The organism is Idiomarina sp. PL1-037, from assembly GCF_034422975.1.
Taxonomy (GTDB): Bacteria; Pseudomonadota; Gammaproteobacteria; order Enterobacterales; family Alteromonadaceae; genus Idiomarina.
In genome coordinates this window covers 1,664,436-1,721,244 of record NZ_CP139873.1, presented here as the reverse complement: position 1 = coordinate 1,721,244, position 56,809 = coordinate 1,664,436, and the positions used below count along the sequence as shown (strand labels likewise).

Here is a 56,809-nt window from a genome sequence, read left to right as displayed (position 1 = left end):
TTTCATCATCAAACGGAAAGAGCGATTGAACCCCAAACTTTAGTGAATATGGCTGCGATAATGCATCATCGTGGCCCTGACGGGTTCGGCTATGAAGTACAACACGACTATGGCGTGGGATTTAGTCACGCCCGTTTATCCATTATCGACCTGGACGAAAAGCGAGGTCGGCAACCTTTTATATCAGCCGATAAACGACTGATGCTGACCCATAACGGTGAGTTTTACGATTTTAAACGCATACGTGCGGACTTAACCGCTCGTGGCGCACGCTTTAACAGTAAAAGCGATTCTGAAATTGTTCTTCACCTGTTTGAGCGTTATGGACTGGAGAGCACCCTAAAGGAGCTTCGTGGAGAGTTTGCTTTCGGCCTGTTCGATGCCAAAGACGAAAGTCTTTACCTGGTGCGCGACAGGTTTGGAATTAAGCCTTTATACTGGACGGAAACGGAGCACGGTGTGGTGTTTGGCTCTGAGCTGAAAGTGTTGTTTGCTCACCCGGACGTTAAACGGGAGTTTTCGGCAGAGGGCTTATACCATCAGCTGATTCAAGTAATGGTTCCGGGCTCTACTGCTTTTGAAGGGATTAACCAGGTTCAGCCGGGGTATGTGGTTAAGTTGCAGCGCAAAAATGGCAAAGTGGTTGCAACGGAACATAAATACTGGGATGTCGATTTTCCACCGGAGGAGAGCTATCCAGGAGCGGATGTCGACGAGGAATCCTATATTGAAGGGGTTCGCGCTAAGTTACTGGAAGCCGTCCAGCACCGAATGACAGCCGACGTTCCTGTCGGTTGCTACTTGTCGGGTGGTATTGATTCATGTGCCATTCTTGGGCTTGCGTCTGCCTCAACCCAAACCTCGGTAAAAGCTTTTACCATAGGTTTCGATTCTGCTGACTATGACGAAACACCTATTGCAGAAGAAATGGCTGAAGCGACTCAGGCTGATCACCATATTATGCGGCTTAAAGCCGATGATCTCTATGACCATTTTGTGAAAACCTTGTGGCACACCGAGCGAACAATATACAACACTCTGGGTGTGGCCAAGTATTTGATGAGTAAAGAGGTACACGAAGCCGGTTATAAAGTGGTAATGACCGGAGAGGGCTCCGATGAACTCTTTGCCGGCTACCCGGCTTTTAGAAAGGACATGTTCCTGCATGGACTCGACCACTTGCCGGAAGTGGAACGGGTTGAATGGCAGGAACTGTTAGAAAAAAACAATAAACTCTTTAAGGGCGCAATGTTGGCCCGCGAAGAGTTTGTCAGCGAAGCTTTTAACCAGAAAATGGGTTTTACTCCAAGTTGTGTGCAGCCTTGGCTGTCGTGCTCATCGGTTGCCTTGCCGCTTATGTCAGAGAACAAGCGGCAACAGGTTGAAGGCTACGATCCTAGCCAGGCTATTGCTAACACGCTTGATAAAGACATGCTGGACGGCCGGCACCCGCTGGACAGGGCTCAATATGTCTGGATTAAAACCATGCTGGAGGGGCAAATTCTGACCTGGGGTGGCGACCGTGTAGATATGGCGAATTCAATGGAGGCGCGCCCGGCATTTTTAGATCATCACTTAGCGGAATATGCTTTCACTGTGCCGCCACATCTGCGCATTAAAGGCAATAAAGAAAAATATGTGTTGCGCGAAGCGATGAAAGGCTTGTTGCCGGAAACGCTTTATAAACGTGAAAAGTTCGCTTTTATGGCGCCGCCGGCGCACACCGATCCGGAAAAGTGGAAGGCCGTTGAGAAGCTGGCAGAACAGTTTCTGAATGCCGATGCAGTGAAGTCAGCGGGTTTGCTGGACTACGACGAAGTGGTGCGGACTTTTGAACGGCATCAGGATGAGAATGTTCCGAACGAAGAACGTGTACAGCTTGATGCTGTCATCAACCACATGTTAGGTGTTCAGGTACTGCATCATCACTTTGTGGCTACTGATGTGCCCGCGCAGGCTCAGCAGCGCGCTACTGAGCTGGGCTGGACAGCCTGATTGTATTGGTTAGTTAGTCACCGGTGACTGCAGGAATGTAGTCACCGTAACCTTCTTCCTCCATTTTTTCTAAAGGAATAAAGCGCAACGCCGCGGAATTCATGCAATACCTTAAACCGGTAGGCTGAGGGCCATCCTTAAAGACATGGCCGAGATGTGAGTCTGCTTTGCGGCTGCGAATTTCAGTTCGAGTGTAGAACCAGCTGCTGTCATCTTTTTCTACTACCGCGTCAGGGCTTATGGGTTTGGTAAAGCTTGGCCAACCGGTACCCGATTCGTATTTATTTGCTGAAGAAAAAAGCGGTTCACCACTTACCACATCCACATAGATGCCGTCACGTTCATTGTCCCAGTAGCGGTTATCAAAGGCAGGTTCCGTTTTATCTTCCTGAGTCACCGCATACTGAATATCTGTTAGGCGCTCCTTTAGTTCACTGTCACTAGGTTTAACGAAGCTTTGCTGCTTAGATGTGCCTGTGGGGTTGTCATTCGTAAATTGCTGATAGTCAACGTCCGAGGTGTCGCCCCAATGCTTCTCGACGAAGTCATAACGGCCCGAGTTGTAGGTATAAATACGGTAGCGAACGGGGTTCTTGTCGTAATAGTCCTGGTGGTATTCTTCAGCTTTGTAGAAGCTCTTAAAGGGTGTTATTTCAATAACCACCGGATCAGGAAAGGGGCCGTTTTTATCCAGCCACTCACGCGACTCCATAGCTATGCGTTTTTGTTCATTATTATGATAAAAAACAGCGGGGCGATACTGTTTGCCGCGGTCAACAAACTGTCCGTCGTTGTCTGTCGGGTCACTGATACGCCATAACTTCTGAAGTAATGCTGCATAGCTTACGACATCCGGGTTGTAGTATATCTGGGCTGCTTCCGTGTGCCCGGTTTTACCTGCTGAAACCTGCTCATAGGTTGGGTTAGCTTCATCGCCTCCGCTGTATCCCGAGATGACTTCCCGGACGCCAGGCATTTTCTCGAAAGCTTCTTCAACACACCAGAAACAGCCGCCGGCAAAAGTCGCAACTTTTTCATTTTTTTGCTTTGTTGGCTCGCTATTCTGTGCCATGCTGAAACAAGATACTAACAAACTGACAATAAGAATTATAAGGCGAAACGACATCGTGTTCTCCAACCAAAGGTGGTGTTTAGTTATAGACCGTTCGATATGAAAAAGATTACTTGGTTAGCTTTTATTTTTAGTCTTGGCTGCCAGTCAGCTACAGCAGATCAACAGGCTGATGAAGAAGATGATATGTGGCTGGACGGTTTCCGTAACGGGCTTGGAACCTCGGTAGACGTGACCGCACGCTGGTTTGACGGCTTATTCGGCGATGAAAGCATTAATCAATATGAACGCTCTTATGGGCGGCTTTCGGTTGCGCCGCAATGGGATCAGTACGATGGCTTTGAAGTTAAATCGCGATTCAGAGCCCGGGTATCCTTGCCTAAGTTAAAAGAAAACGTTTCAGCTTTCATTGGCCGGGTTGATGAAAATGAGTTTTTAGATGATGGCTCAACCGGTCGCCCTTCGGTTATTCGTTCCCCAAAGTCAAACGAAGAGTGGCTAGTAGGCTTAGGCTTTGATCCCGACATTAATGAAGCGCACCGGGTATCCTACAGTATAGGTATCCGTGGTGGGTTACGGTTTGACACCTATGCCAGAGCCCGCTATATGACCGGTTATGTTTTTTCCGATAATCATCAAGTTCGTATGCAGTCTTCGGCTTTTTGGCGCGACAGTGACGGCTTTGGTGTTGCACAGAGAGTGGATTATGAAGCCACATTAACGGATACATGGTTATTAAGGTGGGCTTCTAAAGGCACTTTTGCGGAAGAAACAGACGGTGTTCGCTGGAACAGTACTGCGCGTTTATATCATTTGTATGCACAGGAAAAAGCCTGGGCGACAGAAACCTGGATAGAGGGGAATACTGACCACGAGGTGCCTGTTCAGGACTATGGATTACGCTTTCTTAACCGTCAGCGATACTTACGGGACTGGTTTTTTGTGGAAACTTGGGTTGGGTACCACTGGCCTCGCAACCTTAAAACGGAACAGCGTAGCGGCCAGTGGTTAATTGGTGTTGAGTTCGAGGTTCACTTTGGAACTGATAATGCCTACATGCCAGAGCCGGAAAAAACGAAGTCCAGTACTAGTGGGTCATGGTCAGAAGAGCGGAAAGGGCCTTCTGCAAAATACGCCTCGTCGCGGTAATCATATACCTGGGGCTCGTCAGCATTAAAGGGCAGGTGATAGACCCCCTGAATCTTTTCCTTAAGTGAATCTGCAACAAAAACATGATCTAAAGCCCCGGCCTGACTGTCGTATACGTAAGAATAGTCTTTTGCGCCTGAAGGGTTATAAAAACCATTGTCAGCAAAATAACGTACCGGGTCTTCCTGATAATAAGCGTTAAAATCACCCAGCAATACCGGGTTTGCTAGAGACTCACTGTGGATCCACTGCGTTAACTCTTGTGATGACTTAAGTCTTAAATCATTCCAGCAGGCCTGCCCGTCATTTTGGTTACTGTTTGGGCTTTCAGAGTCTTCCGGACAACTGCCTTTCGACTTGAAGTGGTTTACCACAACACTGAATTGTTTATCCGTTTTGGCGTCGATAAAACTTTGCGCAAGAGGAGGGCGGCTTCCCCAGGAAAAAGGCCCCTGGCGTGTGAATATCGCGTGAGAACTTGGTTTTACGCGCTGCGGTTGATAAATAATACCGACAGTAATTTGGTCTGTTCCAATTTTTTCGGCATGCGGCTCAGCTATTGCGTAATCCTTTCCTGATGTCTTTTCCAGCGCCTCAACCAGTTGCGTTATTGCGCTGCGCTCACCAAATCCGTCGTTCTCAATTTCCATTAAGCCAATAACATCAGCATCAATAGCCGTTAGTGCGGCAACAATTTTTTTCTGCTGTCGTTGCATTTGCTCATGCGTGTCGGCTCCTCTGGGAGTCGGAAATCCTTTTCCGGCACCGTTTCCGTTAAAGAAGTTCAGCACATTAAAACTGGCGACGCGCACAGCATTATCTGATTTCTCCGACAGTTGCGGTTGCACCGACGGTGTTTCTAATTCTAAGTCGTCAGTTGGCTGAATTCTATAACGGTTATTGAATTGGCTGATAATACCGGAGAAACTTTTCAGGGTAGCCCCCGAGCGCAGGCTACTTTGTTCACCATGCTGAAGTTCGTTAAATGGCAGCGGGCGGGGTTTGACAATATTGCTGTTGTCATCAACCTGCAAGCGATTCAATCCGTTTTCCTGTGCCTGGCGCTTTGCGTCTTTTCCCGGCATAACGATTTGAGTCGGTGTCCATAAGCGGCCTGCGGAAATATCGAAAAAGCCGTAGCGTGGGTAATTGTAATTTCCGGAGACCGTCAGGCTCTCACCTCCGGCAGCGGATAAAATGACAGGCATACCTTCTAAAGCTTCAAACCGGTCAAGTGATTCAACCGGGAGCTTCAATTCAGTTGTCGCAGGAAGAGCTTTTGCATCACCACAGGTTGTTATATTGGACACTTCTATTAACGAGGTTAATTTGGACTGCTCTTCAACTTGTCCCGTCACTCTTACCCATTCACCGTTATTAACTTGTGAATGTTGCTTCCGGGTGACGATAAATAAGCCCTCTGAAGTCGCAGGGTTGTCATCCATGTCTTCAGGTAAACTGTGAATGAAAAAACCACCAAGTTGTTCAGACGACTGCCAGCTTGCGGTAACAATACCGCTCACGGTTACTTGCTTACCAACCTTTGGAGACTGTTCATTGTCTCCCTGCACCTGTGAAATAGGAATAATCTCTTTGTCACTTCCACAGGTTTCTGCAATTGCAGCACCCGATATAAGTAGAGCGGGTAATAAGCTAAGTAGTCGTTTGTGCATGTTATTGGTCCAGTTTGTGGTAGCTTCCAACTTCAAGTACGGGCGCGGCGTCGAGACGTTCCGCATCCATCATATTGGCAATTCTTTGCATTGAGGAGAGCAGCAGGGACTGCTCCCATTCAGCCAGTGCCTGGAACTTTTCTATGAAATCCTCCTGCAACGGCTGTGGTGCCTTTTCCAGAAGATTAAGGCCCTGTTCAGTCAAATAAAGAGACACACGGCGTTTATCCTGCTCACTACGGTGTCTGTGAATGAATTGCCGGTGTTCAAGGCGTTCGATGACATTAGAAACCGTTGCCGGGCTTAGATTGATATTTTGTGCCACTTTACTGGCGGTTATACCATTCGCTGCATTTATTTCACGCAAAATTAATAACTGAGGCGCGGTTAACCCAGAGTACTTATTTAATTGTTTAGAGTATAAGTCGATAGCGCGAATAACTTTTCTTAAGGCCAGCAGGAGCTCTTCGTACTTTTCCATAATTGCCTCGTAACTTATTAGTATCGTGGAGCCGATAAGTCAGTACGGCGAATTTGAACGACAACCCCGAGTTCAGGGTGATCGAAGTAATGTGTTTCGTGACTGATAACGCGCCGTAACTGAGAGAAATAATAGCTACGTAAATAAGGTGTTTGTTTAGTCGCGTCATTAAGAGCATATGCCGCCTGAGTTTCTAAGTCGTTAGCAATACGCCTGACTTCATCTGGTTCGCGTAAGTTGAACTCACCGTCAATATGCAGATAGTTACCGACCAGAAAAATATGCATTAAGCCGTCAAATTCCCAGGTAAGCTGAGGGTTTTCGGCAGCTGTTAGAGGCGGGCGAGCTGGGAGGTTATCGTCCGAGCTGATAAAGGGTTCGGTGCCCGACTCAATAACGCTTAGCAGGCGTTGGATATTATCCATGCGCTGCTCCTGGCCAGCACTGGACAGTGGTGTATCGAGTTGTTCCTGTTCTTTGGGGAAACCATTATAGAAGAAGTCGTTGGCATAATTTTTGCCACCAAATAGACGCATTTTGCGACCGACACCGCGGGTAAATACCGGTTGTCTCCAGGCTAGATGCAACAGAGATTTAGCTTGGCCTTTGCGCTCGAGTTCGGTTCGAATAGGGGAGAGTTCGAGAGCGTCTGCAGGCATCAGAAAAGGTTGTGAGGCCTGCTCTATATCGCCACCGGGGCCATCAATAACAACCTCAGTAGAGGTCATTTCCGATAACTTATGTTCCGGGGCGAATGGGTTTCCGGCAATGGGTATCCATTGGTCTTCGTTGTCATATTGGCAGGCAATGTCAATTTGCCAGTTTTGCTCAGAAAGCGCTTTGCATACAGGAAGGACACTACGAAGAGATCTGTTTCGCTGGCTGTGGTGGGGCGTCAATAAATCCCGGCTTTCGTCGACCGCAATAGGCTGCATGTTTAAAGAAAAGTTTTCACCGGACTGGTCAGTGGCGTTTTGTTTGAAGACCAGAACTTCAACTTCAAACCAGCGCCAATAATCTTTATCAGCCTGGGCCGATGCATTTACAGACACTAAAGCCGCTAATGCGGTTGCTAAACCCAGTACTGATTTTACACCCCGATGTACCAGCGCCATTTATTCACTCCTGTGTTACGCCGCCTGAGATTGCTCTGCAAACTCATCTAACAGAGACTCTACCAGTTTTAAGCGGCTTTGAGTATCTTCCAGTGGTTGAGTCAAGCGTAAACGGTTTGGCCCGTCCAGCTTATAATAGCTGGGCGCTTTTTGAATTAACCCAATAATTATCTCGGGGTTAATTTTTGTGTCGTCGGTAAACTCAATAATACCGCCCTGATTACCAATATCAATTTTACGTATGCCTAACTGTTCAGCATTATTGCGAAGTTGTGTCTGTCGAATCAGGTTTTTCGCGGCGTCCGGTAACAAGCCAAAACGATCAATCAATTCGACTTGCAGATCATCAAGCTCTTTACTGGTTTCGCAATTGGCTATTCGTTTATACAAACTTAAACGATTATTGACGTCTGGTATGTAAGCTTCAGGTAAAAGTGCGGGCAGTTTTAAGTCAATTTCAGCACGCTCGTGCAATAGCTGCGCAAGCGCTGGCTCTTTGCCTTCCTTTAAGGCTTTAACCGCTTGCTCTAACATGTCCATGTACAAAGTAAAGCCAATGCTTTCAATCTGACCACTCTGATCGTCGCCCAGCAGCTCGCCAGCACCACGAATTTCCAGATCGTGAGTTGCAAGCATAAAGCCGGCACCCAGGTCTTCCAGCTGAGAGATAGCTTCAAGTCGTTTGTGTGCGTCTTTGGTCATGCGTTTGGGGTGCGGCGTTAATAAATAGGCATAAGCCTGGTGATGCGAACGTCCAACCCGGCCTCGCAGCTGGTGCATTTGCGCCAACCCCAGGTGATCGGCGCGATCCATAATAATGGTGTTGGCGCTGGGTATGTCGATACCGGTTTCAATAATAGTGGTACAGACCAGTACATTAAAGCGCTGATGGTAAAAGTCCGACATAATGCGTTCAAGATCACGTTCACGCATTTGCCCGTGAGCAACCACAACACGAGCTTCCGGAACCAGAGCTTCAATCTCAGCTGCCGTTTTCTCAATGGTGTCGACATTATTGTGTAAGAAATAAACCTGACCACCGCGCAGAATCTCCCGCAATATGGCCTCACGAACCGTAGGCTCGTCGTATTCGCGGACAAAGGTTTTCACTGCCAGTCGTTTTGCAGGTGGCGTGGCGATAATTGACAGGTCACGAATGTTATTCATGGCCATATTCAAGGTTCGCGGAATCGGGGTTGCTGTTAGCGTCAAAATATCTACGTCAGCGCGCAGGCGTTTTATGGTGTCTTTTTGCCGTACGCCAAAGCGGTGTTCTTCGTCAACAATGAGCAGGCCTAAATCATGACACTTCACATTGTCTTGCAGCAACTTGTGGGTACCGATAACAATGTCGACTTTGCCGTTGGATAAGTCTTCAAGAATGCCTTTTGATTGTTTCGCGGTTTTAAAGCGTGACAGCACTTCAACCCGAATGGCCTGTTCAGCAAAACGGTCACTGAAGTTTTCGTAGTGTTGCTGAGCCAGCAGAGTGGTCGGAACTAAGACCATAACTTGCTTGCCTTCATTAACCGCGATAAAGGCTGCGCGCATAGCCACTTCGGTTTTACCAAAGCCCACGTCGCCGCAGACTAGCCTGTCCATAGCGCGGGGCTGTTGCATGTCTTGCTTAACCGCATCAATTGCAGTCTGCTGATCAATGGTTTCTTCAAACGGAAATCCGGCGGCAAAACGCTGGTAATCTTCTTTGTTAATACTAAATTCATACCCGGGCTTCGCTTCGCGGCGGGCGTAAATATCGAGCAGTTCAGCCGCAACATCACGAACTTTTTCTGCAGCTCGTTTTTTGGCCTTGTCCCAGCTGTCGTTACCCAGTTTATTCAATGGAGCATGGCTTTCTTCCCCCCCACTGTAGCGACTTAAAACGTTCAGGTTGGCGACCGGAACGTAGAGCTTTGCCCCGCCTGAGTATTCAATGGTGACAAATTCGGTGGTGACATTTCCGGCATCCAATGTCGTCAGTCCCTGATAACGACCAACACCGTGATCCAGGTGAACAACGGGCTGACCGGCTTGCAGTTCTGCTAAATTGCGAATCAGTGTATCAGCGCTGACAGTCGCTTTTTGCTGACGTCGGCGGCTTTGTACTACGCGGTTTCCAAACAATTCGGTTTCGGTAATAAACCAAAGCTTGGCGTCTGGTAAATAAAATGAATTAATAATTGGGCTAATGATTAGTCCAATTTGTTGAGTTGGGCACTCATCCAGCCCAGAGCAAAGTCTCACCTGAAAGCCAAGTTTGCTGACAATTTCCCGCAAGGCTTCGCGGCGGCCTGCGCTTTCGGCTGACAGCAGAACTTTTTCATTCTTTGCCAAAGCCTGTTCCAGTTTCGCCTTTAACTTGGCAAAGGGCTGTTTTTGCTGATGGTCAGCTGCTATTTCTGTTACTGCCTCTGTCAAAAACGGCGTCGGACCGGGTTGGGCCATTTCTGCCGGTACATTAGCGCGCACCCGGCGGTATTGTTTGAAACCGGCGTGAATATTATCGACCGGAAGAAACAGCTCATTGGGGTGCAGTAACGGCCGTAAGGGGTCAAACTGACGCTGATCGTAGCGGTGATTAATATCCTGCCACAATCGTTCCAGGCTTGCCTGAATGTTGCCGAAAGTAACCAGTACCGTGTCGTCCGGAAGGTAATCAAACAAGCTGGCAGTTTCTTCAAAAAATAACGGCAGATAGTACTCTATACCACCAGGTAACTGGCCTTTACTGACTTGCTGATACACCGACTCGCGCTCAGTGCTCGCCTCAAAGTGCTCACGATAATTTGCGCGAAAGCGTTCAATCGCCGTTTTTGTCAGTGGAAACTCGTGTGCGGGCAGTAAGTTAATGCCGTCTATTGGAGCTTTTGATAGCTGAGTCTCAGGGTCAAACGGCCGAATGGTATCGACTTCGTCGTCAAAAAAGTCGAGCCGGTAGGGTGTCTGACTGCCCATAGGGTATAAGTCTAAGATTGAACCACGGGCGCTGAACTCGCCATGTTCCATTACCTGATTAACATGACGGTAACCGGCATTCTCAAGTTGCTGGCGCAGCTTCAGGCTGTCGAGCTGCTGGCCTTTTTCAATTTGTAACGCTTGCCCCTGCACAAACGAGGTTGGAGCAATTCTGTGCAGCAGGGTATTAATGCTGACAATCAGTGCCCCACGTTTGGCATCGGGAAGGCGTGCCAGCACGCTGAGTCGGTCAGAAATAATGTCCTGGTGCGGTGAAAAGCTGTCGTAGGGCAAAGTTTCCCAGTCGGGAAAAAGCGTTATATCGTCATGGTATTCGGTGTGTTCACCAGCAAAGTATTTCACTTCTTGTTCTAACCGGTGTGCCTGGTTAGCATCTGCGGTAACAATTAATACTCGCCCTGGCGTGGCGTCAATTAGTCTGGCTATTGCCATTGCCGGCGAGCTGCCATGCAACTCCTGCCAGGTAAGGTCTTTGTTTGCTGCCGGAGGAAAAGGGGGTCTTAATACAGATGCCTTAGTCATGACTACTCAACTGGTTTGGAAAAACGTCGGTATTATACCGAAATCAATCAGGATTTGGATGACAGGTTGTCGTTTTGTTTTTCTTCACGGCGTTGTTTGGAACGCTCTTTTAGCTGGCGACTCTGGGCATGGAGGCTGGCCCGAATCAATAACTCCTGATCTTCCTCGCGAATTTGAGCAAAACTCAGCGTGCAAAGGTAAGCCTCACTGTCTTCCTCTGGTTCTGAGTTTTCAGCGGTCAGGTAACAATAAATTGCCAGAGCCTCTTCTTTAAAAAACAGTTTTGCCTGAAATGTCAGACCTTCGGTTAGTGGCGAGTCATTTATTATGCGAATACCACCGCCACCGTATTCAACGCCTTCAAAACGGTTAGCCGGGTCATCTTCATTACGGAGCATGTAGCCCAGCAATATGTTCATACGTTTGTGTTGCTGCTCTAGAAAAGCGACCAGAGCGCTGCCTGACGACTGTTCAACTTTAATACTCTGCAGTTGCTGCTGATCACTTTCAGCCATACTGGACGCAATAGTGAACAACTCCGGAATTTCAGCGATAAATGCGTCTTCTTCAGGGATACTGTCAGCCGACTCCAGCGCAATTAAATTGACCGGAAAGCGATCTCTTACGGTGAAGAAATCTCCGATTGGTGATGTCATTGATGTCTGCGATTGCGTCATTGTGTCGGCTTTTAGTTGTCAGGCTCAATACAACTCATTATCCTTGCTCGTTATGAATTAGCAACCATCAAATAATTGAGGGTATATGTTTCAGCCGGTCGTGCTGTTTATTGGCCTGCGTTATAGTCGGGCAAGGCAGGGGTCTGCGTTTACCGCCTTTATTAACCGCTTTGCCTTTGCCGGTATTGCCCTTGGGGTTATGGCTCTGGTGGTTGTCATGTCGGTTATGAATGGTTTTGAAGGCCAATTGAAAGAACGAATCCTGGGCGCCGTTCCTCATGTGACCCTGACCGATGCTGACAGCACGACGGAATTGACTAACTGGCGAAAAACACAGCAGCAATTGCCTGAATTAGAAGCCATTAAAGGGTCAATGCCGTACGTGCAAACGCAGGGCATATTGCAATTTTCAGAAAAGATGTCAGTAGCCAACATACAGGGTATTTACCCAGATGTGGGCGAGGTACCTCTTTCGCTTAAAGACAAAATGGTTGCAGGCGACTGGCTCAGTCTTACGCCGGGCAATTACCATTTGGTGATAGGACAGCGGCTGGCGCAGAAACAAGGAATAACCGTTGGCGATAATATTCGAATTATCGCCGCGCAAGGCGGGGTTTATACACCTTTTGGGCTGGTTCCTTCGCAGCGCCGCTTTGTGGTCACAGGGCTCTTTTCTATGGGCTCTGAGGTGGATGAGTCGGTTGTTTTTGCCCACGGTAGTGACCTGGCTCGTTTAATTCGGTTACCTGAAGGCAAAGTGAGTGGGCTACAGTTATTTTTAGATGACGCTTTTAAAGCTCCCCAAGTGGCAGAAAGTCTGCGCAATAACACGCAATTAACGATCAGCGACTGGCGACAAAATTATGGCCAGTTATTTGAAGCTGTAGGCATGGAAAAACGCATGATGTGGTTAATGCTGGCGCTAATCATTGCGGTTGCGGCGTTTAATACTTTATCGGCTCTTATTATGGTGATAAACGACAAACGTCACGACATCGCCATATTACAAACGTTGGGTTTATCTAACGGACGTATACGCACGGTATTTTTATTGCAAGGGCTATATAACGGTGTGCTGGGAGCATTAATTGGCGTTATTCTGGGGCTGGTGTTGAGTTGGTATCTGAATGATATTCTGACGTTATTCGGTGCACAGATCTTTGCCGGATCAGATGAAGGCCTGCCAATTATCATTAATGTGTCTCAGGTTACTATTACTGCTGTTGCTGCAATTGCCTTAACTTTGGTGGCAACGTTATATCCCGCATCACAAGCCGCACATGTTCAACCCTCGGAGGCATTACGCTATGACTGACGCGCTGTTGCGTTGCAAAGAATTGAGTAAATCCTATCAGGACGGGGGCGACCAGGTTACCGTTTTAAAAGACATTGATTTTGCGCTGCAAGCCGGAGAGATGGTTGCGGTGGTCGGAGCGTCAGGCTCGGGTAAAAGCACCTTGCTGCATTTGTTGGGTGGGCTGGATAAACCCTCATCGGGTCAGTTGTTTTATAAAGATCAGGAAATGACGCCCTGGAAAGCCGACAAGTTAGCGCAGTGGCGTAACCAGAACCTTGGATTTGTGTACCAGTTTCATCATTTATTGCCGGAGTTTTCAGCGTTAGAAAACGTAGCCATGCCGAAAATGATAGCGGGTGAAAGCCCGGCAGAAGCTAAACAGCAGGCTGAGCAGCTCTTAGTCCGCGTGGGGCTAGAGCATCGGTTGTCGCATCGTCCGGCACAGCTTTCCGGCGGCGAACGTCAACGGGTTGCCATAGCTCGTGCTTTTGTGAATAAACCAAAGGTGGTACTGGCTGATGAGCCAACCGGTAACCTCGATGGTGAAGCGGCTGAGAGTATTTATCAGTTAATGCTGGAGCTTAACCAGGAAATGGGCACGGCTTTTATTGTAGTCACTCACGACTTACAGCTGGCTGAACAACTGCAGCGCGTAGAGGTTTTAAAAAATGGAATTCTGCACAAGGAGCAAGCGTAATGCAGCTTGCCTGGTTAATTGCCCGACGTTTTCGTAAAGGTACCGCGAAACAGGGCTTTTTGTCGTTTATATCGGCCTCTTCAACTATTGGTATAGCGCTCGGGTGTGCCGTTTTAATTGCGGCGCTGTCGATGATGAACGGCTTCAACCAAGTGTTACAGGAGCGGCTACTGGCAGTTGTTCCACAGGTTGAATACAGTGCAGTAGAAGGCGCCCTGGATGACTGGCAGAAAATAGCCGAAATCGCCCGGGAACACCCTGAAGTGATAGCTGCGGCTCCCGCAATTAATTCCACCGTTATGGTGCAAACCCAGTCAACTTTTCATGGCATTCAGGTTCGGGGAATATCTGCAGAGCAGGAAAAAAACGTATCGGCCTTATCTGATTATGTAAGCAACGAAGACTGGCAGCGGTGGCAGCAGAAAGGTGGTTTGCTGTTAGGGGCTGGGCTGGCCGAGAAGTTGAATTTAGCTGTTGGCGATTCCGTTTCCTTACTCACCCCGGAAAAGTCTGAACGAGGGTTTCGCTCGCCAGAGCGGGTGCGGCTGGAAGTCACCGGATTGTTTAAATTTGGCGGGCAAATTGATTATCAAAATGCCTATGTTTCTCTGGAAACGGCTAAGAACGAACTGGGGTTTGCTAATGATGTGAGCTCGGTACGTTTGCGGTTAAAGGATGTTTTTTCGGCTCCTGCGGTTGCCCGGGAAATAGGTAACCAACTTCCGGAATTGGTCTACCTGGATGACTGGACCCGAAGTCACGGCCATTTATATCGTGATATTGAGCTGGTGCGCTGGGTCGTGTATCTGGTTTTGATTCTGGTTATGGCCGTAGCTTGCTTTAATATTGTTTCAACGCTCATTATGACGGTAGCGAAAAAGCGCAGCCAAATTGCCATGTTGAAAACCCTGGGAATGAAAGACAAGTCGTTACTGCAATCCTTTGTGTTTCAGGGACTAATGAATGGTTTTTATGGGGTGATTATTGGTTGTGCGTGCGGGATACTTTTGGCGCAGTTTCTACCTGATATTATGCTGACACTGGAATCCTGGTTTCACTTTAAAGTGCTTTCCAATGATATCTACTTCGTTAGTGAAGTACCTTCTGAGTGGGTTTGGGGCGATGTTATTTTAGTGGCTAGTGTGGCACTGCTAATGAGTTTGCTCGCTACTATTTACCCTGCCTGGCGGGCGGTAAAAGTTGAACCTGCCAAGGCCTTGCACGAAAGTACTTAATTGCCTTCGGGATTGCGACGGCGCCAGGCTTTGACCACAGACTGGCGCCAAAGTAAGCGAATACCGATATAACCAACAAAGCTGGATACCGTGCCCAGCACCAGGCAGCCAAGCAAAAATGCAGGGCCTATAGTTGAAATGCTGTGCATTAACCATTCCCAGCTGGCTTCAAAGGCGAAGGGTTGCGGAGGTTCAGCCAATATGGCGTTACCGACTAAATAGCAAAGGTAAAACATTGGCGGCATAGTAATGGGGTTTGAGACCCAGACAAGCCCGATTGAAAGTGGCAGGTTAACGCGAAAAGGAATTGCTGACGCTGCTGCTAACAACATTTGAAAAGGAACCGGTATAAAAGCGCAGAATAGACCGACTGCAAATGCGCCTGAAGCTGACCGTCGGTTTAAATGCCACAGGTTTGCATCGTGCAGAAGGCTGCCGAATAAACGAATCGCTTTGGATTCGCGCACTTTTTGATGATCAGGCATTAAGCGTTTAATGAAGCGTCTGGCCATAATGTGACGTTTATTACCTATCCGATTACTGCCCCAGGGAAGGAGCAACGATGGAGCGTTGGTTACTGATCTTTATTAGCGGAATATTGTCCGCTTCGCTACACTCTGACATTAACTTTTGGCTAATTGTTTCAACTATCGTTCTGCTGCTTTTGGCGATAGTTTATGCTTTTTTTTATTTTAGACAGAGGGAAGTAAAACAGCGAACCATCGTACTGCTACTGATAGTGTTATTTTGCGGTATTTTATGGGCTAATGCCAACCTTTATTGGCAAAATTTACGCGCAGTACCAAACGAATTGACGGGTAACGAAGTTCAATTGACGCTTGTCGTGGATGAAATATCACGCCGTTATCCTTTTCATTTGCGTATGACGGGCAGGGTAGAAGTTCTGGCGGGTAACGTTTTGCCATTCTGGCAGCAATCCCGGGTTCAACTGAATTGGTATAACAGCCACCATAAACAGTTGCCGAAAGCTGGCGAGCGTTGGCAACTGGAAGTGAAGCTGAAACACGCAACGGATTACCGCAACCAGGGGAGTTTTCGATACCGGCAATACTTACTGCGCAATAATATCTATGCCTTAGGAACAGTTAAAGACGGCGAAAAACTCACCAGCTCAATCAGTTTTCGACAGAAAATTTTTGATGGCATAAAACAAGCGAATTTATCTGAACCAGGTATATTGGCCGCATTAACGATTGGCGAACGCAGCCTGTTAACCTCAGCTACTCGTGAAATCTGGAAAAGAACGGGGTTAGCCCATAGCTTAGCCATTTCTGGTTTGCATCTGGGGATGGTCGCCGGCGCTGCCATTTTGTTCTTTCGTTTTTGTTTTCACTGTTTTCCCATCAGCTTACAAACCAGAGAGCGGCTAAACATCCGGCTGTGGTCGCTAGCTTTCGCGGCAGTTGTGGTGAGTGGTTATGCGGGCCTGGCAGATTTCTCAATATCGACTGTTAGAGCTTTAACCATGTTTCTGGTGGTTCTTCTGCATATTGTGTTAAATCTCAAATTAAATCCGCTAAGCTTATTGCTACGAGTGGTTGCTGCTGTACTAGCGGTTGATGTTTTCGCCTGGCAGGAACCCGGTTTTTGGTTATCCGTTACTGCCGTTGCCGCACTTTTTTTAGCCAGTTGGCGCTGGGGCAAAAGTCGTGGTCGTTTCTCCTCGGTAAAAAGCTTATGGTCCATTCAATGGCTGCTGTTGGTGGTAATGTCTCCGTTATCATTCCTATTGTTTGGCGGCTTTTCGCTTTTTGCGCCCGTCGTGAATTTGTTGGTGTTGCCTGTTATCAGCTTTTGGTTATTGCCGCTGGCTTTAATAGGAACGGTTTTGGCGCTGTTTGAGTCTAATTTTGCTGTTTTTTTCTGGCAGCTGGCCGAACTCCCCGTTACCTATTTGAACCCTTTATTGGAAGCTATAGCGGGGTACAAGGCTAATTGGCTGGAACTTAATCAATGGCCAATAACTCGTGCAGCGCGGTTTGCTGTTTTGTTCGCACTTACTGCGGCCTTGTTGTTGCCGGTAAGTCGCGGTTGGCATCGGTTGGGTTTATTATTGTGTTTGCCAGTTGCTGCTTTTTTATTTTTTAATCAACGGGACGGAAAGTTGCGCCTTCATGTTCTGGATGTGGCGCAAAGTCAGGCTGTGGTGCTAGAGAAAGACGGCAAAGCCATGCTCATTGATACCGGTATTGAGTTTAACTCTGGTTTCAGTGTTGCAGAATCTGTTATTGAACCTTTTCTTAACTACCATGGTTTGCGGCCTGAGTTGGTTTTTATCAGCCATGGCGACAGAGATCATAACGGTGGCAGAGACTTTCTGATGCAAAGATATCCTCAGCTAGAGTGGCGCGGAGATGCTAGTGATAGGCCCTGTCGCGCAGGTGATACAGGTGAGTGGAACGGCATGCAATGGAAGGTTCTGTGGCCAACGCCTGCCTATCAGAACGCAAACCGGTTTAGTAAGAATAATCGTTCGTGTGTGGTACGCGTCAGTTATAAAAACTTCAGTGTTTTGCTGCCCGGTGATATTGAAATGATGGCAGAGCAATTATTGCTGAAGTCTTTACATGAACAGTCTGAAGCTAACTCCGATGTCCTCTTGATTCCTCATCATGGCAGTAAAACGTCGACCAGCTGGCCTTTGTTACAGGCGGTTAGTGCTGATATTTATCTTATTAGCTACGGTAAGCATAGTGGATATGATTTTCCCCATCGTTATACACTGGAAAGGCTCGCTCGTACTAAAAAGCCCTGGTTTGGGACCAGGGATAAAGGGCAATTGACCATTGTTAGTGACGGCGACACATGGAGTTTGGAGTTACCCTTTGAAAACAGGTAGAATACAAAAAGTGTTAATGACTTATTTGAGACTACATGGATTCTCAGCTTAAAAAAAAGACGACCTTTAAACGCTTATTAGGTTATATCAAACCTTATAAGGCAGCTTTTCTTGTTGCTGTTGCCTGTATGATTGGTTACGCAGGCATAGACACATTATTCATATCCCAAATTAAAACCTTAATAGACGATGGTTTGACAGAGCAAAACTCCAATGTTCTGGTTTACGGCGCAATTTTCGTTCCTTTTATTTTCATTTTTCGTGGCTTACTTAATGTAGGTTCCAGTTACTTCTTAAACTGGGTTGGCTTTAAAGTTGTTACCAAAATGCGGCAACAACTGTTTGACCACATGATGAAGTTACCGGTCAACTTTCATGATCAGCACTCAACCGGCGATTTGATTTCAAAAATAACTTATGACACTCAACAGGTGGCAGAAGCCAGTAGTAGAGCTGTTTTGATCTTGGTGAAAGAAGGAGCTTTCGTTGCCGGGTTGTTAGGCTTGATGTTTTATCACAGCTGGCAATTGTCACTGGTGTTTTTAGTTATAGGCCCCTTAATAGCAAAAGTTGTTGGTATTGTTTCGAAACGCTTCCGTAAAGTAAGTAGTCGCATTCAGACGGCTATGGGTAATGTAACCACAACGGCAGAGCAGATGATCAACGGGCATAAAGTTGTACTCATGCATCAGGGTCAGAAAAATGAGTCGGCGCGTTTTTCAGAAATAAATAATATTACCCGTAACCAGAATATGAAGCTGGTGAATACCCGGGCTATTAGTACCTCCGTTATTCAGTTTATAGCGTCGTTAAGTCTGTCCATGGTGTTAGTTATTGCCAGTTTTCCTGAAATGCTTGGCGAGCTATCTGCTGGTGCCTTCACGACATTATTAGGGGCTATGCTTATGCTACTACGCCCTTTAAAGCAGCTTACTAACGTAAACAGTGATTTCCAGCGCGGTATTGCGGCGGCAACCAGTGTATTTGCGATTCTTGACGAACCGATTGAAGTTGATAAAGGCTCGCGAGTGGTAGAACGGACAGCGGGTGATATTGTCTTTGATGACGTGACCTTTTCTTATCAAAAAGATGATGAACCCGCGCTTCAGCACATTAATTTTAAAGTTGATCAAGGCAAAACAGTTGCGCTGGTAGGGCGTTCAGGTAGTGGTAAGTCGACAATATCGAACTTGCTTACGCGCTTCTACGATGTGGAGCAGGGCAACATTCTGCTTGATGGCCATAATATTAACGATTATAAGCTCAAATGCTTAAGACGTCAGTTTGCGCTGGTGTCTCAGCATGTAACCTTGTTTAACGACACCATAGCAAACAATATTGCCTATGGTGCTTCGCAAGATGTATCGCGTGAAGACATTATTAAAGCCGCTGAGCAAGCTTACGTTACTGAGTTCACCGACAGTATGCCAAAAGGGCTGGATACTATGGTGGGCGAGAATGGGGTGATGTTATCCGGTGGTCAACGTCAGCGTATTGCTATAGCCCGAGCGTTATTACAAGACGCTCCCATTCTTATATTAGATGAAGCAACGTCGGCGCTGGACACTGAGTCCGAGCGTCATATTCAGGATGCGTTAGGAACCTTGCGTAAAAACCGCACAGCTATTGTTATTGCTCACCGTTTATCAACCATTGAAAATGCCGATGAGATTTTAGTCATGGACAATGGTGAGATTATTGAACGCGGTACACACCAGCAATTGCTTGACCAGGAAGGCTCATACTTCCAGCTGCATAACTTGCAGTTTAGTGGGGGCGCCTAATGTGGCTTCAACAGCAGTGGTATAAAGCCAGGCTGCACCCTTTATTGTTTTTACTGACACCACTGTCGCTGGTGTTTTGGCTGGTAACGAATTTGCGTCGAAGTTTTTATGCTTTTGGGTTAATGCCTCGCTATAAAGCTGATGTTCCGGTCATAGTGGTGGGAAACATTAGTGTGGGCGGCACTGGCAAAACACCGATGGTTGTGGCCTTAAGCCAATGGTTAAAAGATGAGGGTTGGAATCCGGGCATTATTAGTCGTGGTTACGGTGCGAAGGGTCCTTTTCCCTACGACGTTTTAGCGAGTGACTCGCCGGAGAAAGCTGGCGATGAACCCTTGCTCATGCGTCGCCGCACTGGCTGTCCTGTTGTTATTGCGCCAAAGCGAGCTCAGGCCGCAAAGCTTATGACTGAACAACATCCAAAAGTAGACGTTATTATTTGTGATGACGGGCTGCAGCATTACGGGCTTAAGCGCGACATTGAATTAATTATGATAGACGCTGAACGAGGAACCGGAAATGGATGGCTTTTACCTGCCGGCCCATTACGGGAAGGCCCCTGGCGTTTGAAAGGCGCTGATTGGGTGATTTCTAACTATGGTCGCCACGCTTTTGCCCGGCATGTTGTGGACGTTGAACCGGGCAATTGGCACCGGGTTGATAACAATGAGCAAATTGAATTAAAAACCGAGAGCAAATTTAATGCAGTTGCTGGTATAGGTTATCCGGAACGCTTTTTTAACTCGCTAATTGAACAGGGTATTGAGTTGGAGAACAGTCAGGGGTTTGCTGATCATCATGCTTTTAGCCAACAGGACTTTTCTAACCTGGCAGGCAACCCTATATTAATGACCGAAAAAGATGCCGGTAAATGCCAGCCTTTTGCGCAAGCTGACTGGTATTACCAAACGATTAAAGCAAAGCTGCCCGAAGTGATGAAGACAAACCTATTGGCAGAGCTGAAAAGGAAAAAAAATGGCCATTGATAAAACAACATTAGCAATATTGGCGTGTCCAAAGTGTAAAGGAAAGTTGACCTATTACGCCGATAAAGAGGAGTTAGTATGCCGCGGAGAACGCCTTGCTTACCCTATAGACGAGAATATTCCTGTGCTTATAGCGGATAAGGCCCGCGAGTTATCTTCAGAAGAGTTAGAAGAGGTCCCCTCATGAGTTTTACCGTTGTCATTCCTGCTCGTTTTGGTTCCAGCCGCTTGCCAGGCAAACCATTAGCCGATATTGCCGGAAAACCGATGATTCAGCATGTGGTTGAGCGCGCTGAAGCTAGTGGCGCAGCCGAAGTCATAGTTGCTACCGATGATATGCGGGTTAAAGAGGGCGTTGATAAATTTGGTGGTCGTGTAATGATGACCTCAAGTGAACATTCCTCGGGTACGGAACGGTTGGCTGAAGTTATCGAACAATTAGCTCTGGCAGAAAACGAAGTAGTGGTTAATGTACAGGGCGATGAACCCTTTATTCCACCTGAAATTATTAGGCAAGTAGCTGATAACTTAGCGAATCAACGACAGGCACCTATGGCGACGTTGGCCGTACCGATTACCAACGCTGAAGACATTTTTAACCCGAACACAGTAAAGGTAGTTACCGATGCTGCAGGTTATGCGCTGTACTTTAGCCGTGCGGCTATTCCCTGGGACAGAGAGCACTTCTCTGCTGAGCGGGCAACAGATGTTGTTACTGAGCATTACCATCGTCACATTGGTATTTATGCTTATCGCGCGGGGTTTGTCAGACGTTATGTTGAGTGGCAACCAAGCCCTATTGAACAGCTTGAGTCGTTAGAGCAATTACGAGTGCTTTGGCACGGAGAGCGTATTCATGTCGCTGAAGCGATTCTCGCACCGGCTACAGGTATTGATACTGAAGAGGACCTGCAGCAGGCCCGAAAACTGGCTGGCGATGGTTAATCCATCGCCGACATTTTTGAATACTCATCTTCGAAAAAGAACTTTTCTTCGCCAAAAGCAGGCTTTAAGTGATGCAGCCAGGTGGCATCCGGGTCGTATTTAGCGAAGAAAGGGCGTTGTACCCAGTCCGGGTTACGGCCCTGAATAAAACGTAAGGCAAAGACTTTCTCACCGGCAATCTCAGTAACCCCCTGAATTTCTACTTTTCCCGGGCCTGCGCTCATTGAAGGGCCTCGTACCGTGCGGGCTATACCGGAAACCTGCTGATACGCTTTCTGGAAAATTTCCCAGGTACGCTCCAGCGGTACTTCAAAGTAACGCTTGGCACCGGTATCACGCTCGACAAACATGTAATAAGGGATTAATCCAAGTTGCACCTGCTTTTCCCACATAGAGGCCCAGACATCCGGGTCGTCGTTAATGTGTTTGAGCAAAGGAGCCTGACAGCGGATTTGCGCACCTGTAGCGCGCAGGCGGCGAATGGCTTCTTGGCATACTTCAGTGCGCAACTCATTCGGGTGGTTCAAATGCGCCATTATTGATACATGCTTGCCACCAGCAACTAAGCGCTCTAATAAACGCAGTAAATCGTCAGCATCGGGGTCGGTGATAAACCGATAGGGCCAGAAAGTCAGTGATTTAGTGCCGATGCGTATGGTTTTAATGTGCTCAAATTCAGGTTGCAGTAAACCTTCCAAGTAATGAGCCAGTTTGCGCGTACGCATGACCATAGGGTCTCCGCCGGTCACCAGCAAGTCAGTAACTTCTTTGTGTTGAGCCAGATAGCGATGCAATTGATCCGCGTCGTTTGAATTAAAGCGGGTAGCTTTCCCAACAAACTGTGCCCAACGGAAGCAGAAAGTGCAGTAAGAATGGCAGTACTGCCCTTGAGCCGGGAAAAAGAGCACCGTTTCGCGATATTTGTGCTGCATACCCGGCAAAGGTTCACCATCAACATGCGGGACATTCATTTGCATTTGTCCGGCAGGGTGAGGGTTCATTTCATCGCGTAGCTGAGTCGCCAAATCAAACACTTCATTGGTGGTGTGCTTGCCGGACATTAGGTCCGCCATGCGCTGGTACGCAGATGGCTCCAGCATGTCTTTTTGAGGAAAAGTGAGCTGAAACAGCGGGTCATTGGGTACATTTTCCCAGTCAATCAGTTCGTTAAACACATATTCATTAACTCTGAATGGCAGTACATTAGCGACGACTTTCATTTCAAAGCGCATGTCAGCAGGAACTTTCTGTAATGCCTCAATTTTATCCAACTGGCGATGCTGATAGACCTTGAATTTACGTGGTGTAATGATGGGTTGTTGTACATTGACTACTTGCTGCATAAGCCTCTCTGTAATTATCTGCAACCTGCTAAAGCATGTTTAAAATGAATCTGTCTGTCAGCTCTCTCTTTGGCGACCAACGAAATGCGACTTAGTATAAAGAATTTAAGGCTTGGTTGCACGTTCTGTAAGGTGTGAAAAGCAATGTACTCAAACTACTCATTGAGAGCAGGCATAAAAAAAGGCGCTCAACCGAGCGCCTTCTTAACTCAAACCAATTTATTTTTTAATTGGTGAAAACTCGCGTTTTGTATAACCAGTATATAACTGACGAGGACGACCAATTTTCTGATTCGCTTCACCCATCATTTCATGCCAGTGAGACACCCAGCCGACAGTACGTGACAACGCAAAGATAACGGTGAACATATTGGTAGGAATACCAATAGCTTTCAGTACGATACCAGAGTAGAAATCAACGTTAGGGAAGAGTTTTTTCTCAATGAAGTAGTCGTCTTCCAGCGCGATGCGCTCCAGCTCCATTGCTACGTCTAATAATGGATCATCGCGGTCCAACTCTTTCAGCACTTCGTGGCAAGACTCGCGCATGACCGTTGCACGAGGGTCAGTGTTTTTGTAAACACGATGACCAAATCCCATTAAGCGGAAAGGATCGTCTTTATCTTTTGCTTTCTCAATGTATTTCGGAATGTTTTCAACCGAACCAATTTCAGCCAGCATACGTAAGCAAGCTTCGTTTGCTCCACCGTGAGCCGGTCCCCATAAAGACGCAACACCAGCCGCAATACAGGCGTAAGGGTTTGCACCTGAAGAGCCGGCAAGGCGAACTGTTGACGTTGATGCGTTTTGCTCGTGATCAGCATGCAAAGTAAAGATACGATCCATGGCACGGGCAACTGCCGGGCTAATTTTGTAATCTTCAGCCGGTACAGAGAACATCATGTTCAGGAAATTTTCTGCATAACCTAAGTCGTTACGTGGATAAACGAACGGTTGGCCGATGCTGAATTTATATGCCATTGCTGCAATCGTTGGGATTTTAGCAATTAAGCGATAAGCACTGCGTAAACGCTGGTTTTCATCGTGAATCTCCAAATCATCATGATAGAACGATGATAAGGCACCCGTTACGGCACATAACATAGCCATAGGGTGAGCATCGCGACGGAAACCATTAAAGAAATTATGAATTCCCTGATGCACCATAGTGTGTTTAGTAATGGTGTCTTTGAATTCATGGTATTGCTTTTCGGTAGGAGCTTCGCCGTGTAACAACATGTAGCAAACTTCTAAATAGTCTGCTTTAGTTGCTAATTCACCAATAGGGTAGCCGCGGTGTAATAAAACGCCGTTTTCACCATCTATGTAGGTAATAGCCGACTCGCAAGAGCCTGTAGCCAGAAACCCAGGGTCAAAGGTAAAATAACCATGTTTTCCCAGAGTTCGGACGTCAACTACATCCTTGCCTGCCTTAGGTGATAGTACCGGCAATTCAATGGATTGGCCGTCAATCTGTAAAGTGGCTTTACGATCAGCCATAAGGAATTCTCCTCGCTATCTACTTTGAAAAAGTGCGCTAATTTAACTCGATCATGCCCTTAAATGTCAATTTTAATCAAGGAACATGAACCAATTATAGCTAAATATACGTAATGAAGATGACGAAAAGATTACTCAGATTGAAGAATTATCTTGTTACGTTAGACTTTAGTAGTAAAGCGTATCTAAGTATGAGTTCAAATCTGAGTTTGTCGTTGTAATTAATAGCTTGGCTAGATATACTTTGCGCCGTATTGGTGGCATGTTTCTGTGTCGCGCAAACGAAAATTGCATTTCTTTTGTGCTTTATTAAAAGGCAATCTATCGTGAAAAAAGAAAGACCTGTTAATTTAGACTTATCAACTATCAAGCTTCCTGCCGCTGCCAAAGCATCCATACTGCATCGTATTTCCGGTGTTGTTATGCTGTTCTCTCTGGCTTTCCTAATTTGGGCTTTTGCTGTGTCACTTAGTGGCCCTGAAGGTTTTGCTCAAATTGAGGGTATCATGACCAGCTTTATCGCTAAATTTATTAGCTGGGGTATTTTGACAGCGCTAGGATTTCACTTAATCATTGGCCTGCGTCACTTAGTAATGGACATGGGCTACTGGGAAGAACTCGATTCCGGAAGAATCAGTGCAATTATTTCAATTGCTCTTTCTGTGATCTTTTCCGTATTAGTAGGAGTTTGGCTATGGTAACAGCAGCAGCTACTTTTGGTCGTAGTGGTTCTCATGACTTTATTTTATTGAGAGCCAGCGCGATTGTAATGGTTTTATATTCACTGTTCATGGCTGGGTTCTTCCTGTCTACGCCAGATGTAACTTATCAAGTGTGGAGTGGGTTGTTTGCCAACATTTGGATGAAAGTATTCACTATGCTGGCCTTGTCCTCTGTGCTAATTCACGGCTGGATTGGCATTTGGCAAGTATCAACAGACTACGTGAAAGCGTCCGGTATCAGAGCTTTTATCCAACTGCTTTTCAGCGTTGGTCTAATCGCTGTTTGGCTCACTGGCTTATTCGTACTGTGGGGTGTTTAAGTGACTGTTAAAACTTTAGAATATGATGCGGTGGTGATTGGTGCTGGCGGTGCCGGCATGCGAGCAGCGCTGCAAATTTCCCAAGAGGGATTGAGCTGCGCGTTGATGTCCAAAGTGTTTCCAACACGCTCTCACACAGTTTCCGCTCAGGGCGGTATTACCGTAGCATTAGGTAATGCGCATGAAGATAACTGGGAATGGCACATGTTCGATACCGTTAAAGGTTCGGACTATATCGGTGACCAGGACGCTATCGAATACATGTGTAAAGCTGGCCCTGAAGCGATCCTGGAAATGGAAAACTTAGGTTTGCCATTCTCACGTTTCGAAAACGGCAAAGTTTATCAACGTCCATTTGGTGGTCAGTCGAAAGATTTTGGTGGCGAGCAGGCTGCTCGAACGGCAGCTGCAGCTGACCGTACTGGTCACGCGTTGCTGCATTTGCTTTATCAGCAAAACGTGAAGAAAAAAACCACCGTATTCTCTGAATGGTACGCGCTGGATATCGTTAAGAACCAAGACGGTGAGGTTTGTGGTGTAACCACCATGGATATCGAAAGCGGCGAAGTTTACTTTGTTAAAGCTAAGGCTGTCGTTCTTGCTACTGGCGGTGCCGGTCGTATTTATTCTTCAACGACCAATGCTCATATCAACACCGGTGACGGCATTGGTATGGCTCTGCGCGCCGGCGTTCCGGTACAAGATATGGAAATGTGGCAGTTCCACCCAACCGGTATAGCCGGAGCGGGCTCGCTTGTTACAGAAGGGTGTCGTGGTGAAGGCGGTTACCTGCTGAACAAAGACGGCGAGCGCTTTATGGAGCGTTATGCGCCAAACGCGAAAGATTTGGCGTCACGAGACGTTGTATCCCGAGCTATGATGACCGAAATCCGTGAAGGACGTGGTTGTGAAGGCCCATGGGGTACTCACCTTAAGCTGAAACTTGATCACCTGGGTAAAGAAACCCTGGAGAGTCGTTTGCCGGGTGTTTGTGACTTATCACGTACATTTGCTCACGTTGATCCAGTGAAAGAGCCTATTCCCGTCATTCCTACCTGTCATTACATGATGGGCGGCATTCCGACGGACGTTAACGGACAAGTGTTGTCTGTAGACGACAATGGTCAGACATCTCACGTTAAAGGCTTATTTGCGTGTGGTGAAATTGCTTGTGTATCTGTACACGGTGCAAACCGCTTAGGTGGCAACTCATTGCTTGACCTAGTAGTGTTCGGCCGTTCAACCGGTATGCATCTGGGGGAAACTCTTGCAGCTAGCGTAGAAACAAGAGAAGCAAGTAGCGACGATATTGACGCTGCACTAGCGCGCTATAATCGTTGGGAAAACACTCAGAAAGGTGAAGATCCCGCGCAAATCAAGAAAGACTTGCAACAGTGCATGCAACTTAATTTCTCGGTTTTCCGTGAAGGCGATTCAATGAAAGAAGGGCTTGCTGAGCTGCGCGAAATTCGCGAACGCTTGAAAAACGCTCGTCTTGATGACACCTCTAAAGAGTTTAATACTCAGCGCGTAGAATGTCTTGAGCTGGATAACTTAATGGAAACAGCGTACTCAACGGCATTGGCTGCCAGCTTCCGTACAGAAAGCCGAGGTGCTCATAGCCGTGCAGACTATCCTGATCGTGATGATGAAAAGTGGTTAGTACATACTGTTTATCGTCCTGAAAAGGAAGATATGGTGACGCGGGAGGTCAATATGGCACCTAAACTGCGTGAAGCTTTCCCTCCGAAAGCTCGTACCTACTAAGTTGGAGGGTATATGAAAAAATACACATTTTCAGTTTATCGTTACAATCCTGATGTCGACAACGCGCCTCATATGAAAGAGTACACGTTGGAAGTAGAAGAAAATCAGGATTTGATGGTGCTAGAAGCACTGATAAAATTGAAAGAACAAGATCCATCGCTGGCGTTTCGTCGCTCGTGCCGGGAAGGTGTTTGTGGCTCCGATGGTATGAATATTAACGGTAAAAATGGTTTGGCTTGTATTACTCACTTGTCTTCTCTGAAATCAGACAAAATTGTGATTCGTCCTTTACCAGGCTTGCCCGTTATTCGTGACTTGATTGTTGATATGAGCCAGTTCTATCAACAGTACGAGAAAATTAAACCGTACCTTATCAATGATGACAAAACGCCACCAGCGCGTGAGCGACTTCAATCGCCGGAAGACCGTGCTAAGCTTGATGGTCTTTACGAATGTATTTTATGTGCATGTTGTTCAACATCATGCCCGTCGTTCTGGTGGAATCCAGATAAATTTGTTGGGCCTGCTGGTCTGCTGCACGCTTATCGTTTCCTAATTGATAGTCGTGATACAGCAACGGACGAGCGTTTGGACGAACTTGACGATGCCTTTAGTGTATTCCGTTGTCACGGAATCATGAACTGCGTTAACGTATGTCCAAAAGGGTTGAATCCAACAAAGGCTATTGGACACATCAAATCGATGCTTTTGAGTCGCGCAGTTTAATTCGTTAAATTATCGCGCTAATTTGAACGGTTGATGTTGTGGATGGCCATCCCACAAAGGATGGCTATTTTTTTATAAAAACGGTTTATCTATTCAGGTGAAGGAAACGCAATGCAAGATGGTGTAATGCGTGAATGGTTAGAAACATCGCATCTAGCCGGTGGTAACGTTGCCTACATTGAACAAATGTTTGAGGCGTATCTGGATGATCCGACGGCAGTCAGTGATGAATGGCGTCAAATGTTCGATGCGTTGCCGAAGGATAATCACATTGTTGATACTAAAATCAGCGACGTCCGGGAGCAGTTTCGCCAGGCCGCTAAGAATAAGCTTAAACAATCTCAAACAGGCAGCACGACTGCCGCAGATCAGAAGCAAGTTAAAGTTTTACAGCTCATCAATGCTTACCGATTTCGCGGCCATCAGCACGCCAACCTTGATCCTCTTGGTTTATGGAAACAGGAAACCGTTCCAGACCTTTCATTAAACTTCCACGATTTAAGCAAAGACGACTTAGAACGCGAATTTAATGTCGGCTCTTTAGCTGTTGGCAAAGACACAATGAAGCTGAGTGACATTCACGAAGCGCTGGAAAATATTTATTGTGGCTCTATTGGTGCCGAGTACATGCACATTGTTTCAACCGAAGAAAAGCGCTGGATTCAGCAACGGTTGGAAGGTGTTCTTGGAAAGCCCAAGTTTGAAAAAGAACAGCAAACTAAAATTTTAAAAGAACTGATAGCCGCTGACGGACTGGAAAAATATCTTGGGTCAAAGTTCCCTGGGGCTAAGCGCTTTTCATTAGAAGGCGGCGACAGTCTGGTTCCGTTGTTAAAAGAACTCATTTCACGCTGTGGTGAGCAAGGTGCCAAAGAGGTTGTTATTGGTATGGCTCACCGTGGTCGTTTGAACGTTTTAGTTAACGTTCTGGGTAAAAAACCACAAGACTTATTCGACGAGTTTGCCGGTAAGCATGACAGCAGTAAAGGTTCGGGTGATGTTAAGTATCACATGGGCTTCTCTTCTGACTATGCAACGCCGGGCGGCGACGTCCACCTTGCATTGGCATTTAACCCGTCGCACTTGGAAATTGTAAACCCGGTTGTTATGGGCTCAGTTCGTGCACGCATGGATCGCCTTAAAGATCCGGAAGGCAAAAAAGTTCTACCGATTACGATTCACGGCGACGCAGCTGTTGCTGGCCAGGGTGTGGTACAAGAAACGTTCAATATGTCGCAAACACGTGCTTACCGTGTCGGCGGTTCTATCCGTATAGTGGTGAATAACCAGGTTGGTTTCACGACATCTAAACAGGAAGATGCGCGCTCTACTCAGTATTGTACTGACATTGCAAAAATGGTGCAGGCGCCAATTTTTCACGTTAATGCGGATGACCCTGAAGCCGTTGTTTTTGTCACTCAGTTGGCACTCGATTACCGTAATGCGTTCCAGCGCGATGTGGTTATTGATTTGGTTTGTTATCGTCGTCATGGACATAACGAAGCCGATGAACCAAGTGCAACACAGCCGCTGATGTACGCAAAAGTTAAAAAGCAACCCGTTGCTCGTGAGCTTTATGGCAAGCGTCTTATAGAGAAATCGATAGTTGATGAAGATACAGCTAAGCAGTGGATGTCTGACTATCGTGATGCGTTAGATAAAGGCGAAGTGGTGGTTGATGAACACCGGCCCATGCGTCAGCACTCTGTTGACTGGTCTCCCTACATAGGAAATGACTGGGACGTTGAGTACGATTACAAAGTACCAGCAGATAAACTCAAAGACCTGGGTGAAAAAATCACTCAGTATCCGGAAGAAGACAAGCTGAATTCCCGTGTTGAGAAAGTTTATCAAGAACGTCTGAAAATGGCGAAAGGCGACAAAGCAATGGATTGGGGTTTTGCAGAAACCTTAGCCTATGCCACCTTAGTTAACGAAGGCACTCATATTCGTTTGACTGGTCAGGATAGCGGTCGTGGTACTTTCTTTCACCGCCACGCAGTTTTGCACAACCAGAAAGACGGCTCAACTTACATGCCACTGAACAACTTAGGTTCAGATCAGGGGCAAATTGAAATTTATGACTCGGTTTTATCAGAAGCTGCGGTTGTGGCCTTTGAATATGGTTACGCTACAGCTGAACCGCAGTCTCTGGTGATGTGGGAAGCGCAATTTGGCGATTTTGTTAACGGCGCCCAGGTTGTTATTGACCAGTTCTTAAGTTCTGGCGAGCAGAAATGGGGACGTTTATGTGGTTTAACATTGTTATTGCCACACGGTTACGAAGGGCAGGGACCTGAACACAGTTCAGCCCGTCTTGAGCGTTTCCTGCAATTATCAGCCGATCACAACTGGTCAGTTTGTGTACCGACAACACCAGCACAAGTTTTTCACATGATCCGTCGTCAGCAGCTGCGTCCGGTTCGTCGCCCGTTAGTTGTGATGACACCAAAATCATTGTTACGTCATCCGTTAGCGGTCTCAGAAATGGGTGATTTAGCGGACCATGGATTCCAGAACGCGATTGGTGAAATCGATGATCTGAATCCTAAAAAAGTAAAACGGGTGGTATTCTGCTCAGGTAAAGTCTACTACGATTTACTGAAAGAACGCCGCGAGCGTGAACAAGAAAACGTTGCCATTATTCGTATCGAACAGCTGTATCCGTTCCCTGCGGAAGAAGTGGCAGAAATTATGAAAGATTATCAGCACGTTAAAGATTTTGTCTGGTGTCAGGAAGAGCCTCAGAACCAAGGTGCATGGTATAGCAGCCAGCATCATTTCTGGGCAGCAATTCCGAAAGGAGCTCAGTTGTCTTACCGTGGTCGTAGTGCGTCAGCCGCACCGGCGGTCGGATACATTTCAGAGCACAACAAGCAGCAGCAAAACCTTGTTGACGAAGCGCTAACCATTAAATAGGTGAAGATGAACCATGGCGATTGATATAAAAGTTCCTCAATTACCCGAGTCTGTTGCAGATGCAACAATTGCAACATGGCACGTAAAACCTGGCGATAAAGTGTCTCGCGACCAGAATCTGGTAGACATCGAAACCGACAAGGTAGTGCTTGAAGTTGTTGCGGAAGCAGATGGTGTTTTGGGTGAAATTACTGCCGAAGAAGGCACTACCGTAACGGCTGACGAAGTGATCGGAAAAATTGAAGAAGGTGACGGCGAGTCAGCTTCTGATGAAAAATCAGAAGACAAAGACTCGGATGACAAAAAAGACCAAGACGATAAAAAAGAGAAGTCAGAGAAAAAGGAATCAGATTCTTCAGAGGATAAAGGCTCTGGCGAGAAGATGGAAGTTAAAGTTCCTCAACTGCCTGAATCAGTCTCTGATGCGACGGTTTCTACCTGGCACGTTAAAGCCGGTGATGCGGTAAAACGTGATCAGAACCTGGTTGATATTGAAACCGATAAAGTGGTTCTTGAAGTGGTTGCTCCCGCTGACGGCGTTTTAGCTGAAATTAAGCATGAAGAAGGCGACACCGTTAGTGCTGATGACGTTATTGGTCTTGTAGAAGCTGGCGGTTCTGCTGGCAATAGTTCAAGCAAATCTGATGAGAATAAATCAGAAGCTTCTTTACAGAGCAAAGACGAGAGTAAAGATGACGGTGACAACGAAGTAGCAGGTCCTGCGGTTCGCCGTTTACTCGGTGAGCACGGTCTTAAGCCAAGTGACGTAAAAGGCACGGGTAAAGGCGGTCGTGTTACTAAAGAAGATGTTGAAAAACATGTGAAAGGTCAGTCTTCGTCTAAATCATCTGACAGTAGCAGCAAGCAGCAGTCTTCACAGCCTGCAGTTTCAGGCGACCGTGATCAGAAGCGTGTACCTATGACACGTCTGCGTAAACGTATCGCCGAGCGTCTGTTGCAAGCTAAGAACGACACGGCCATGTTGACCACGTTTAACGAAATCAACATGAAGCCAATTATGGATTTGCGTAAGAAGTACAAAGACGTGTTCGAAGAAACTCACGGCACGCGTCTTGGTTTCATGGGCTTCTACGTAAAAGCAGTAACCGAAGCACTGAAGCGCTTCCCGGACGTCAACGCATCCATTGATGGCGATGATATTGTTTACCACAATTTCTTCGATATCAGCATTGCGGTATCAACGCCTCGTGGTCTGGTAACCCCAGTTCTGCGTGACACTGACCGTTTAAGCATTGCGGATATGGAAAACGGTATTCGTGACCTGGCTATTAAAGGCCGTGACGGTAAGTTGACGATGGATGAAATGCAGGGTGGTAACTTCACCATCACAAACGGTGGCGTATTTGGTTCACTGCTTTCAACGCCAATTTTGAACCCACCACAAAGCGCTATTCTGGGTATGCATAAAATCCAGGAGCGGGCGATGGTGGTAGACGGTAAGATCGAAATCTTACCGATGATGTACCTGGCTCTTTCTTATGACCATCGAATCATTGATGGTAAACAATCGGTAGGTTTCCTGGTTACCGTGAAAGAGTTATTAGAAGATCCTCAACGTCTTATCCTGGATATCTAAAGACGCTGAGAACCAGCCGCAATGCAATTTTGCTTGCGGCTGTTAATTATGCGCCGAGCAGGTTAAAATTCGGCGCGGTATTCGGGTAGGCAGCGCTTTGCTGCTTAAGTTGTTTCAACGAATCGGAAGAGCATCATGAATTTGCATGAGTATCAGGGTAAACAACTCTTTAAAGAGTTTGGTTTGCCAGTATCTGAAGGTTATGCCTGCGACACTGCTGATGAAGCGGTAGAAGCGGCAAAACGTATTGGTGGCGACATTTGGGTTGTCAAATGTCAGGTTCACGCAGGTGGCCGCGGTAAAGCGGGCGGCGTGAAATTAGTGAAAAGTTTAGACGACGTTCGCGCATTCGCTGAGCAGTGGTTAGGTAAAAACTTAGTAACTTTCCAGACCGACGAGAAAGGTCAGCCGGTTGCTAAGATTTTAGTTGAAAGCTGCACTGACATTGCAGACGAGCTTTACTTAGGTGCAGTTGTTGACCGTGCTTCACGCAAAATCGTGTTCATGGCATCAACCGAAGGCGGCGTGGAAATTGAAACCGTTGCTGAAGAAACACCTGAGAAAATCTTGAAAGCTGAAATCGACCCTACGGTTGGCGCGCAGCCATACCAAGGTCGCGAGCTAGGCTTCAAACTGGGTCTGACTCCAGACCAGGTTAAGCAGTTCACTAAGGTCTTCATGGGCTTGGCGAAAATGTTCGAACAGTACGACTTAGCACTGTTAGAAATTAACCCATTGGTTATCACTGACGAAGGCAACGTTCACTGTCTGGATGCGAAAGTTGGCATCGACAGCAACGCATTGTACCGTCAGCCTAAAATCCGTGAAATGCACGATCCGTCACAAGACGACGCACGCGAAGCGGAAGCGGCAAATTGGGAACTGAACTACGTAGCACTAGACGGCAATATTGGCTGTATGGTTAACGGTGCCGGCTTGGCGATGGGTACTATGGACATCGTTAAACTGAGTGGTGGCGAGCCAGCTAACTTCCTTGACGTTGGTGGCGGCGCAACCAAAGAGCGTGTTTCTGAAGCGTTCAAAATTATCCTGTCAGACAGCTCTGTTAAAGCCGTATTGGTTAACATCTTCGGCGGTATCGTACGTTGCGATATGATTGCTGAAGGTATCATGGGCGCTGTTGAAGAAGTTGGCGTTAAAGTACCGGTTGTTGTTCGTTTAGAGGGTAACAACGCGGAGCTGGGTAGAGAAAAACTGAAAGAAAGTGGCCTGAACATTATCGCTGCAGAAAGCTTGTCTGATGCTGCCGATAAAGTTGTTGCTGCGGCAGGAGGTCAATAATGAGCATTTTGATCGATAAAAATACCAAAGTTATCTGCCAGGGGTTTACTGGTGGTCAGGGGACTTTCCACTCTGAACAAGCGATTGCTTACGGTACGCAAATGGTTGGCGGTGTTACACCTGGTAAAGGTGGTCAAGAGCACTTAGGTCTGCCTGTTTTCAATACAGTGAGTGAAGCTGTAGAAGCTACTGGCGCAACTGCTTCAGTTATCTACGTGCCAGCTCCTTTCTGTAAAGATTCAATCATCGAAGCAGCAGACGCTGGTATCGAACTGATTGTTTGTATTACTGAAGGCATTCCTACACTGGATATGCTGTACGTTAAAGAATACCTGACGCACAAAGGTGTGCGCATGATCGGTCCAAACTGCCCGGGTGTTATCACTCCGGACGAGTGTAAAATCGGTATCATGCCTGGTCACATCCACAAGAAAGGTAAAGTGGGTATTGTGTCACGTTCAGGTACATTAACTTACGAAGCAGTTAAGCAGACTACTGACGCTGGTTTTGGTCAGTCTAGCTGTGTTGGTATCGGTGGCGACCCTATCCCGGGTTCTAACTTCATCGATATTCTGGAACTGTTTGAAAAAGATCCAGAAACCGAAGCTATCGTAATGATTGGTGAAATCGGTGGAACGGCAGAAGAAGAAGCGGCAGAGTACATTAAAAACAATGTCTCTAAGCCGGTTGTTTCTTACATTGCTGGTGTTACTGCGCCTCCAGGCAAACGTATGGGCCACGCTGGTGCCATCATTGCTGGCGGTAAAGGTACTGCTGACGAGAAATTTGCTGCACTTGAAGCTGCAGGCGTTAAAACTGTACGCAGCCTGGCTGACATCGGCAAAGCTGTTGCAGAAAAAACTGGCTGGTAATAACGGCCAACGCTTAAACAAAACCCGGCCTTAGTGCCGGGTTTTTTGTTGCTGGCTTTGAGGTAAGGTCGAAATAGCCGAGAACCGGCTGGATGTTATAGCCTCGCCATGCCGGGGACGCTACGAGCACTTCCGTGTGGGCTTGACGAAGGCCATCCATGGCCTTCGACACCCCGACATGGCGAGGCTATAACATCTGGCACCAGCCCTCAGCTATTTCGACCTTCTGGCTCAGCAATAATTACAGCGGCGATTCTTTTTCTGAGAATTAAATTAATACGGAATTGAACAGCAGGGCGGGCATAAAAAAGCTAAAGGAAAGAGCCATTGAGCCTGATTTGTTTGTTGTGTTTTTCAATGAAGAGTAAAAAAGTTCCCTAGCCGAAGCTAGGGAAAAAATTCGCACTTCCAGGGAGAGGAAAAGCAAAGACCTGTAAAACAAAACTTAAGATTGCTTAAGTAATTGTCATACATATTTTAATGAGAATCGTTATTATTTGCAAGCTGGTTTTAGATATTATGATTAGGGCGTGAATACATCGATTGAGAAAACCAAATTTTTCTAACAAATAGGTTAGTGGGAAGACTGATTATGATGGCTAGTGTAAGGCACAAATAGTGCACAGATATCTTTACACTCACGGAAGGACGGTAGATGAGTGCGGGTTGCCAGTTAGCAACCCAAAACTGAAAGCTTATTTATTTTGATTTTCCAGTGCTTGAATTTTATTCCAGAGTTCGTCTGCTTGCTGGCTGATATGCGAACTATCCCGAATGTTTCCGTTACGCTGCATTTCCATGGCTTTTTCCTGCAACTGCTTTAGTTCTTTACGCATTTTCTTCGTAGGATCTGATTTGAAAAGTCCAAACATTAATGAGTGCCTCGAGTTACTATGTGTATCTAGCGATACGAGAAAACCTGGTTAAAAGTTTATTTGTCGCTTAGGATTTTGAATTCTAGACGAGTCCATATGAAGCTATTTACCGGAACCAATACTAAAAGCCTGGTAAGGCCGTACTGGTTGGTGACACCACCGCCAGTGCCGGCTATGGATGCTTTAGACCATGCTCATGAGTTAAGTAGCAAAACTATCCACGCTGGTCTTTAGTAGGAGCCGGCGTCGTTCCAGTAAGTTCGACGTCGGCAATGCCTTACAGCTCGCTCTGCTCAATTCGCTGGCCTATAAGCTCTTCAATGGCTTTGAGCGCTTCAGCGTCTTCGTCCGTTACCAACGATATAGCATGACCGGTTTGGCCTGCGCGGCCAGTGCGGCCAATACGGTGTATGTAGTCTTCCGGAACGTGGGGGAGATCGTAATTGATTACGTACGGCAGTTTTTCAATATCAATGCCGCGTGAGGCGATATCGGTGGCGACGAGCACCTGCACTTTGCCGCTTTTAAAGTCAGTTAATGCTTTGGTGCGGGCGCCCTGACTTTTGGCGCTGTGAATGGCTGCGGCAGAGAAACCCGCTTTATCCAGTTGCTTAACTAACCTATTAGCGCCTTGCTTGGTACGCGAAAATAGAAGTACCTGGGGCAAGTTGAGACTTTTCAGTAGCTTTAATAGCAGCCCTAACTTTTGGCTTTTTTGCACTTCATACAACGTTTGCTCAATCGGCTGGGCAGTAGCGTTGGGCGGTGCTACGGAAATTTCTACAGGGCTTTTCAGCAAGCCTTTAGCCAGCGCACGAATGTCGTCGGAAAAAGTTGCAGAGAACAGAAGCGTTTGGCGTTTAACGGGCAGTAACTTAATAATTTTCTTAATGTCGTTAATAAAGCCCATATCGAGCATACGGTCGGCTTCATCTAGTACCAACACCTCTAGCTCGGGAAAGCGAACTGCGTTTTGTTGGTATAAGTCCAGCAAACGGCCCGGTGTGGCGACCAGAATATCCACACCTTTGCGAAGCTTCATCATCTGCGGGTTAATTTTCACACCGCCAAACACCACCGCGTAATTCAGTGGCAGACCGGCGCTTAAGTTAGCAACACTTTCACCCACCTGAGATGCCAATTCACGAGTCGGTGTTAAAATGAGCACGCGAGCTGTGTTTGCCTTTGCGCGCTCGTTGCTTTTGATAATGTCTAAAATCGGTAAGGTAAAGCCTGCTGTTTTACCTGTGCCGGTTTGCGCCTCAGCCATGACATCTTTCCCAGCTAGCACTAAGGGAATAGCTTGCGCCTGAATGGGCGTGGGTTCGCTATAACCCTGACGTGAAAGGGCTGCAAGCGTTCCATGGGAAAGTCCTAGATCAGAAAAGATCATGTAGTTGTGTGCGCTTTGATAGTGGTTGGGGGATTCTAACGGAAAGCCAGGCTTTTCGCATTTTATTTAAGCTTACAACTTATTGCTCTTGAGCTTTTTTAAGAGCTTGAAGTTCTCTCCGCGTACTTTAAGTCTTTTAGCTATGGTAAATCTAAACAGAGCTCATTAGCGTAGGTATCAGTTAGAAACGCTGCGTTCTAGTTTGACAGATCGCGGCTTAGTAAATAACACTTGAGGACAGCGATTGATCTTTGTTGTAACGGGAGGTTTTTATGAATGCAGAACAGTATCTGAACGATTTCCTCAGTCATCGTTTACCAGATAGCAAATCATTGTCTGAATTTTATGAGGTTGCGGAAGAGCAAAAAGAAGAGCTGCAGCAACTGGCTAATACTATAGTTGAGCTTCAGACTGATGCAGCTACACCAGCCGACCACACCAGAACGCAGTCCTATGATGCACTTGCTGAAGAGCGAGCGAATATTGTTTCTAATATGGAACTGGCAGGAAGCCGAACGGAGCGAGAGTCCCGCGAGAGGCGCCTGGATGATATTCAGCGTGAAATGGAAGTAGAAAATCAGACCGACAGTGATAAAGAAACCGAAATTGGAGACAAACTTAGTCAGCTTGAGCGCATTACTGACAGTGTCGTGGCGCGGATGTAGTAGACCCGAAAGCCCCCTCTCAGCCAATATCAATTTTAGGTAATCTACAGAGTTGTACCAGTACTGTTTTCATGTCTACAATGCTGTTTAACGTTGGCTGGGAGCGGGTGTTATGGACTTTTCCTACAGTGCGAAAACAAAGAATTATTTAGCGCGGCTAGACGCCTTTATGCGCGAGCATATTGAGCCGTACGAAGACCAATATCAAAAAGAGAATTATCGTCTGAACAGCACGCCGAATTGGCGTGAATGGCAGGTGCCGCCGCGGGTGGCTGAGCTTAAGCAAATGGCGAAAGAGCAGGGGCTTTGGAACCTGTTTTTGCCGGACGAAGAGTTTGGTGCTGGTTTAAGCACGCTGGAATATGCGCCATTAGCTGAGCGCATGGGTCGCAGCCTCTTAGCACCCGAGGTCTTCAACTGCAACGCACCTGACACGGGCAATATGGAAGTGCTCTATCACTTTGGTGATGACCCGCAGCAAGAGCAGTGGTTAACACCACTTTTAAACGGCGACATTCGCTCGGTGTTTTGTATGACCGAGCCCGATGTCGCGTCATCCGACGCCACTAATATGCAAACTACCATTAAAGCGGATGGCTCCCACTGGGTCATTAACGGCCGTAAGTGGTGGAGTACGGGTTTAGGCCATCCGGACGCTGAAATTGCCATTGTTATGGGGCTGACCGACGAGGACGCCGACAAGCATCATCGCCATTCCATGGTATTGGTGCCGTTAAACACGCCGGGTGTGAATACTGAACGCATGTTGCCTGCCCTGGGCGAGTACGACGCTCCCTATGGCCATGGCGAGGTGGTGTTCGATAACGTGCGCGTACCGAAAGAGAACATCATTGTTGGCCCTGGTGCTGGCTTTAAAATTGCGCAGGGGCGTTTAGGCCCGGGCCGTATTCATCATTGTATGCGAGCTATTGGCGCGGCAGAACGTGCGCTGGAGCTTTTCATTGAGCGTGGCGTATCGCGCATTGCCTTTGGTGAGCCGTTAATGAAGCTGGGTGGTAACACCGAGCGCTTAGCTGACTTACGTGTAGCCATTGATCAGGCGCGGTTACTGACACTGCACGCGGCATGGCAAATAGATAACGTAGGTGCACTTAAAGCCATTAAGGAAATATCGGCCATTAAGCTGGTGGCACCGAATGTGCTGCAGCGGGTGGTGGACGAAACCATGCAGTTGTTTGGTGGGGCCTCTATGTGTCATGACACGCCACTGCCGGGCTTATTAACCGTTGCGCGTTCGCTGCGCATTGCCGATGGACCCGACGCGGTTCACCGCGCGACTATTGCAAAAACAGAGTTGAAACAAAGAGAAAAACAAAGGGAAAAACAATGGAAAGGGCGCTCTAATGACTGATCCATCATCCGCCGTAGTCGATCAGGCGAGTGACGTACGCGAAGAAGAAACCTTGCCCGTAGAGGCATTAGATAATTGGCTGGCGGAGCACATTGGTGACGAGCTTCCGGAAGACCGCGGTACTTTGCGCATTACCCAATATACTGGTGGTGTGTCGAACTGGACCTACCGTTTAGATTACAACGGGTTGGCATTAGTGTTGCGCCGCCCACCAGATGGCACAAAGGCCAAGTCAGCCCATGATATGGGTCGTGAGTTTCGCCTGCAGAAACGCCTGAGACCAGAGTTTCCGCACGTACCCCGAATGCTGGCGTATTGCCGTGACGAGTCGGTTATTGGCGCCGAGTTTTATGTGATGGAACACGTAACCGGCATTATTCCGCGGAGGCGTTTTCCTAAAGGACTGGAGTTAAGTTCTGAGCAGGCGCGGCAATTATGCACGAACGCGTTGGATAAACTGATAAAGCTGCACCAGGTAGATTTAGACAGCACCGGACTACGCAAAATAGCCAAAGGTAAAGGTTACACCGAACGTCAGGTAAATGGCTGGTGTGGCCGTTATGAAAAAGCAAAGACCTGGAATGTATTCGGTGCGGGTTCGGTTATGCGTTGGCTTAAAGAGAACCAGCCGCCAAGCGAGAAAATTTGTCTGGTTCACAATGACTTTCGCTTAGACAACCTGATACTCAACCCGGATGATCCAACCGACATTATTGGCATTCTGGACTGGGAACTGGCGACTTTAGGCAACCCGTTAATGGATTTAGGTAACTCGCTGGCTTATTGGATTGAAGCGGGCGATGACAAAGTCGCGCGTGCGACGAAACGGCAGCCGAGCGACTACCCAGGCATGCTAACCCGTAAAGAAATTATTGATTACTACTGTGAGCGCACCGGCACCAAGGTAGAAGACTTTGCCTTTTACGAAGTATTTGGTTTATTCCGTTTGGCGGTTATAGCTCAGCAAATTTATTACCGCTACCACCATAAGCAAACCACCAATAAAGCCTTTAAGAACTTCTGGTTTTTGGTGAATTATTTGCTGTGGCGCTGCCGCCGTCGTATCGCCAAAGCTTAAAAAACACCAATAAAAGACAATAACAATAAAGAGAGCTCAATAATGTCTCAACAACGGAAGACCATTTTAATTACCGGAGCCAGCTCTGGTCTGGGGCAGGGTATGGCTCGTGAGTTTGCCGCTCAGGGCAAGGATCTATGCCTGTGCGCACGTCGGTTAGACCGGCTTGAAGCCTTAAAAACCGAACTGGACGAAAAGTATTCCGGCATAAAAGTGAGCATTAAAACCCTGGATGTAAATGCCCACGAGGACGTGTTCCGAGTGTTTCAGGAGTTTAAGCAAGAGCAGGGACAAGTTGACCGCTTTATTATTAATGCGGGCATGGGTAAAGGTGCGGCGCTGGGTACTGGCTACTTTGAAGCAAACAAAGCCACGGCTGAGACGAACTTTGTAGCCGCGCTGGCGCAGTGTGAAGCGGCTATGGAAATTCTCCGCGAACAAAAGCAAGGCCATTTGGTAACGATTTCGTCCATGAGTGCTTTCCGCGGTATGCCGCGGGCTATGACGGTTTATGCGGCTACCAAAGCTGGGTTGGCATCATTAACGGAAGGCATTCGTGCGGACTTAATGAAAACCTACGGCAGCAACAGCCCAATAAAAGTCTCGACTATTTACCCGGGCTATATTCGTTCGGAAATTAACGAGAAAGTGAAAAACACGCCTTTTATGGTGGACACCGAAACCGGCTGTCGCTTGCTGGCAAAAGCCATTAACAAAGAGCCGGTTCAAGCTTATGTACCGCGTTGGCCGTGGGCATTAATGGCGTTTTTAATGAAACGATTACCACTGAAATGGGTGTTAAAGCTGGCTTAGCTTTCGGTTATTCACCAGAGTCAGCGCACACGGCGTCGCCGCGGGTAGAAACCTGGACCGACAGAGACTGGCTAACGCCTTGTGCATCGTTAAACAGAAACACCGGCTCGACTAAAAACATGTTGCCGCGCTTGCCATCGTGGTTGATTTCCAGCCGCTGATCCGCCAGTTCCAGTTTAATGCAGCCATCGTGCTCTGTGGTCATTATGCGTTCCCATTTATCTGGCTGTGGTTCGTGCAGCCAAATTTCATGGCCCTGCCAACTTTGTTTTTCACCCCGTTCGCACCAGTAGCTATGAACCTCCAGCGCGCCGTCTTCACTGGTTTCCAGTTGGCGAATGTCGCACTCGTCTTCATGCGGTAATTCTGGTTCCATGGCGGTGTACTGGTACACAACAACACTGACAAAAATGACGAGAAGTGTGACGGCCGAAGCGCCTAACCAGATAAGAATTTGCTTTAACATATGGCTCCAGAACCTGATACAGTATAAGTTCTTAGTATAAAGACAATAATGATAAGAACAATGATTTGGGGGAAGTATGTGGCAACGTGTTTTGGCATTACTGATTCTTATTGTGGGTTTGCTTCTGGCCGTTCTGGGTGTGGTCAGTGACAATGATACCCCCGTTAGGTTAACCGGCGCGGTTCTGATGTTAATAGGTATTATCTGGCTGTATAAGCAACCAACGCTGAAGTCGCTTAATCGTACCGACAAGCCAACGTTAAAATGGTATCAGTCTCCAATTCTCTGGATACCTATTATTGCGATCATCATCTTTATTATCAGTCTTTTCATGTAGGAATCGAATTCATGAATATAGCAAAACGAATTGTTATTTTGGCCGGTGCGGTGGGGCTGTTCTTTTATACCGCAGAGCAGGAAGAGCTGATTACCTTAATTGCGAATTTTAATCTGAGTTGGTACAAACTGGGCGTTCCTATTGCCTGGGGCTTAGTCATTGGTGGGCTTTGCGCGCTGTTAAAGTTCCGCTGGCTGCTTTCCTGGATGGCACCTGTTACCTTAGTTGCCAGCGCCATAACGACTATGGGACTCACTGGTGCAGCAGCGGTATTTGCGAAACATCAACTGGTGGTGCTCTGCTTGCCGCCGTTACAACTTGCCGGCGTAGGTGTTGGTTTGTATTTATTTGCCGTGGGTCTGGTTAAGCTAATGGGAGACATTGAAGCCAGAAAATCCGAAAAAGGTGAGGAATGAGTCGTCAAAGTAGCCCCGAAAGTAATCCGGGAATTACATTAAACAGCGATATTGGTGAAAGCTTCGGAACCTGGAAAATGGGCGCCGATGACTTAATTATGCCGCACATCGACTGCGCTAATGTGGCTTGCGGTTTTCATGCATCAGACCCGCTAACTATGCTGAAAACAGTCAAGTTAGCCAAGCAGCATGATGTGACGATAGGCGCGCATCCTGCGTACCCCGATCTCGTTGGTTTCGGCCGACGTCATATGACGTTAAAACCCGATGAAGTTACCGCTTTAATTCAGTATCAGGTGGGGGCTTTACAGGGCATTTGTGCAGGCCAGAAAACCGAAGTGAGCTATGTGAAGCCACACGGCGCACTTTATAACGACATGTTAAGCGACGGTCAGCAATTCGATGCTGTTTGTCAGGCTATTGCCGCCTTGCAGGACGACAGACATGAGCCCTTGCCGTTAATGGTTATGGCAACACCCGAAAATGACGCCTGGCGCCACCGCGCGCAGCAGTTTGGTGTTGAATTATGGTTTGAAGGTTTTGCCGACCGCGCTTATGACGACAATGGGCAGTTGCGCTCGCGGAGCAACCCTGATGCCGTGCACGGTGATGCTGAAGCCATGTATGCTCAGGCGGAGGCTTTTGCGACAGGCCATGCTATCGAGAGTGTGTCGGGTAAGTCGCTGCAAATTGAAATTGATTCTCTTTGTGTTCACGGGGATAACCCCAAAGCGATAGAAACCGTAGAGAAGCTGCGGAGCATTGTCCGGCAAGCTAATGAATAAAATTAGGAATGACTTATAGTTCAGTTATGAAAGAAGAGTCTGATTTCCCAAAACTCGTTTCAGCCGGCGCCGATGCCGTTGTAGTCTATTTAGGCGAGGGCATTAGTGTGTCGGTTAACCAGCGTGTTTTGGCTGCAGTTAAGGCAGTAAAGGAGCAACTGTCTGATGTTGTGCTGGATTTAGTGCCGTCCTACAACTCCTTAATGGTTTATTACAACGTGCTGAGCATTGATGAGCCTGAAATACGTGAACGCTTGCGTAGAGTTTTAGCTGACCTCAGCTCTGATATTAGCGAGCAGAGTGGTAAGCGGCATCGTATTCCGGTTTATTATGACGAAAGTGTCGGACCGGATTTAGCCCGCATTGCTGAAATGAACAACTGCTCTGTGGATGATGTAATAAAAATGCACACCGAACAGACGTACCGCGTATACGCCATGGGCTTTGCGCCAGGCTTCGCCTATTTAGGCGAAGTGAGTGAGAAGATCAGAACGCCGCGTTTAGATAACCCCAGAAAGCGCATTACCGCAGGCAGCGTCGCCGTTGCTGAAAGTCAGACCGCGGTTTATCCGTCAGCATCGCCCGGAGGGTGGAACATTATTGGCCGTACTTCAACTCAGTTGTATGACCCGTCCTCCGGGACCATCAGCCCGCTGAACGTAGGCGATGAAGTCGAGTTTTACGCGGTAAGCAAAGAGCAGTTTATTGAGGAAGGCGGTGACACGGAGGCCTTGTCATGATGCGTATTATTGAGCCGGGTATGCGCTCAGCCGTTCAGGATTTTGGGCGCTTTGGGTATTTGTCGAAAGGCCTGACCCGCGGCGGCCCTATGGATGAACACGCGTTTTTATGGGCGAACCGGTTGCTGAGTAACCATTTTAATGCCGCTCAAATAGAAATTACCCTGGGCGGCTTTGAAGTAGAATTTGACCGCGACTGCCAGTGTGCTGTGACCGGTGCTGATGTGGAACTGACGCTGGACGACGAGGTGTTAAATACCTGGCAAAACTTTAAAGTGCATGCGGGTCAACGCCTGAAGATGGGGTATGCCAGAGCCGGTGTCAGAGTCTATTTAGCGGTGCAGGGCGGTTTTCAGGTGGACTCTAAGTGGGGCAGTTGCGCAACCGTTACTCGCGACGCGGTTGGCGGCCTGCATGGAGACGGCTCGTTTTTAAAAGCGGGTGACGAACTGAGTTTTAATGAGCAGAATTATCAGGTATCGCGGCGCGTGGGCTGGGCCTACAGATCCGACTACCGGAAAACCCCGGTTATTGGCTTAATACCGGGCTTTCAGTACGACGCCTTTCCCATGTCGGCAAGAGAAGCTTTCTGCTACGAAGATTACGAAGTCACTAAAGACAGCGACCGCATGGGCATTCGCTTGTCGGGTAAAGCGTTGGAATATGATGGTGAGGGTTTGGTATCTGAAGGCGTGAATGTGGGGTCTGTACAGGTGCCCGCAAATGGCCAGCCTATTATTATGATGAACGACCGCCAGACCTTAGGGGGCTACCCGAAACTGGGCACCATTAACCCGTTCGATTTAGGTCGGTTGGCACAATGCCAGCCGGGGCAAACCGTTCGTTTTACCCGTATTGAAGGTAAAGTTGCACAGCAGCAATTGCGCCGCTTTTATCAGTTTTTTAATGTTCGCTTAGCTTGTCAGGCTAACGATAACCTGCGATCATAGCCGATTCATATTATCCGGTGTTGATTTTGTAGCGGAGACAAAAGGTTCATGGCAGATACTGACTCTCGTCCCAGTAATTTTATTCGTCAAATCATTGATAAAGATTTGGCCAGTGGTAAGCACGCAACTGTACACACCCGTTTTCCTCCGGAGCCGAACGGTTACCTGCATATTGGCCATGCCAAATCGATAGTGCTGAACTTTGGTATTGCCGAAGACTACAACGGCACCTGTAACCTGCGTTTTGATGATACCAACCCACTGAAAGAAAAAGTGGACTATGTGAACTCCATTAAAAAAGACGTGGAGTGGCTGGGTTATGAGTGGGAAGGCGAGCCGCGTTATTCCTCTAATTATTTTGATCAGCTGCATGCGTTTGCGGTTGAGCTGATTGAGAAAGGCCTGGCCTACGTTGACTTCAGTTCACAGGATAAAATGCGCGAACTGCGCGGTACGCTGAAAGAACCGGGCGTAAACAGCCCTTACCGTGATACCTCTGTGGAAGAGAATTTAAAGCATTTTGCTGACATGACGGCAGGTAAGCACGAAGAAGGCACCGCGGCATTACGGGCTAAAATTGATATGAGCTCGCCGTTTATGTGTATGCGCGATCCGGTTATTTACCGTGTGCGCTTTGTACACCATCACCAGACCGGTGATAAATGGTGCGTTTACCCAATGTACGACTTCACCCACTGTATTTCCGATGCGCTGGAAGGCATTACACATTCACTGTGTACGCTGGAGTTCCAGGACAACCGTCGCTTATATGACTGGGTGCTGGATAACATCAGCATAGACTGCCATCCACAGCAAATTGAATTCTCGCGCCTGAACCTGCAGTACACGGTAATGAGTAAACGCATTATTAATACGCTGGTCGACGAAAACAAAGTAAGCGGTTGGGATGATCCGCGTATTGCCAGCGTGGCTGGTTTGCGTCGCCGTGGTTATACACCAGACTCAATTCGTGAATTCTGCCGCCGTATTGGTGTGACCAAAATGGATAACCAGGTAGAAATGAGCATGCTGGAAGCCTGCATTCGTGATGACCTGAACGTCAATGCCCCACGCGCTATGGCGGTGATGGATCCGGTTAAAATTGTTATTGAGAACTACCCTGAAGGCGAACATGAATTGCTGGATGCACCGAACCACCCGAATGACCCGGAGATGGGCTCGCGTCAGGTGACTTTTAGTCGCGAAATTTGGATTGAACGGGAAGACTTCCGTGAGTCGGCTAACAAGAAGTTTAAGCGTCTGGTGCTGGATAAAGAAGTGCGTTTGCGTAATGCCTACGTAATTCGTGCAGATCGGGTAGAAACCGACGATAATGGCGAAATTCAGACCATTTACTGCCACTACGATGCCGATACTTTAGGGAAAGACCCGGCGGACGGGCGTAAGGTGAAGGGCGTTATTCACTGGGTGTCTGCAGAAACCGCAAAAGAAGCAGAGTTCCGTGTTTATGACCGCTTATTCCAGGTGCCTAACCCGGCAGCAGAGGAAGACTTGTTCTCAACCCTTAACCCTGAGTCTTTGATTATTAAGAAAGGCTTTGTGGAAGCTAACTTAGCGAACGCGAAACTGAGCGAAAACTTCCAGTTTGAACGTCTGGGCTACTATTGTCTGGATCAGGACGCTGACACAGAAGATCGTTTAATATTTAACCAGACCGTTGGTTTACGCGACAGCTGGGCGAAAATAGAGCAGGAACAAACTACTGGATCTTAAACTGGTTCAGTAGTTTAGCGCCGTACAAACGTGAGGGGGTGTAAAAGCCCCCCGGCTGTTTCTGGCTTAAAGTATGAATGGCTATCTCAACAGCCCCTTCTGCCGTTAGCGAATAGCCGTTTTTCAGTTTTACCCGCATACTTTTCTTATTGCCTTTGGCGTCGCTGATTTCACCCCAAACGTAAGTCGGGTTATTCTTTCGTTCTTTTTCTTCAGGGCCAGCAGGCTGTGATTCCAGCTTTTTCTTCAGCTTAGCCTGAACCCATTTCCACTTAAATACCCAACGGAACCAGTTCATCCGGCGAATTTTTTTCACTAAGCGTGGGCTGGCCGGTATGTACACTTCAATGTTGGGTATCTCCGTGGTGTAGTAGGCGGTAGAGACATCGCCCCAGGGAATGGTCATGGCATATTTTTCGCCATTACCAAAATCTATCCAGCGAGAATGCCAAGCGTGCGGAACATCGGTAATTTGTCCGTTAATACGGGCGGCTCCACCGTGACCTAAACGCTCTATACTGGTTTTGGATGTGCCGCGACTCATGCGTGAACCGGAATCAAAACCTAAGGCCAGGTGTGTTGCTTCCGGCATCTGGGCATTTAACCGTGCAGCAATACAGTCTGTTGGAATAACGTCAAAGCCAACGCCCGGGCATATAACAATGCCGGCTTCGCGTGCCGCTTTGTCCATAGAATGAGCGTATTCAAATACGTCTATCTCGCCAGTAATGTCTAAATAGTGGGTTTTGGTATCAATACAGGCTTGAATAAGAGGAGCGGCGGTCTGGCTGAATGGGCCCGCGCAATTAATGACTAAGTCGACGTCTTCTAACTGTTTTTGAAGTTCATCAATACTGTTGAGCGAGAAGACCTTGTATTGAAAATCTAAATGGCGTGCGACTGGCTCAAGGGCGTTTTCGTTACGGCCGGCTAAAATAGGTTGATAACCGCGTCTTTTCGCCTGGTGAGCAATAAGTTTACCCGAATAGCCGTATGCACCGTATATGAGCCAGCGCAGTGCCATATTGTTACTATGCCTCAGCGGCAGCTTTGTATTCGCAGCCTTCGCCGCGCTGACATTCCCCGTAAAGGTACAGGCTGTGGTTAGTCAGTTTAATTTTATTTGCCGCGGCGACTTTTTCCTGACGCTTCTCTATTACGTCATCTTCAAATTCAAAAACGTGGCCACAGGTTAAACATACCAGATGATCGTGGTGATGCTTTGCACTCAACTCAAATACCGAACGTCCACCTTCAAAGTGGTGGCGAGTAATAATACCAGCGTCATCAAACTGGTTTAGTACCCGGTAAACGGTAGCCAGGCCAATTTCATCTTTTTGTTCCAGCAGGATTTTATAGACGTCTTCGGCACTGATGTGTTGGTTATCTGGTTTTTTCAAAATCTCCAGAATCTTCATCCGTGGGGAAGTGACTTTTAGTCCTGCTTTTTTCAGCTGTTCGTCGTTACTCGCCATAATAATTCGTATCTCAGTTAAACATGTATAACAGCATACCGTGTATTAGCTGTCACTTGCCAGTTCTGCCAGACACATTTCTTCATAAACTTGCTGGCACCATTTGCTAACGCGTTCTTTGGTTAATTCTGGCTGACGGTCTTCATCTATGCCCAGACCGACAAAGTGTGTGTCGTCGGCCATGCCTTTAGAGGCCTCAAAATTGTAGCTCTCGGTAGGCCAGTGCCCGACAATAATACCACCACGGGCTTCAACAATGTCGCGAACCATGCCCATGGCATCAAGGAAGTATTCAGCGTAATCCTCCTGATCGCCACAGCCAAAAATGGCAATGAGCTTGTCCGTAAAATCGATCTCTTCCAGTTCGGGGAAAAAGTCATCCCAGTCGCACTGAGCTTCGCCGTAATACCACGTCGGAATACCGAACAATAGTAAGTCGTAATTGGCAATATCTTCTTTACTGGATTTGGCGATGTCTTTTACATCAACGAGCTTTTTACCAAGCTCTTTCTGAATCATCTGTGCGACGGCTTCGGTGTTACCGGTGTCGCTTCCAAAGAAAATTCCAACAGTTGCCATAAGTCAATTTTCACCTGATTATACGAATAAACAGTACTGAATGGATTGTCATTCAGCGGCGTAAATTATCAATTGGGTTAAACTCCGGATTCCCAGAGCACCTGAATAATACCTTTAGCGATAAAGCCAAAACAGCCAAGAAAAAGCACCATCCAGACAATAACCTGGCCAAATTTGGGTACTGCAGAACGTTTTAATACGTCCCGAATGGCTAAGCCTATTAGTAAGAATAGTATGCCCAGCGTAAAATTGGTGGCCAGAACTTCAATTTGTTCGTAATACTCAGCTAACATACTGCTTAACCTCGCTGGTACTTAACCTAAGAATGCTTAAAGCGATCTTGACTGTTTTTTACGGCGCTTAGATTACCATAAAGCATGGCTGGTGGCGAGATTACTGCGTTATAAACTCAATGATCAAGCGGTTAAATATTCTGGGTTTCTCGGCATGTAGCCAGTGGCCTGCACCTTCGATAACCTTTACTGACGCATTGCTAAACCGCGCCGCAACTTCTTGTTGATGCTTTTCTGTAAGGTAGTTTGAACTTCCTCCTTTAATGAAAAGCACTGGGCCTTCATATTGGCCTTCGCTGACGGCCGCTGAAATTTGCTGGTAGTTTTCTCTTAGTGCTTTTAGGTTAAGCCTCCACTGGTAACCGTCGTCAGTTTTTTTCAGATTTTTTAGCAGAAACTGGCGCACACCTTTTTCTGAAATTGTCTCAGCTAACTGTTTATCGGCGTCGCCGCGGCTTTTTGCCTGGTCTATGTCCAGGTTAGAAAGGGCGTCTAGTATGCTGTCGTGAGTACCGTCATAAGCTGCGGGTGAAATATCGGCAAATATCGCCGCTTTAATTCTTTCTTGGGCCTTCATGCAAGTTTCCATTGCGATTTTACCACCCATGGAATGACCAACTAAATAAAACTGCTCGAGATTCAGTGAATCAGCCAGTTTGATGATGTCATCTGCCATGTCTGGATAAGTCATACTGTCGCTGTGAAACGATTCACCATGATTACGGGCGTCGGGCAAAATGCAGTAATAGTCTTCTGACAGTTCACGAGCAAGACTTTTTAAATTGTCTTTGTCGCCAAACAGGCCGTGAATAATGATGATAGCCGGATTGGTATCCGTACCTAATGTTTCGTGATTCAACAATGAAGAGTCTGCCATCGAACTGCCTTTAGTGATAAACTTTGGTCTATATTTTCAAGGCTTTGTCGGGCTGTTGCAAGCGACAAAGCTCAACCTTTCAATTTTTAGAGGTAGAAAGTCAACAATGAAGCGGATTGACATTGACGATGACTTATACACGTACATTGCAAGCCACACCAGACAAATAGGTGAGAGCGCATCGGATATTCTGCGTCGCTTGCTTGACGTGAGCAGCAGTGAACCTGAAGCTGACAGTAAAAGCGAACCACCGGAGTCGGTTTTTAACCGTTTAAACGAGCAGGACGTGCGTATTCAAAAAAGCGTAGTGGCACGCTTTCTTTATATCTTAAGCATGTTGTACCGCTGCCACCCGAGTGCATTCTTGCAAGTGCTGGATATTCGCGGGCGCGATCGTCAGTATTTTGCCCGTTCAGAAGAAGCTTTGCTGACATCGGGTAACAGCACCAATCCGAAGCAGATACCGGACTCTCCATTTTGGGTAATAACCAATACCAATACGACTAAGAAAAAAGCCATGCTGACTCAGGTAGCAGAAAAGTTGGGTTACCAATCGGCTGATGCAGAAAAAATTAGGGATTTTTTATAATGGCGGATCACGAGCGAGCAGGCCAGTTGGCGAAGGCCAGCGACTTGACCAATATAGCGCAATTGACCAGTGCGTATTATGTTTATGAGCCGGACCCACGCAAAGCGGCGGAAAAAGTCAGCTTTGGTACTTCGGGTCATCGCGGCAGTTCATTAAAGCGTTCCTTTAATGAAGCGCATATTCTGGCTATTGCGCAGGCTATTTGCGCTTACCGCGAAGAGCAAGGCATTACCGGACCTATTTTGGTGGCTAAAGATACTCATGCCTTGTCGGAGTCCGCTTACATTAGTGCATTAGATGTTTTTATTGGTAATGGCATAGAGGTTCAGGTTCAGACCGAGCACGATTATACGCCAACTCCGGTATTAAGCCGCGCGATTATTGAGTGGAATCGTGAGAATAAAGCTAAAGCCGATGGCGTGGTGATTACACCCTCGCATAATCCACCAGAAGATGGCGGGTTTAAATACAACCCGTCACATGGCGGTCCGGCAGACTCTGACGTGACCCGAACCATAGAAAAATACGCAAACGCGCTGCTATCATCAGGGCTTGGTGGTGTGAATACGTGCGAGAGCGAAGATGTATTACAGCATCCGAAATTAACCTTTGTTGACTGGCGTACGCAGTATATTAGCCAGCTTGACGATTGTATTGATATGTCGGCTATTCAGGACGCGAAACTGACATTGGCTGTTGATGCCATGGGCGGCTCGGGTGCGAAATACTGGACGCAACTTGCAGAGCACTACAACTTATCGATTGAGGTTCGTAATGCCGTGGTCGACCCAACTTTCTCGTTTATGCCGCTGGATAAAGACGGCAAGATTCGAATGGATTGTTCGTCGCCTTTTGCCATGGCCAGCTTACTTGAGTTAAAAGATAACTACGATTTGGCTCTCGGCAATGACCCGGACTACGACCGTCACGGCATAGTAACTCCGACACACGGCTTGCTGAACCCGAATCATTATTTGTCTGTTGCAATAGACTACTTATGTAAAAACCGCGATTGGGATAACAGTATCGCTATTGGAAAAACTCTGGTGTCCAGTGCCATGATCGACCGCGTGGTGGGCGCAAACGAGCGATCACTGATGGAAGTACCGGTGGGGTTTAAATGGTTTGCGAAAGGGCTGTTCGAGCGTTCAATTGCGTTTGCCGGTGAAGAAAGTGCCGGTGCTACTTTACTTGACCGTAAAGGCAATACCTGGACAACCGATAAAGACGGCATTGTCATGGCGTTACTGGCGGCTGAGATACTGGCAAAAACCGGTAAAAACCCCGGGCAGTATTACGATGACTTATGCCAGCAACATGGCACGGCTTATTATCGTCGGGTTGATACGGCTTCCAGTGCACAAAAAAATGGGCGCTTTAAAGACATTCGCGCCTATAAAGTAAAACTGCCTGAACTGGCGGGTGACAGTGTGTCTAATATTTCTACTAAAGCGGCAGGGAATGACGCTCAGTTTGGTGGTATTAAAGTGACAACTGATAACGGTTGGTTTGCTGCCAGACCTTCAGGCACAGAGCCCGTTTACAAAATTTACGCAGAAAGCTTTGTCAGCGAGCAACATCTGGATGACATTCTGGAGCAGGCCACCATATGGGTGAATGACCTGCTCTCAGACTAAGCCTTTACCGAAGGACGGCGTTGGATTCCATTTCTTCGTCGTCTTCTTCTTCCGTTTCCGGGGCTTCCTCAGCCATTGATGTTAAAAGCTCATCAGAAGTTTGTGATGGGGCCAGTATGGCAAAGTTGCTGTGCAGCTGGTCTTCTGCTTTTGCCCGTCGTGTAATGCGGTACAGCGAATAAAAACCAACACAGGAGGTAAGTGCGGCCAAGAGTAAAAAGAAGTAATTAATGGCACCAAACTGCATTAACGCAGCTACCGCAGGCGCACCGATAATAGAGCCTGCTCCCCCAATTTTTATGATGGCACCGGTTGCTCCCACCATTTGATCACGTTCCAGATAGTCGTTGGTGTGTGCCATACCCAGAGAGTACAAAGGCAGTATGAAGGCGCCTAAAAGCCCCACATTTAAGTAAATGAAAATGGCGTTTGATGCATCGAGCTGCGACAGGGCGGCGGCTGTAAGAGTTCCGCCGGCGGCACAAATGGCAATAACAAAACGGCGATCAATGCGGTCCGATAACAGACCAAAGGGTGCCTGCGAAATTAAGCCTCCGGCAATAAAGGCGGCCATGAAAAAGGTAATTTGCAGAACACTAAGGCCTATGTAGGAAGCATACATTGGCCCTATACCGTAAAACATGGCGTAGCAGGCCTGCATTATAAACGCATTAATGACGCCCAGTGGAACAGTTTTCAGCAGCAGTGAAATGGGGACTTTTCTGTTTTCGTGCGTTGTAGGCTCAGCCGTAACGCTGACCAGAATTGGAATAAGCGCTAAGTTAATGAGCAGAGCGACAATTGCGAAAGCCACAAAACCGGCCGGATCGGCAACACCAAGAATAAGCTGCCCAACAATAAGCCCACTATAAATAATGACCAGATAGATTGACAGCAGGGTACCGCGACTGCGGTTATCAGCCATGGTATTAAGCCAGCTTTCAACGATGACGAAAATACCAGAAATAGCGAAACCAGTTATAAAACGCATGACGAACCAGACCACCGGATCAACCCAGATGGCCTGCATTAGAATACTAAAGGCAGCCAGTGCGGCAAGACCGCCGAATGAACGAATATAACCTACCCGACGAATATCTTTTGGCGCGCGAGTCGAGCCAAATAGATAGCCGATAAAATAGGCCGACATGATAAAGCCGGTAACCAGAGTACCAAAACCTTCAATGGTAGCTCGCAAACTTAACAGGGTACTGGTCATGCCAACACAGACCCCAATTAAACTGATACTGCCGAGCAATGAGCTGATACCGCGAAGTTGTTGTTTTAGCATGCCTTTGTCACTCTTCTTCTGTTTGTCGCAATACTACCGTTAGTGGCTTTATTTTCCTAGTGAAGATTCCCACAAGCTTATCCACAAGTTGTTACTTGCTGTTCGCTATCTGGCTGTTTAATATGCTCTCAAAGTCTTATTTGGATAATGACATGTCAAAGTCGCGGATTCATTATTTCGCTGCCAGTTTATTGTTTCTGTTTAGCCTTTTTATGGCTACGGATGCCGAAGCGAGGTTGATTGAAAATTTGTATTCAGCAGAAGTGCAAGTGTCTTCACAGAGTTCGTCTCACCGGCAACAGGCAATAGAGAAAGCGTTTGACCGTGTTATCATAAAATTAACGGGGCAAACCGAGTTGACGGGACATGACGCTATACAGCGAGCAAGGCGTGATGTGAATAATTACCTGGTGCAATACGGTTACAGCGAAAATGAAGGAAAGCGAACTTTAACGGCGACATTTGATGGCAGTAAGTTGCGCGTGTTGCTGGCAGAGCACCAGTTACCTTACTGGGGGAGTCGGCGACCGCAACTGATGCTGTGGATAGCGAAGGAAAACAGTAATGGGCAGCGGGTGATCATCGACAGTAATAGCGAATCCGTATTTACCCAGCAGCTCAGATTCTTTGCGCAGCAATACAGTATTCCAGTTCAGCTGCCTTTGATGGATTTGACAGACAGTTTCACCATAAACGCAACCGATGTCTGGGGGCGCTTTTTAGGCCCGGTGAGAACGACTACAGAACGTTACGGCACTGATGGTTTATTGGTCGGTCGTATGATTCGTCAGGATGATGAGGAAGAGCCCTGGAGTTTAAATTGGTTTGTTGAAGTCGGAGACGACCGTTTTTCTGGTGAAGTGACAGCAACGAGCCCGGACTGGCTTGCCGAGCCTTTGGTTGAGCAGCTAATGGCGCAGTTGGCTAAGCAGTACAGTGTTACCGCCGGCGATGAAAATGTTCGTAATACGTTAATGATTAAAGTTGAAAGGTTAAGTAGCTTAAGCCGTGTTTTAGAGTTGGAAGCATTTTTAGATAGCATTGTCTCTGTTAGTGAAGTTCGTTTACTTGAATACTCACAAGCTATGAGCGAATTTGAGATTGTGGTTAACGGCCCGGTTGATCAGATACTGCAGGCTATTAATCTGGATGGGCGTCTGGTTTCACAGGAAGTGGGCCCCTTTGTTGCGCCGCAGCAGGCCGAAACACCGGTTTACCGTTGGAATGAGAACCGCTGATGTCACCACAGCAACTACCGTTAGCCGTCCAGTTGCCGGATGACGAGATATTTTCTACCTTTCTTGCAGGCGACAACTTAACCTTATTAAGTTGGTTAGAAAGCTTGCCCGCAGCCGAGCCTCCATTAAAGAGAAGCCAGCAACTGACCTGGTTGTCGGGAGCGAGTGGGGTAGGTAAAAGCCATCTAATGCACAGCGTCATAGCCTCGGCCGGGTCACAATATCGTATTGCGTATTTACCTTTGCGCGAGCTGGCTAAAGCCGATGCATCTGCTGTTCTGCAGGGAATTGATCAGGCAGATCTTATTTGTCTGGATGATATTGATACGGTAACCCAGGAACAGAGCTGGAGTTTTGAGTTGTTCTCGCTTATTAATCGCGTAACCGACAATGAGTCGACGCGTTTAGTGATGACGGCCAAGCAGTCTGCGGCTCAAACTGAAGTGTTGTTACCGGATTTGCAATCGCGTTTCCAGTGGGCAACGGGTTTTCAGGTTCAGCCGCTGAATGACGAAGAAAAAATTAATGCGTTAATTTTGCGAGCGCAATGGCGTGGACTGGAGTTGCCGAGCGATGTCGCCGCTTTCATGACTCAACGACTGGGTCGTTCCATGCGAGATTTAATGAAAGCGTTAAACGAGCTTGATAAAGCCTCTATTACTTACCAACGCCGCTTAACAATTCCTTTTGTTAAGCAGGTTCTCGCAATTTAGTCGTAGTCTTTTAGTTTTTTCAGCCCTAATCCCTGAGCTCTTCCCTGATAGCGGGCATAACCTGTTGCGCCAATAAATGCACCGGTGGTAAATATCAGTTCCAGTATTGACCACACACGCTCATCCGGGTGGGTGTAGACCACAGTTAAGCCATGCAGAAAGTAAAACATTAAAACAAAGTTAGTCCATGCGTGGGTATAAGGTTTGCCTTTAACCAGCCCATGCAGAGGAAACAACAACGGCAGCACCCAGAGGAACAAAGCAATATAGGCTGGCAATGTGCCTGGCGCATCGGTGGGCATACCGTGCCACAATGCAACTAAAATGAGCAGTGGCCAGTAAAAAATTTGTGTTAACCAGCGGTAAAAGCGTGGAGATGTCGGCATTGGTAATTCCTATGATGAGAGCTTAGAAGCGGTTTGCGTGACTCGTTTACCTAAAGCGATAGCACATTGCTTTTCATGGTCAGTTAACTTACTGCTGTGCTCATGATGGCTGGCACCATAAGGTGAACCTCCGGACTGAGTCTGATGCAGAGCCGGTTCAGAATAAGGAATGCCAATCAGCATCATGCCATGATGCAGCAGCGGTAAAGCCAGAGTCAGCAGGGTGGATTCCTGCCCCCCATGCAGTGAACTGGAGGAGGTGAATACCGCACCGGGTTTGTCCGTTAACGTAGCCTGTAACCATTCGCGCGAGGTGCCTTCCCAGAACTTTTGCAAGCTTGAGGCCATATGACCGAAGCGGGTCGGACTGCCCAGAATAAGGGCATCACAGCTTTCAAGATCGGCGTTTTCAATTTCCAGATCGCGGTCACTGACGGCGTCGCTGCCGTGCCCAGTGCTGCGTAAAACCGCTTCGCCTCCGGCTGCCGTTACACCTTCTGCTATGGCATCAGCAAGCTGTTGAGTAGCCCCATTACGGCTGTAATAAAGAATAACGACGCGGGTCATTATAAAATATCCAGTACAGCTTCAGGAGGGCGGCCAATGGCTGCTTTATTACCCTGAATAACAATAGGGCGCTCAATAAGCTTAGGATTGTTAACCATTGCGGTAATCAATTCATCTTCGTTATTGATACCGGCCAGACCAAGCTCTTTATAAACGTCTTCTTTTTTGCGCATTAGCTGATCGGCAGAGAGCCCTAATTTCTCCAGAATCTCTTTTAGTTCTGCAGCATTAGGCGGCGTTTTAAGGTATTCAACAACGTCCGGCTCAATGTCATTCTGCTTGAGTAATTCAAGGGTCTGTCTTGATTTTGAGCAACGCGGGTTATGATAAATTGTTACTTGGCTCATAAGTATCGTACCTTGTAGTATCTGATTATTTGGTAAGTATGAGTCAATAGTAACGTAATTGAGGTAAGGAATGAAACTGAGAACGTTAGTGTGCGCGGCAGCTGCTTTGCTGATAACAGCTTGCTCGCAAGAGCCGGATGTGGTTACCGATGCCGACAATGAGCTTCGCTGGGGCAACCTCGGCGAAAAAACGGTGGTGGTAAACTACTTTGCTGAGTGGTGCGCTCCTTGTTTAAGAGAGTTACCGGAGTTAAACGAATTTAATCAGCACAAAGCAAAAGATGTAGAGTTAATAGGTGTCAGTTTTGACCCAATGTCTAACGCGGAACTGACTGAACTGAAACAGCGCCATGGCATTGAGTTTCAGTTGGCGCTGATGGAACCAGCGCCGAAGTTTCCCTTTCAGCGCCCGCAGATGTTACCGGCTACTTACGTCATAAAGCCCGATGGCAGTGTCAAAGGACCTTTAATGGGTGAGCAGGATCTAGAGTCGCTGGAAAATGCGGTTAATTCACATTAACGATTTTATTTGCTGCTCTAAGCTGCGCATTTGATCAATACGTGCATTCAGACGTTTATGCGTCAAATCGTTATCTGTATGGTTATGCGCGGTGTGCAGCTGGTCAATGGCCAGCCGGAAGTTTCCTCTTAATGCCAGTGC

General features: G+C 47.3%; 55 protein-coding genes (2 of these 55 only partly in view). 33 read left to right on the top strand and 22 right to left on the bottom strand.

Going from position 1 to position 56,809, the window contains the following annotated elements:
• Positions 1–1,995, top strand: partial view of an asparagine synthase (glutamine-hydrolyzing) gene (asnB, locus tag U0358_RS08040; protein ID WP_322405925.1) — the 3' portion only. The gene continues 21 nt to the left of window position 1, outside the view; only the last 1,995 of its 2,016 coding nucleotides appear in the window; its start codon lies beyond the left edge, outside the window; its stop codon occupies positions 1,993–1,995.
• Between the two features lie 13 nt (positions 1,996–2,008).
• On the opposite strand, the gene msrB is transcribed toward asnB, so the two are convergent.
• Positions 2,009–3,067: a peptide-methionine (R)-S-oxide reductase MsrB gene (gene msrB, locus U0358_RS08035; RefSeq protein WP_416183002.1), complete on the bottom strand. Its 1,059-nt coding sequence runs from the start codon at positions 3,065–3,067 to the stop codon at positions 2,009–2,011.
• Between the two features lie 99 nt (positions 3,068–3,166).
• Between msrB and U0358_RS08030 the strand changes: the two genes are divergently transcribed.
• Positions 3,167–4,216 carry a hypothetical protein gene (locus U0358_RS08030; RefSeq protein WP_322405923.1) on the top strand — a complete coding sequence of 350 codons (1,050 nt, stop codon included), beginning with the start codon at positions 3,167–3,169 and terminating at the stop codon, positions 4,214–4,216.
• On the opposite strand, the gene U0358_RS08025 is transcribed toward U0358_RS08030, so the two are convergent.
• From U0358_RS08025 to U0358_RS08005, 5 genes are read right to left on the bottom strand one after another with little or no spacing between them, the layout of a single operon-like run.
• Positions 4,120–5,889, bottom strand: a complete 1,770-nt coding sequence (locus U0358_RS08025; protein WP_317497132.1) for an ExeM/NucH family extracellular endonuclease — start codon at positions 5,887–5,889, stop codon at positions 4,120–4,122. The two genes, U0358_RS08030 and U0358_RS08025, sit on opposite strands and share 97 nt — an antisense overlap.
• Position 5,890: 1 nt before the next feature.
• Entirely contained in the window at positions 5,891–6,370 is a 480-nt protein-coding gene (locus U0358_RS08020; RefSeq protein WP_317497131.1) for a MarR family winged helix-turn-helix transcriptional regulator, read from the bottom strand.
• Positions 6,371–6,387: 17 nt separating this feature from the next.
• Positions 6,388–7,485, bottom strand: coding sequence for a peptidoglycan binding protein CsiV (locus U0358_RS08015; RefSeq protein WP_317497130.1), 1,098 nt, complete (start codon positions 7,483–7,485; stop codon positions 6,388–6,390).
• A 15-nt stretch (positions 7,486–7,500) separates the two neighbouring features.
• Positions 7,501–10,983, bottom strand: coding sequence for a transcription-repair coupling factor (gene mfd / locus U0358_RS08010; RefSeq protein WP_322405922.1), 3,483 nt, complete (start codon positions 10,981–10,983; stop codon positions 7,501–7,503).
• A gap of 47 nt (positions 10,984–11,030) precedes the next feature.
• A complete protein-coding gene (locus U0358_RS08005) occupies positions 11,031–11,639 on the bottom strand; it encodes a PilZ domain-containing protein (RefSeq protein WP_322405921.1) in 609 nt (202 codons plus the stop codon).
• 106 nt (positions 11,640–11,745) lie between these two features.
• On the opposite strand from U0358_RS08005, the gene U0358_RS08000 reads away from it, so the two are divergent.
• The 3 genes from U0358_RS08000 to U0358_RS07990 are packed head-to-tail and all read left to right on the top strand — an operon-like array spanning position 11,746 to position 14,889.
• A complete protein-coding gene (locus U0358_RS08000) occupies positions 11,746–12,975 on the top strand; it encodes a lipoprotein-releasing ABC transporter permease subunit (protein WP_317497127.1) in 1,230 nt (409 codons plus the stop codon).
• A complete protein-coding gene (lolD, locus tag U0358_RS07995; protein ID WP_317497126.1) occupies positions 12,968–13,654 on the top strand; it encodes a lipoprotein-releasing ABC transporter ATP-binding protein LolD in 687 nt (228 codons plus the stop codon). The genes U0358_RS08000 and lolD overlap by 8 nt, the downstream gene beginning before the upstream one ends.
• The gene (locus U0358_RS07990) at positions 13,654–14,889 is read left to right on the top strand and encodes a lipoprotein-releasing ABC transporter permease subunit (RefSeq protein ID WP_322405920.1); all 1,236 of its coding nucleotides are present in this window, start codon (positions 13,654–13,656) and stop codon (positions 14,887–14,889) included. The genes lolD and U0358_RS07990 overlap by 1 nt, the downstream gene beginning before the upstream one ends.
• Here the strand turns inward: U0358_RS07990 and U0358_RS07985 are convergent.
• Positions 14,886–15,401 (bottom strand): DUF2062 domain-containing protein, encoded by a 516-nt coding sequence (locus U0358_RS07985; protein WP_317497124.1) that lies wholly within the window; start codon positions 15,399–15,401, stop codon positions 14,886–14,888. The two genes, U0358_RS07990 and U0358_RS07985, sit on opposite strands and share 4 nt — an antisense overlap.
• A gap of 50 nt (positions 15,402–15,451) precedes the next feature.
• On the opposite strand from U0358_RS07985, the gene U0358_RS07980 reads away from it, so the two are divergent.
• Genes U0358_RS07980 through kdsB form a run of 5 tightly spaced genes read left to right on the top strand, consistent with a single transcriptional unit; the run spans position 15,452 to position 21,464 of the window.
• Positions 15,452–17,749 carry a DNA internalization-related competence protein ComEC/Rec2 gene (locus U0358_RS07980; RefSeq protein ID WP_322405918.1) on the top strand — a complete coding sequence of 766 codons (2,298 nt, stop codon included), beginning with the start codon at positions 15,452–15,454 and terminating at the stop codon, positions 17,747–17,749.
• Between the two features lie 35 nt (positions 17,750–17,784).
• Complete coding sequence (gene msbA / locus U0358_RS07975; RefSeq protein ID WP_322405916.1) at positions 17,785–19,533, top strand: lipid A export permease/ATP-binding protein MsbA; 1,749 nt, start codon at positions 17,785–17,787, stop codon at positions 19,531–19,533.
• Positions 19,533–20,519, top strand: coding sequence for a tetraacyldisaccharide 4'-kinase (lpxK, locus tag U0358_RS07970; RefSeq protein ID WP_322405915.1), 987 nt, complete (start codon positions 19,533–19,535; stop codon positions 20,517–20,519). The genes msbA and lpxK overlap by 1 nt, the downstream gene beginning before the upstream one ends.
• Positions 20,509–20,706, top strand: coding sequence for a Trm112 family protein (locus U0358_RS07965; protein WP_322405913.1), 198 nt, complete (start codon positions 20,509–20,511; stop codon positions 20,704–20,706). The genes lpxK and U0358_RS07965 overlap by 11 nt, the downstream gene beginning before the upstream one ends.
• A complete protein-coding gene (gene kdsB / locus U0358_RS07960) occupies positions 20,703–21,464 on the top strand; it encodes a 3-deoxy-manno-octulosonate cytidylyltransferase (protein ID WP_317497119.1) in 762 nt (253 codons plus the stop codon). The genes U0358_RS07965 and kdsB overlap by 4 nt, the downstream gene beginning before the upstream one ends.
• Here kdsB and U0358_RS07955 read toward each other — a convergent pair.
• Both U0358_RS07955 and gltA read right to left on the bottom strand, forming a co-directional pair.
• Complete coding sequence (locus tag U0358_RS07955) at positions 21,461–22,807, bottom strand: KamA family radical SAM protein (RefSeq protein WP_317497118.1); 1,347 nt, start codon at positions 22,805–22,807, stop codon at positions 21,461–21,463. The two genes, kdsB and U0358_RS07955, sit on opposite strands and share 4 nt — an antisense overlap.
• A gap of 219 nt (positions 22,808–23,026) precedes the next feature.
• The gene (gltA, locus tag U0358_RS07950; protein WP_317497117.1) at positions 23,027–24,307 is read right to left on the bottom strand and encodes a citrate synthase; all 1,281 of its coding nucleotides are present in this window, start codon (positions 24,305–24,307) and stop codon (positions 23,027–23,029) included.
• Between the two features lie 326 nt (positions 24,308–24,633).
• On the opposite strand from gltA, the gene sdhC reads away from it, so the two are divergent.
• From sdhC to sucD, 8 genes are all read left to right on the top strand, one after another.
• Entirely contained in the window at positions 24,634–25,008 is a 375-nt protein-coding gene (gene sdhC, locus U0358_RS07945) for a succinate dehydrogenase, cytochrome b556 subunit (RefSeq protein ID WP_317497116.1), read from the top strand.
• Positions 25,002–25,349: a succinate dehydrogenase, hydrophobic membrane anchor protein gene (sdhD, locus tag U0358_RS07940; protein WP_322405911.1), complete on the top strand. Its 348-nt coding sequence runs from the start codon at positions 25,002–25,004 to the stop codon at positions 25,347–25,349. Before sdhC ends, sdhD begins: the two co-directional genes overlap by 7 nt.
• Positions 25,350–27,116, top strand: a complete 1,767-nt coding sequence (gene sdhA / locus U0358_RS07935; protein ID WP_322405909.1) for a succinate dehydrogenase flavoprotein subunit — start codon at positions 25,350–25,352, stop codon at positions 27,114–27,116. It abuts the gene before it with no gap.
• Positions 27,117–27,128: 12 nt separating this feature from the next.
• Positions 27,129–27,842, top strand: a complete 714-nt coding sequence (locus U0358_RS07930; RefSeq protein WP_322405908.1) for a succinate dehydrogenase iron-sulfur subunit — start codon at positions 27,129–27,131, stop codon at positions 27,840–27,842.
• Positions 27,843–27,953: 111 nt separating this feature from the next.
• Entirely contained in the window at positions 27,954–30,761 is a 2,808-nt protein-coding gene (locus U0358_RS07925; protein WP_322405906.1) for a 2-oxoglutarate dehydrogenase E1 component, read from the top strand.
• A 13-nt stretch (positions 30,762–30,774) separates the two neighbouring features.
• Positions 30,775–32,358 (top strand): 2-oxoglutarate dehydrogenase complex dihydrolipoyllysine-residue succinyltransferase, encoded by a 1,584-nt coding sequence (gene odhB, locus U0358_RS07920; RefSeq protein ID WP_322405904.1) that lies wholly within the window; start codon positions 30,775–30,777, stop codon positions 32,356–32,358.
• Between the two features lie 135 nt (positions 32,359–32,493).
• Entirely contained in the window at positions 32,494–33,660 is a 1,167-nt protein-coding gene (sucC, locus tag U0358_RS07915; protein ID WP_317497111.1) for an ADP-forming succinate--CoA ligase subunit beta, read from the top strand.
• Complete coding sequence (sucD, locus tag U0358_RS07910; protein ID WP_322405902.1) at positions 33,660–34,532, top strand: succinate--CoA ligase subunit alpha; 873 nt, start codon at positions 33,660–33,662, stop codon at positions 34,530–34,532. Before sucC ends, sucD begins: the two co-directional genes overlap by 1 nt.
• Positions 34,533–35,227: 695 nt before the next feature.
• On the opposite strand, the gene U0358_RS07905 is transcribed toward sucD, so the two are convergent.
• Together U0358_RS07905 and U0358_RS07900 are read right to left on the bottom strand one after the other, a co-directional pair.
• Positions 35,228–35,404 carry a DUF6435 family protein gene (locus U0358_RS07905; RefSeq protein WP_317497109.1) on the bottom strand — a complete coding sequence of 59 codons (177 nt, stop codon included), beginning with the start codon at positions 35,402–35,404 and terminating at the stop codon, positions 35,228–35,230.
• A gap of 280 nt (positions 35,405–35,684) precedes the next feature.
• A complete protein-coding gene (locus U0358_RS07900) occupies positions 35,685–36,800 on the bottom strand; it encodes a DEAD/DEAH box helicase (protein ID WP_322405901.1) in 1,116 nt (371 codons plus the stop codon).
• Between the two features lie 272 nt (positions 36,801–37,072).
• On the opposite strand from U0358_RS07900, the gene U0358_RS07895 reads away from it, so the two are divergent.
• From U0358_RS07895 to U0358_RS07880, 4 genes are all read left to right on the top strand, one after another.
• Positions 37,073–37,465, top strand: coding sequence for a hypothetical protein (locus tag U0358_RS07895; RefSeq protein ID WP_317497107.1), 393 nt, complete (start codon positions 37,073–37,075; stop codon positions 37,463–37,465).
• 112 nt (positions 37,466–37,577) lie between these two features.
• The gene (locus tag U0358_RS07890) at positions 37,578–38,837 is read left to right on the top strand and encodes an acyl-CoA dehydrogenase family protein (protein WP_322405900.1); all 1,260 of its coding nucleotides are present in this window, start codon (positions 37,578–37,580) and stop codon (positions 38,835–38,837) included.
• Positions 38,830–39,915: a phosphotransferase family protein gene (locus U0358_RS07885; protein WP_317497105.1), complete on the top strand. Its 1,086-nt coding sequence runs from the start codon at positions 38,830–38,832 to the stop codon at positions 39,913–39,915. Before U0358_RS07890 ends, U0358_RS07885 begins: the two co-directional genes overlap by 8 nt.
• Positions 39,916–39,957: 42 nt before the next feature.
• Positions 39,958–40,728 (top strand): SDR family oxidoreductase, encoded by a 771-nt coding sequence (locus U0358_RS07880; protein WP_322405899.1) that lies wholly within the window; start codon positions 39,958–39,960, stop codon positions 40,726–40,728.
• A 7-nt stretch (positions 40,729–40,735) separates the two neighbouring features.
• Here the strand turns inward: U0358_RS07880 and U0358_RS07875 are convergent, their stop codons facing one another.
• The gene (locus U0358_RS07875) at positions 40,736–41,194 is read right to left on the bottom strand and encodes a hypothetical protein (RefSeq protein ID WP_322405898.1); all 459 of its coding nucleotides are present in this window, start codon (positions 41,192–41,194) and stop codon (positions 40,736–40,738) included.
• A gap of 76 nt (positions 41,195–41,270) precedes the next feature.
• Between U0358_RS07875 and U0358_RS07870 the strand changes: the two genes are divergently transcribed.
• The 6 genes from U0358_RS07870 to glnS are packed head-to-tail and all read left to right on the top strand — an operon-like array spanning position 41,271 to position 46,156.
• A complete protein-coding gene (locus U0358_RS07870; RefSeq protein ID WP_253620081.1) occupies positions 41,271–41,531 on the top strand; it encodes a hypothetical protein in 261 nt (86 codons plus the stop codon).
• Positions 41,532–41,542: 11 nt separating this feature from the next.
• Positions 41,543–41,947 carry a hypothetical protein gene (locus U0358_RS07865; protein WP_322405897.1) on the top strand — a complete coding sequence of 135 codons (405 nt, stop codon included), beginning with the start codon at positions 41,543–41,545 and terminating at the stop codon, positions 41,945–41,947.
• Positions 41,944–42,732 carry a 5-oxoprolinase subunit PxpA gene (locus U0358_RS07860; protein ID WP_322405896.1) on the top strand — a complete coding sequence of 263 codons (789 nt, stop codon included), beginning with the start codon at positions 41,944–41,946 and terminating at the stop codon, positions 42,730–42,732. Before U0358_RS07865 ends, U0358_RS07860 begins: the two co-directional genes overlap by 4 nt.
• An 8-nt stretch (positions 42,733–42,740) precedes the next feature.
• Positions 42,741–43,472, top strand: coding sequence for a 5-oxoprolinase subunit PxpB (gene pxpB, locus U0358_RS07855; RefSeq protein WP_322405895.1), 732 nt, complete (start codon positions 42,741–42,743; stop codon positions 43,470–43,472).
• The gene (locus tag U0358_RS07850) at positions 43,469–44,422 is read left to right on the top strand and encodes a 5-oxoprolinase subunit C family protein (RefSeq protein ID WP_322405894.1); all 954 of its coding nucleotides are present in this window, start codon (positions 43,469–43,471) and stop codon (positions 44,420–44,422) included. The genes pxpB and U0358_RS07850 overlap by 4 nt, the downstream gene beginning before the upstream one ends.
• A 48-nt stretch (positions 44,423–44,470) precedes the next feature.
• Complete coding sequence (gene glnS / locus U0358_RS07845; protein ID WP_322405893.1) at positions 44,471–46,156, top strand: glutamine--tRNA ligase; 1,686 nt, start codon at positions 44,471–44,473, stop codon at positions 46,154–46,156.
• On the opposite strand, the gene U0358_RS07840 is transcribed toward glnS, so the two are convergent.
• From U0358_RS07840 to U0358_RS07820, 5 genes are all read right to left on the bottom strand, one after another.
• A complete protein-coding gene (locus tag U0358_RS07840; protein WP_322405892.1) occupies positions 46,143–47,180 on the bottom strand; it encodes a saccharopine dehydrogenase family protein in 1,038 nt (345 codons plus the stop codon). The genes glnS and U0358_RS07840 overlap by 14 nt on opposite strands.
• Before the next feature lie 7 nt (positions 47,181–47,187).
• Positions 47,188–47,631, bottom strand: a complete 444-nt coding sequence (gene fur, locus U0358_RS07835; RefSeq protein ID WP_317497095.1) for a ferric iron uptake transcriptional regulator — start codon at positions 47,629–47,631, stop codon at positions 47,188–47,190.
• 45 nt (positions 47,632–47,676) lie between these two features.
• On the bottom strand, positions 47,677–48,210 hold the full coding sequence (gene fldA, locus U0358_RS07830) for a flavodoxin FldA (protein WP_011234721.1): 534 nt from the start codon (positions 48,208–48,210) through the stop codon (positions 47,677–47,679).
• A 77-nt stretch (positions 48,211–48,287) separates the two neighbouring features.
• Complete coding sequence (locus U0358_RS07825) at positions 48,288–48,503, bottom strand: DUF2788 domain-containing protein (protein ID WP_011234720.1); 216 nt, start codon at positions 48,501–48,503, stop codon at positions 48,288–48,290.
• A gap of 100 nt (positions 48,504–48,603) precedes the next feature.
• On the bottom strand, positions 48,604–49,380 hold the full coding sequence (locus U0358_RS07820; RefSeq protein ID WP_322405891.1) for an alpha/beta fold hydrolase: 777 nt from the start codon (positions 49,378–49,380) through the stop codon (positions 48,604–48,606).
• A gap of 106 nt (positions 49,381–49,486) precedes the next feature.
• Here U0358_RS07820 and U0358_RS07815 point away from each other — a divergent pair, with 106 nt between their 5' ends.
• Together U0358_RS07815 and pgm are read left to right on the top strand one after the other, a co-directional pair.
• On the top strand, positions 49,487–49,969 hold the full coding sequence (locus U0358_RS07815) for a replication initiation negative regulator SeqA (RefSeq protein ID WP_317497093.1): 483 nt from the start codon (positions 49,487–49,489) through the stop codon (positions 49,967–49,969).
• The gene (gene pgm / locus U0358_RS07810; RefSeq protein WP_322405889.1) at positions 49,969–51,606 is read left to right on the top strand and encodes a phosphoglucomutase (alpha-D-glucose-1,6-bisphosphate-dependent); all 1,638 of its coding nucleotides are present in this window, start codon (positions 49,969–49,971) and stop codon (positions 51,604–51,606) included. The genes U0358_RS07815 and pgm overlap by 1 nt, the downstream gene beginning before the upstream one ends.
• A gap of 4 nt (positions 51,607–51,610) precedes the next feature.
• Here the strand turns inward: pgm and U0358_RS07805 are convergent, their stop codons facing one another.
• A complete protein-coding gene (locus tag U0358_RS07805; RefSeq protein WP_322405887.1) occupies positions 51,611–52,897 on the bottom strand; it encodes an MFS transporter in 1,287 nt (428 codons plus the stop codon).
• A 152-nt stretch (positions 52,898–53,049) separates the two neighbouring features.
• Between U0358_RS07805 and U0358_RS07800 the strand changes: the two genes are divergently transcribed.
• Both U0358_RS07800 and hda read left to right on the top strand, forming a co-directional pair.
• The gene (locus tag U0358_RS07800) at positions 53,050–54,135 is read left to right on the top strand and encodes a DUF2066 domain-containing protein (protein ID WP_322405886.1); all 1,086 of its coding nucleotides are present in this window, start codon (positions 53,050–53,052) and stop codon (positions 54,133–54,135) included.
• Positions 54,135–54,848 (top strand): DnaA regulatory inactivator Hda, encoded by a 714-nt coding sequence (hda, locus tag U0358_RS07795; protein ID WP_317497089.1) that lies wholly within the window; start codon positions 54,135–54,137, stop codon positions 54,846–54,848. The genes U0358_RS07800 and hda overlap by 1 nt, the downstream gene beginning before the upstream one ends.
• On the opposite strand, the gene U0358_RS07790 is transcribed toward hda, so the two are convergent.
• From U0358_RS07790 to arsC, 3 genes are read right to left on the bottom strand one after another with little or no spacing between them, the layout of a single operon-like run.
• Entirely contained in the window at positions 54,845–55,234 is a 390-nt protein-coding gene (locus U0358_RS07790; RefSeq protein ID WP_317497088.1) for a DUF2069 domain-containing protein, read from the bottom strand. The genes hda and U0358_RS07790 overlap by 4 nt on opposite strands.
• 9 nt (positions 55,235–55,243) lie before the next feature.
• On the bottom strand, positions 55,244–55,801 hold the full coding sequence (locus U0358_RS07785) for a flavodoxin domain-containing protein (protein ID WP_317497087.1): 558 nt from the start codon (positions 55,799–55,801) through the stop codon (positions 55,244–55,246).
• On the bottom strand, positions 55,801–56,148 hold the full coding sequence (gene arsC, locus U0358_RS07780; protein ID WP_317497086.1) for an arsenate reductase (glutaredoxin): 348 nt from the start codon (positions 56,146–56,148) through the stop codon (positions 55,801–55,803). Before arsC ends, U0358_RS07785 begins: the two co-directional genes overlap by 1 nt.
• 70 nt (positions 56,149–56,218) lie before the next feature.
• On the opposite strand from arsC, the gene U0358_RS07775 reads away from it, so the two are divergent.
• Positions 56,219–56,668 carry a TlpA disulfide reductase family protein gene (locus tag U0358_RS07775; RefSeq protein WP_322405884.1) on the top strand — a complete coding sequence of 150 codons (450 nt, stop codon included), beginning with the start codon at positions 56,219–56,221 and terminating at the stop codon, positions 56,666–56,668.
• On the opposite strand, the gene U0358_RS07770 is transcribed toward U0358_RS07775, so the two are convergent.
• On the bottom strand, positions 56,660–56,809 hold the end of the coding sequence (locus tag U0358_RS07770) for a beta-barrel assembly-enhancing protease (protein WP_322405882.1). It continues 1,224 nt past the right edge of the window; 150 of the gene's 1,374 nt are visible here — the last part of the coding sequence; its start codon lies off the right edge, out of view — the gene reads right to left on this strand; it ends in the stop codon at positions 56,660–56,662. The two genes, U0358_RS07775 and U0358_RS07770, sit on opposite strands and share 9 nt — an antisense overlap.

What these genes read in the sequence shown, in the direction of transcription:
- msrB (WP_416183002.1), bottom strand. Translation starts at nt 3,067, where the DNA reads ATGGCACAGAATAGCGAGCCAACAAAGCAAAAAAATGAAAAAGTTGCG.
- U0358_RS08030 (WP_322405923.1), top strand. Translation starts at nt 3,167, where the DNA reads ATGAAAAAGATTACTTGGTTAGCTTTTATTTTTAGTCTTGGCTGCCAG.
- U0358_RS08025 (WP_317497132.1), bottom strand. Translation starts at nt 5,889, where the DNA reads ATGCACAAACGACTACTTAGCTTATTACCCGCTCTACTTATATCGGGT.
- U0358_RS08020 (WP_317497131.1), bottom strand. Translation starts at nt 6,370, where the DNA reads ATGGAAAAGTACGAAGAGCTCCTGCTGGCCTTAAGAAAAGTTATTCGC.
- U0358_RS08015 (WP_317497130.1), bottom strand. Translation starts at nt 7,485, where the DNA reads ATGGCGCTGGTACATCGGGGTGTAAAATCAGTACTGGGTTTAGCAACC.
- mfd (WP_322405922.1), bottom strand. Translation starts at nt 10,983, where the DNA reads ATGACTAAGGCATCTGTATTAAGACCCCCTTTTCCTCCGGCAGCAAAC.
- U0358_RS08005 (WP_322405921.1), bottom strand. Translation starts at nt 11,639, where the DNA reads ATGACATCACCAATCGGAGATTTCTTCACCGTAAGAGATCGCTTTCCG.
- U0358_RS08000 (WP_317497127.1), top strand. Translation starts at nt 11,746, where the DNA reads ATGTTTCAGCCGGTCGTGCTGTTTATTGGCCTGCGTTATAGTCGGGCA.
- lolD (WP_317497126.1), top strand. Translation starts at nt 12,968, where the DNA reads ATGACTGACGCGCTGTTGCGTTGCAAAGAATTGAGTAAATCCTATCAG.
- U0358_RS07990 (WP_322405920.1), top strand. Translation starts at nt 13,654, where the DNA reads ATGCAGCTTGCCTGGTTAATTGCCCGACGTTTTCGTAAAGGTACCGCG.
- U0358_RS07985 (WP_317497124.1), bottom strand. Translation starts at nt 15,401, where the DNA reads ATGGCCAGACGCTTCATTAAACGCTTAATGCCTGATCATCAAAAAGTG.
- U0358_RS07980 (WP_322405918.1), top strand. Translation starts at nt 15,452, where the DNA reads ATGGAGCGTTGGTTACTGATCTTTATTAGCGGAATATTGTCCGCTTCG.
- msbA (WP_322405916.1), top strand. Translation starts at nt 17,785, where the DNA reads ATGGATTCTCAGCTTAAAAAAAAGACGACCTTTAAACGCTTATTAGGT.
- lpxK (WP_322405915.1), top strand. Translation starts at nt 19,533, where the DNA reads ATGTGGCTTCAACAGCAGTGGTATAAAGCCAGGCTGCACCCTTTATTG.
- U0358_RS07965 (WP_322405913.1), top strand. Translation starts at nt 20,509, where the DNA reads ATGGCCATTGATAAAACAACATTAGCAATATTGGCGTGTCCAAAGTGT.
- kdsB (WP_317497119.1), top strand. Translation starts at nt 20,703, where the DNA reads ATGAGTTTTACCGTTGTCATTCCTGCTCGTTTTGGTTCCAGCCGCTTG.
- U0358_RS07955 (WP_317497118.1), bottom strand. Translation starts at nt 22,807, where the DNA reads ATGCAGCAAGTAGTCAATGTACAACAACCCATCATTACACCACGTAAA.
- gltA (WP_317497117.1), bottom strand. Translation starts at nt 24,307, where the DNA reads ATGGCTGATCGTAAAGCCACTTTACAGATTGACGGCCAATCCATTGAA.
- sdhD (WP_322405911.1), top strand. Translation starts at nt 25,002, where the DNA reads ATGGTAACAGCAGCAGCTACTTTTGGTCGTAGTGGTTCTCATGACTTT.
- U0358_RS07930 (WP_322405908.1), top strand. Translation starts at nt 27,129, where the DNA reads ATGAAAAAATACACATTTTCAGTTTATCGTTACAATCCTGATGTCGAC.
- U0358_RS07925 (WP_322405906.1), top strand. Translation starts at nt 27,954, where the DNA reads ATGCAAGATGGTGTAATGCGTGAATGGTTAGAAACATCGCATCTAGCC.
- odhB (WP_322405904.1), top strand. Translation starts at nt 30,775, where the DNA reads ATGGCGATTGATATAAAAGTTCCTCAATTACCCGAGTCTGTTGCAGAT.
- sucC (WP_317497111.1), top strand. Translation starts at nt 32,494, where the DNA reads ATGAATTTGCATGAGTATCAGGGTAAACAACTCTTTAAAGAGTTTGGT.
- sucD (WP_322405902.1), top strand. Translation starts at nt 33,660, where the DNA reads ATGAGCATTTTGATCGATAAAAATACCAAAGTTATCTGCCAGGGGTTT.
- U0358_RS07905 (WP_317497109.1), bottom strand. Translation starts at nt 35,404, where the DNA reads ATGTTTGGACTTTTCAAATCAGATCCTACGAAGAAAATGCGTAAAGAA.
- U0358_RS07900 (WP_322405901.1), bottom strand. Translation starts at nt 36,800, where the DNA reads ATGATCTTTTCTGATCTAGGACTTTCCCATGGAACGCTTGCAGCCCTT.
- U0358_RS07895 (WP_317497107.1), top strand. Translation starts at nt 37,073, where the DNA reads ATGAATGCAGAACAGTATCTGAACGATTTCCTCAGTCATCGTTTACCA.
- U0358_RS07890 (WP_322405900.1), top strand. Translation starts at nt 37,578, where the DNA reads ATGGACTTTTCCTACAGTGCGAAAACAAAGAATTATTTAGCGCGGCTA.
- U0358_RS07885 (WP_317497105.1), top strand. Translation starts at nt 38,830, where the DNA reads ATGACTGATCCATCATCCGCCGTAGTCGATCAGGCGAGTGACGTACGC.
- U0358_RS07880 (WP_322405899.1), top strand. Translation starts at nt 39,958, where the DNA reads ATGTCTCAACAACGGAAGACCATTTTAATTACCGGAGCCAGCTCTGGT.
- U0358_RS07875 (WP_322405898.1), bottom strand. Translation starts at nt 41,194, where the DNA reads ATGTTAAAGCAAATTCTTATCTGGTTAGGCGCTTCGGCCGTCACACTT.
- U0358_RS07870 (WP_253620081.1), top strand. Translation starts at nt 41,271, where the DNA reads ATGTGGCAACGTGTTTTGGCATTACTGATTCTTATTGTGGGTTTGCTT.
- U0358_RS07865 (WP_322405897.1), top strand. Translation starts at nt 41,543, where the DNA reads ATGAATATAGCAAAACGAATTGTTATTTTGGCCGGTGCGGTGGGGCTG.
- U0358_RS07860 (WP_322405896.1), top strand. Translation starts at nt 41,944, where the DNA reads ATGAGTCGTCAAAGTAGCCCCGAAAGTAATCCGGGAATTACATTAAAC.
- pxpB (WP_322405895.1), top strand. Translation starts at nt 42,741, where the DNA reads ATGACTTATAGTTCAGTTATGAAAGAAGAGTCTGATTTCCCAAAACTC.
- U0358_RS07850 (WP_322405894.1), top strand. Translation starts at nt 43,469, where the DNA reads ATGATGCGTATTATTGAGCCGGGTATGCGCTCAGCCGTTCAGGATTTT.
- glnS (WP_322405893.1), top strand. Translation starts at nt 44,471, where the DNA reads ATGGCAGATACTGACTCTCGTCCCAGTAATTTTATTCGTCAAATCATT.
- U0358_RS07840 (WP_322405892.1), bottom strand. Translation starts at nt 47,180, where the DNA reads ATGGCACTGCGCTGGCTCATATACGGTGCATACGGCTATTCGGGTAAA.
- fur (WP_317497095.1), bottom strand. Translation starts at nt 47,631, where the DNA reads ATGGCGAGTAACGACGAACAGCTGAAAAAAGCAGGACTAAAAGTCACT.
- fldA (WP_011234721.1), bottom strand. Translation starts at nt 48,210, where the DNA reads ATGGCAACTGTTGGAATTTTCTTTGGAAGCGACACCGGTAACACCGAA.
- U0358_RS07825 (WP_011234720.1), bottom strand. Translation starts at nt 48,503, where the DNA reads ATGTTAGCTGAGTATTACGAACAAATTGAAGTTCTGGCCACCAATTTT.
- U0358_RS07820 (WP_322405891.1), bottom strand. Translation starts at nt 49,380, where the DNA reads ATGGCAGACTCTTCATTGTTGAATCACGAAACATTAGGTACGGATACC.
- U0358_RS07815 (WP_317497093.1), top strand. Translation starts at nt 49,487, where the DNA reads ATGAAGCGGATTGACATTGACGATGACTTATACACGTACATTGCAAGC.
- pgm (WP_322405889.1), top strand. Translation starts at nt 49,969, where the DNA reads ATGGCGGATCACGAGCGAGCAGGCCAGTTGGCGAAGGCCAGCGACTTG.
- U0358_RS07805 (WP_322405887.1), bottom strand. Translation starts at nt 52,897, where the DNA reads ATGCTAAAACAACAACTTCGCGGTATCAGCTCATTGCTCGGCAGTATC.
- U0358_RS07800 (WP_322405886.1), top strand. Translation starts at nt 53,050, where the DNA reads ATGTCAAAGTCGCGGATTCATTATTTCGCTGCCAGTTTATTGTTTCTG.
- hda (WP_317497089.1), top strand. Translation starts at nt 54,135, where the DNA reads ATGTCACCACAGCAACTACCGTTAGCCGTCCAGTTGCCGGATGACGAG.
- U0358_RS07790 (WP_317497088.1), bottom strand. Translation starts at nt 55,234, where the DNA reads ATGCCGACATCTCCACGCTTTTACCGCTGGTTAACACAAATTTTTTAC.
- U0358_RS07785 (WP_317497087.1), bottom strand. Translation starts at nt 55,801, where the DNA reads ATGACCCGCGTCGTTATTCTTTATTACAGCCGTAATGGGGCTACTCAA.
- arsC (WP_317497086.1), bottom strand. Translation starts at nt 56,148, where the DNA reads ATGAGCCAAGTAACAATTTATCATAACCCGCGTTGCTCAAAATCAAGA.
- U0358_RS07775 (WP_322405884.1), top strand. Translation starts at nt 56,219, where the DNA reads ATGAAACTGAGAACGTTAGTGTGCGCGGCAGCTGCTTTGCTGATAACA.